The sequence below is a fragment of the Streptomyces sp. GbtcB7 genome, from assembly GCF_019091445.1.
GTDB lineage: Bacteria > Actinomycetota > Actinomycetes > Streptomycetales > Streptomycetaceae > Streptomyces > Streptomyces mirabilis.
The window spans coordinates 169,175-225,578 of record NZ_JAGXJM010000015.1 but is presented as its reverse complement, the minus strand read 5'-3'; the positions used below and the strand labels follow the sequence as shown (position 1 = coordinate 225,578).

Below are 56,404 nucleotides of genomic sequence, written 5' to 3'. Positions count from 1 at the left end.
CGACGTCACCTACGTCTTCGACGAGCCCACCATCGGCCTGCACCCGCATGACATCCAGCGGATGAACGACCTGCTGCTGCGGCTGCGGGACAAGGGCAACACAGTGCTCGTCGTGGAGCACAAGCCGGAGACGATCGCGATCGCCGACCATGTCGTCGACCTCGGCCCCGGTGCCGGTACGGCGGGCGGCACCGTCTGCTTCGAAGGCACCGTCGAGGGGCTGCGGACCGGTGGCACCATCACCGGCCGCCATTTCGACGACCGGGCCGCCGTCAAGGAGACGGTGCGCAAGCCCACCGGCACGCTGGAGATCCGCGGCGCGAGGACGCACAACCTGCAGGGCGTCGACGTCGACATCCCGCTCGGGGTGCTTGCCGTCGTCACCGGCGTCGCCGGTTCCGGGAAAAGCTCGCTCGTGCACGGCTCGATCCCGGCCGGCGAGGGCGTGGTGTCGGTCGACCAGGCCGCGATCCGCGGCTCCAGGCGCAGCAACCCGGCGACGTACACCGGACTGCTCGACCCGATCCGCAAGGCGTTCGCCAAGGTCAACGGCGTGAAGCCGGCCCTGTTCAGCGCCAACTCCGAGGGCGCCTGCCCCACCTGCAACGGCGCCGGCGTCATCTACACCGACCTGGCGATGATGGCCGGCGTCGCGACCACCTGCGAGGAGTGCGAGGGGAAGCGGTTCCAGGCATCGGTGCTCGACTACCACCTCGGCGGCCGCGACATCAGCGAGGTGCTCGCGATGTCGGTGACCGAGGCCGAGGAGTTCTTCGGCGCCGGCGAGGCGGCGACGCCGGCCGCGCACAGGATCCTGACCCGGCTCGCCGACGTCGGCCTCGGCTACCTGACCCTCGGCCAGCCCCTCACCACCCTCTCCGGCGGCGAGCGCCAGCGCCTCAAGCTGGCCACGCACATGGCGGAGAAGGGCGGCATCTACGTCCTCGACGAGCCCACCGCCGGCCTCCACCTCGCCGACGTCGAGCAGCTGCTCGGCCTGCTCGACCGGCTCGTCGACGCCGGCAAGTCGGTCATCGTCGTCGAGCACCACCAGGCGGTCATGGCGCACGCCGACTGGATCATCGACCTCGGCCCCGGCGCCGGCCACGACGGCGGCCGCCTCGTCTTCGAGGGCACCCCCGCCGACCTCGTCGCAGCCCGCTCCACTCTCACCGGCGAGCACCTCGCGACCTACGTCGGCCCCTGACACAGGCCCTCGCGACCCGATTCAAGTCAACGCCGAGCGCACCACGTGGTTTGTGGTCCTGGTCCCCGACTCATCGGGTTGAGGGCCCTGGGCCACTGCCACGGTCGGCCACTCCAACACGGTCAGTTCCGGCCACTGTTGTTGCCAACGGGCTGCTTTGGTCTCGTAGACCTCCCGAGGGGCGAGTACCGGATTGGGGCGTACGACGAGGTTGAACACGTCAGCGAGTCCGTGCGGTGCGTAGACACGCCACCGACCGTCGGCCTCCAACCGCACCCCCAGACAGCAGGTGGTCGCCGCGAAGCAGTCGACGGCTGCCTCAGTGGAGGTGTGGGGAGGGCACGGAATCCCGAACTTCCGCTCGTACCAGAGGTGAACCCGCGCCTCGTTGCGAACCTCGACCTCGGCAGGCAGACCGGCGAAGACCTTTCGGGCCGCCTTGATCACCTCGTCCTCCGCCTCCCAGGACAGGTCACCGTCGTCGAAGTAGAAGAGGTCGTAGTCCTTGATCCCCTTGGTCGGCGGCCGGTCGGTCACCACGTTCCACACCGTCTGGAACAGACACCCCGCGGTCAGGTACCAGCCGGGCAAGTCCAGTGCCGCCGCCCGGCGCAGCACCTCCAGCAGCACCTCATTGCGTGACAGAACGGACTTCAGGGCGGTGAGCTGCTCATCCAGCGGAAGACGACCGATCATCGCCCATGCCTACCACGCCACACGCCGTCGCGGTGCCGCCGGTCGCGCTCGACCCCGCACCGGTGGGTGGCCTGCATGAGTCCGCGTGGCGGCGGCACTACCGTGGTCGGCGTAAGGGTGTAATCACATGAGGGCCGACCCCCGGGTGGCGCGATGTGTTGGAGTGCGACGGCCGACCTGGCCGCCGGTGTCGGGATCGGTGCGGTCGGGGTGGCCTGTGTGGCGCGGGCGCGGCGGGTCCGTGATCTGCCGCTGGCCGCGCTGCCGTTGATCCTCGGGGCGCATCAGATCGTGGAGTCCGTGGTCTGGGACTCCGGCGGGGGTACGGGCCCGGCGACCGTCGTCTGGGCCGTCATCGCGCTGCCTCTGCTCGCGCTGTGGGTCCCGGCCGGTGTGATGTGCGCGGCGCCCCCGCACGCCCGGCGCGGGCTGACGGTCCCCCTGGCGATCGGCCTCGTGACGGCAGTCGCACTCGCGTACGCCCTCGTGACCCGTCCCGTGCGAGCGGAGGTCCGCGGCCACACCCTCGGCTACTTCGTGCATCTGGACCATCCCGAACTGCTCGTCGCCGGCTATCTCCTGGCCACCGTCGGCTCCCTCCTGCTCTCCGGTGACCGTGGGCTTCTGCTGCTCGGGATGCTGATGGGCACGGGCGCGCTGATCTGCTGGGTGCTGTGGGAGTTGGAGTTCGTGTCGACCTGGTGCGCGTTCGCGGCGGTCGGTTCGGTGGCGCTGTTCGGCTGGGTGCGTCGGCGCCCGGTCGCTCCGGACGCGGGGCGCTGACAGGCATGTCGTGCGCGGCCCGCACGGCCGTCGACGTCGTTCAACCGATCGGTTGAACGCGGGTTCCACCGCCCGCGCGTCCTCCGCTGCGTACGGATGACGCGCGGCCGCACGCCGCGGCGCCAGAATCGCCACTGACCATGGCGCCGCGTTCAACCCGCCGAGGTCCTCACCCCCATCAGAGAGGCCCCACAGAGTGTCCAGTTTCCTCAGCAGACGACGTGTACTTGCCACCGGAGCCGGTGCCGCCGCCCTCGGCCTCGGAGCGTTCGGCGCCGCGGCCGGCCCCGCCGCTGCCTCGTCCACCGGGTCCCGGCGGGCCGGCGGGACCGAGGAGACCAGGACGCTCGACGAGCTGTACCGGGCCGCCCTGGCGGACGGCGGCAAGCTCGTCATCTACGCCGGCGGAGACACCCCGACACAACAGGACGGCACCAAGGCCGCCTTCCTCAAACGCTTCCCGGACATCGACCTGAAGCTCATCGTGGACTACAGCAAGTACCACGACGTCCGCGTCGACAACCAGTTCGCCACCGACACCCTGGTCCCCGACGTCGTACAACTGCAGACGCTCCAGGACTTCACCCGCTGGAAGGAGCAGGGCCGCCTGCTGCCGTACAAGCCGGCCGGATTCTCCCAGGTGTACGACGGTTTCAAGGACCCGCACGGCGCCTGGGTCGCCATCGGCGCGATCGGCTTCAGCTTCCTGTACGACGTCGCCGCGGCCGGCGCGGACGCCCCGAAGACCCCGCTCGACCTGATCGACCCGAAGTGGAAGGGGAAGATCGCCTCGTCGTACCCGCACGACGACGACGCGGTCCTCTACCTCTACAGCCTGTACGCGCAGAAGTACGGCTGGGACTGGGTGGCCGCGCTCGCCCGGCAGGACGTGCGGTTCGCCCGGGGCAGCAACTCCCCAGGAGACGCGGTCTTCGGCAAGCAGAAGACGATCGGCATCGGCACGGCGGGCACGCTGACCTCCCCGGCCACCTCTCCCGCGAAGTGGGTCGTCGCCGACGGACACCCCTTCATGGCCTGGGGCCAGCGCGCCGCCATCCTCAAGCAGGCCAGGAACGCGACGGCCGCCAAGCTGTACCTCAACTGGCAGCTGTCCACCACCCAGCAGCAGGCGTCCTTCAACGGCTGGTCGGTGCGGACCGACGTCACGCCCGCGGCCGGTCTGAAGCCGATCTGGGAGTACCCCGACGCCCACATCCACGGCTTCCCCCGCTTCATGGCCGACCGCGCGGCCGTCGAGCGCTGGAAGCAGACCTTCGCCCTCTACTTCGGCGAGGTGAAGGGCGACCCCACGCCAGGCTGGCCCGGCCTGCACCCGGGGGCGTAACCGCTGGTGGGGTCGCTGGTCTCCGTACGCCGGTCCGAACGGAGACCGGCGGTCCCGCTCTTCACATGGGCCCTACAGGCGACGGATAGACTCGGATGCCCTGTCCGACTGGATCAGTCCGCCCCAAGGGGATCTGCCGTGCCCGACCGCGCCCCACTGACCGACCGCGGCAACCGGCCCACCCTGGAACACGTTTCGCACCTCGCCCTCTTCCTCGTCGTCGGCGCCGGACTCGTGCGCCTCGCCCAGCTCGAGATCCCCCTGTGCTGGTACATCGTGACCGTCAGCGGGCTGCTGGCCGTGACGTACGCGAGCGGGCTCGCCTACTGGGACCGGCTCGGCCCGCTCGGCCGGCGCCTCTGGATCCCCCTGCTGCTCCTGCTGTGGACCACCCTCGTCTTCCTCGCGCCGTCACCGCTGACGACGGCCTACGTCTGGTGTGCCGTCCCGCTGGCCTGCGTGGCCCTGCGCGCGCTCGGCCGCCGCTCCGCGATGGTCACGGTCGCCGTGATCACCTTCGTGCTCGTCGTCGCACTCGTCCAGTCCACGGGCCGGTTCGACCCGGAGGTCGTCCTCGTTCCGGTGGCGGCCGTCTGGGGAACCGTCGCCCTCTACCGCGGCCAGCAGCGGGACGCCGCGATCCGCCAGCGCCTCGTCGAGGAACTGCGGGACACCCGCGACACGCTCGCGCGGCAGCAACGCCAGGCGGGCGTACTGGCGGAACGCACCCGCATCGCCCGCGATCTGCACGACACCCTGGCCCAGGAACTCGCCGGCAGCCTGATGCTGCTCCAGGCGGCCGAGCGCGACTGGGACGCGCGGCCGGAGGTGACACGCACCCGTGTCCGTGCCGTGGCCGACGGCCTGGGCAGCAACCTCGCCGAGACCCGCCGGATGATCCGGGACCTGACCCCGTCCACCGTCGCCGAGGCCGGCCTCGAAGGCGCGCTACGGCTGCTGTGCGACCGTTCGCGTCAGGAAGGTGCCGCGGCCCGGGTACGGTTCCGCTCGCTCGGAACGCATCAGCCCGCCCTCCACGACCAGGCCGCCACCACCCTGTTCCGCATCGCCCAGAACGCCCTGGCGAACGTACGCGAACACGCCCACGCGGTGAACGTACTGGTCACCTTCCACCGGCACGCCGATCGCGTCGAACTCGAAGTGAGCGACGACGGAGTCGGGTTCGACCCGGCCGCCACGTTCGCGAGCGAGCACTCGCCGGGCGCCGTCCGGACGGACCGCGGATTCGGCCTCCCGGCCGCTCGCGCGCGCCTGCGTGAGTGCGGGGGCGACCTCGACGTCAGCAGCGCACCCGGCCGGGGCACCAGGATCCGCGCCTCGGTGTCCGTACGGCCCCGACCGCGGCCGGTCGAGCCGTCGTTCACATCGGCGACCGCCCGATGACCGCCGCACCGCTGCGCGTGCTGATCGCCGACGACCACACCGTCGTACGTGCCGGACTGCGGGCCCTGCTGGCAGGTGAACCCGACCTCGACGTGATCGCCGAGGCGGGCAGCGGCGAGGAAGCGGTCCGTCTGGGGGCCCGGTTGACCCCGGACGTCGTGCTGATGGATCTGCGGTTCGCCGGACCGGGTCAGGGGATCGACGGCGTCGAGGCGGCCCGTCGGCTCGGCGCCCGGGCGCCCGGTGTGGCGGTGGTGATGCTGACCAGCTACGCCGGACGGGCCGATGTCGTCCGCGCGTTGGAAGCGGGTGCGCGCGGCTACGTACTCAAGGCGGGGCCGCCGGAGGAACTGTTCCAGGCGGTCCGCACCGCGGCCGCGGGCTCCATGGGACTCGCCGCGGAGATCGTCGGCGAACTCGTCGGCCAAGTGGTCAACCCGGAGCAGGACTTGAGCCATCGCGAGATCGAGGTCGTCCGGCTGCTGGCCGAGGGGCGCAGCAACCGGGCCATCGCCGAGGCGTTGTACCTCAGCGAGGCCACGGTCAAGACCCACCTCGTGCGCGTGTATCGCAAACTCAGGGTCGACAACCGGGCGGCGGCCGTGTCGGAGGCCGTGCGCAGGGGACTGCTCGAACTCACCTGACACGCAAGGCGTTCGACGCGGCCGAGGCGTCCTCTCCGCACCCGCGCCGACGGTCACGGGCGGGCGCGGAGAGGGATGGCGCCGTAGGGCTAGGAGCCGGTCCCGGCGGTCACGTCGGACACCGTCCACCGTTGGTTGGAGCCGGAGTTCGGCGTCCAGATCGTGACGGCGGATCCGTCGGCGGTGGCCTGGCCGCCCACCTCCAGGAGCCTTCCGGTGGCGGCGTTGACGAGGGTCCAGGTGCCGTCACCGGTCGTTGACATGATCCACTGCGTGGCCGTGTCACGAGGGCCGGTGTCCGCCTCCAGGCCCGGGGCGCCGTCGCGCACGGCCAGCCGCTTGCCCTGCACCGGGTTGGTGAACACGTAGCGCTGCCGGTTGCCGGTCTGGCCGCTGATCTGTCGCAGCTGCCACCGCTGGCCGGTGACCGTGGCCGCGTCCGTGCTCGCCGTCTTGATGACGAGCTTGCCGCCGTCGTCCGCGACGGTGAGTGCCTTGCCGCTCTGGACGCCGGTCAGGGAGTAGGTGTGGCCCTTCTTCAGCAGAGCGGCGTCCTTGGCCACGCCCGACACGCCCTTGACGACGAAGGAGGTCACGGACTGGGCGGGCACGGTGAACGTGGCCTGGCGGTCGGTGACCGCGACGGGGGTCTGGCGTGCCAGTTTGCCGTCGGCGCTGGTCACCACGGGAGTCACCGTCGCGCCCCGCGCGATGTGGCCGAACCTGGACAGGTCGATGGTGACCGTACGCGCGCTGGTGGTGCTGTTGACGTGGACGACCGTCGCCCCGTTGCCGCTCTTGGAGACCGCGGCGGCGCTGGACGTGTCGTCGGTCTTGATCAGCCGGTCGCCCGGCTTGATGTAGTGGGTGAAGTTGCGGGCGGTGTCGAACTTCGTGTTCGTGTGGATGGGGCAGGTCGCGAGGGTGTCGGCGGAGGTGCAGCTGAACGGGAGCTGGATGCTGCCCCAGTTGCCGCCCTTGGCGGACTCACCGCCGGGCTTCATGTTGTCGTAGTCCTCGACCGGCTGCCAGAACACCCAGGCTCTGGGCTCGAGTTCGCGCAGGTCGTCGACCATCTGCTGGGCCAGACCCAGGCCCGGCCGCATGTCCGTGAAGCTCTGGCCGTCGCCCCAGTCGCCCTCGACCTCGCTCATCCACAGCGGCTTGTCCGCCGCCTTGGCCAGGTCGCGCACACTGGTACGGCCGCCGGTGCCGTAGGTGTGGACGTTCAGCTGGCCGACCAGGTCCCGCACGTCCTGGGGGTAGGAATTCCAGTTCTGCGTGAAGATGCCGGGGTTGGTCTCGTCCATCGCGGAGATCTTCGTGCCGGTCTGCGCCTTCTCGAGGGCGGGGGCCAGTGCGCGGATCACCTGCTGCTGGAGCTCGGGGCCGATGTGCGCCCCCTCCTGCCGGCCGCCGACCGGCTGCCCGTCCGCGCCCAGGCGCGTGCCCCAGTAGTTCGTGTTCGGCTCGTTGAACGGGTCGAGGGTGTCGACCTTGATGCCGTGCGCCTGCTCCAGCCGCTTGGTCGCGCCCGCCAGATAGGCGGCGAAGTCGTCGACGGAGTCGGCCTTGAGCTGGTCGGCGGAGGAGTTGAAGCCGCCGGAGACATAGCCGCTGTTGGTCATGAACCAGGGCGGCGAGTTGCTGAACGTCTCCCAGTGGGTGATGTCCTTCTTGATCCGGTCCACCCACCAGCGCTGTGTGGCGTCGGCGTTCGGGTTCCAGTCGGCCGCGTCGTCGGCGCTCCACCAGTCGGTGTCCGTACGGGTGGTGCCGTCCGGGGCCTTCCACCAGCCCTCGACCGCTCCGCCGGCCCTCAGGTAGTTCTTGACGTCGGGGGCGTTGCCGCCGCCGATGTTGTAGCGGGCGATGTTCAGATTGAGGCCGTCGTCGCCGAACAGGAGCTTGGCGAGCTTCTCGCGGATCGGTGCCGGGTAGTCGCCGGTGGCGTTGGCGAACCAGACAAGGCTGGTGCCCCAGCCCTCGAAGCTCTGCTCCTTGTACGAGGGATCCGGCCGGACGGTCACGGACGCGGCGGCCGCCGGCGCGGTCTCCGCGCTCGTCGGCGGGGCAGTGACCAGGGCTGCCCCGGTGGCCAGTGCGGTGCCTGCGATGGTTCCCAGAAGCCGTCTTGTGCGGGTACGGCGTGCCAACGTGTGCTCCCAACTCGTAGGTGGTCGCTGCGATGGACCGGCGTGCCCCCGGGTGGGGACACGCCGGCTCAACCCTCGAACGGGGGGCCGTGCTCGCTGTTCGAGGGCCGTCAGAGGGCGGGCTGCCGCAGTACGGCGACATCCCGGGGGGAGAGGACGACGGTGCCGTCGTCGTCCGTCCTGCCGACCAGCAGGTCTCCGGAGACTCCGGTCAGCGGCACGGTCTCGTCGGTCCGGTTGACCAGGAACAGATAGCGGCTGTCCGCGCTCCGGCGCACGGTCAGCTCGACGCTTCCCCGCGCGCCGTCCGGCAGTTCACTGTGCACACCGGCCGGGGCGAGCAGCTTCGGCAGTAGCGCGGTGAGACCGTCCGTGCCGAGCCGGGTGGAGACGTACGCGGCCGAGCCCTGGCCCGTCGGACGCCGGGTGACGGCGGGGCGGTCGGCGTACGTGCCGCCGCGGTAGTGCGCCAGCACCTCCACCGCCGGGTCGGTGACGCTGATCCGGTCGGTCCACAGGGTGCCCGTGGCGGCGCCGTCCACGCCGTCCAGCTCGACGTCGGCCGTCTCGCCGTCGAGCAGCGGGCCGAACTCCTCGATGCGGATGCCGAGCAGCTCGCGCAGGGCGCCCGGGTAGCCGCCGAGCCAGATGTGGTCGTTCTCGTCGACGACACCGGAGAAGTACGTGGTGATCAGGTGGCCGCCGTTCTCGGCGTACCGGGTGAGCTCCTTGCCGAGCGGGGCCGGCATGACGTGCAGCACCGGCGTGATCAGGACCTGGTAGCGGTCGAGTTCGGTCTGGGTGGTGACGACGTCGGCCCGGATGCCGAGGGCGAGGAGCGCGGAGTACCAGTCCAGCGCCTCCTGCCGGTAGCTGAGCTGGGCGGTGGGGTGGGAGTCCTGCTCGCTCGCCCACCACGAGTCCCAGTCGAAGACGATGCCGACCCGGGCCGGCTCACGCTCGGCCCCGGCGACCGGAGCGAGGGTCTTGAGGGTCTGCCCGAGGTCGGCCACCGCGCGGAACAGCTCGCTGTCGGCTCCGGCGTGCGGGACCATCGCCGAGTGGTACTTCTCGGCGCCTGCCGCCGACTGGCGCCACTGGAAGAAGCACACCGCGTCGGCGCCGTGGGCGACGTGCACCAGCGAGTCACGGGCGAGGTCGCCCGGCCGCTTGGCCACGTTGATCGGCTGCCAGTTGACGGCGCTGGTGGAGTGCTCCATGAGGAACCACGGGCGGCCGCCGGCGATGCCGCTGACGAGGTTGGCGGAGAAGGACAGCTCGTCGCGGTCCTGCGGGCCGGGCACCACGTAGTGGTCGTTGGAGACGAAGTCGATCTCGGCGGCCCAGTCCGCGTAGTTCATTCCCTTGGTGTTGCCCATCACCATGAAGTTGGTGGTGACCGGAACACCGGGCGTGAGCTCGCGCAGGACGTCCCGCTCCGCGCGCAGATAGTCCTTCAGCACGTCGGAGGAGAAACGCTTGAAGTCCAGCTGCTGGGTGGGGTTCGGGTGGGAGGCGGCCAGCCGGGGCGGCAGGATCTGCTCCCAGTCGCTGTAGCGCTGGGACCAGAACGCCGTGCCCCAGGCGTGGTTGAGGGTGTCGAGCGTCGTGTAGCGGGCGCGCAGCCAGTCGCGGAAGGCGCGGGCGGCGTCGTCGGAGTAGTCGTAGACGTTGTGGCAGCCCAGCTCGTTGGAGACGTGCCAGGCGACCAGCGCGGGATGGTTCGCGTACCGCTCGGCCATCTTGCGCACCAGGCGCAGCGCGTGCTCGCGGAAGACGGGGGAGGTGGGACGCCAGTGCTGGCGCGCCCCGGGCCACAGTGTCTCGCCGGAGGCGGTGACCGGAAGGATCTCCGGGTGCACCGTGCTGAGCCAGGGCGGCGGGGAGGCGGTGGCGGTGGCCAGGTCGACCCCGATGCCCCCCGCGTGCAGCAGGTCCATGACCTCGTCGAGCCAGCCGAAGTCCCACTCGTTCTCGGCGGGCTGGATGCGGGCCCAGGAGAAGATCGCCAAGGAGACGATGTTGACGCCCGCCTCCCGCATGAGCCGGATGTCCTCCTCCCACACCTCGCGTGGCCACTGCTCCGGGTTGTAGTCGGCGCCGTAGGCGAGGCGGGGGGTGGGATCACCGTCCGGCCCGTGCCGCAACTGGGACAGGAGGGTGGAGATCATGGTGGTCCTTCCGGTTACTGCACGGGGTGGCGCGAGGTGCGTGGTTGTTACCGGGCGGCCGCCGCTGAGCGCCTGCTGCTCAGCGGCGGCTCCCGAGGGGAATGCCCATTACTTCGAGACGGTGAAGCCCTGCTCGTTGCCGTACTTGATGGAGGCGTCCTGCCAGCTCTTCAGGCCGTCGGCCAGCTTGGTGCCGGAGATGTAGGCCTTGCCGACGGTGTCGTTGAAGATCGAGTTGGCGTACTGCTGGAAGGGCAGGTACGACCAGTCGCTGGCGACGTTGGCCGCGGACTCGGCGAAGATCTTGTTGGCTTCCTGGCCGCCGAAGTAGTCGAACTTGGTGTTCTGGAACTCGGTGGACTGGAGCTCCGCCTTGGTCGCGGGGAAGGCGCCCTGCTTGATGCGGGTCTGCACGCCGTCGCCGGAGTTGGCGTACTCGACGAACGCGTAGGCGAGTTCCTTGTTCTTGCCCAGCGTGGGCAGGGCGAGGGAGCTGCCGCCGTTCTCCGCACTCGCCTTGTCGCCCTTGGTCCACTGCGGCATCGGGGCCGCTCGCCAGTCACCGGAGGCGTTCGGCACGCCGGAGACGAAGTTGGCGGGCATCCAGGCGCCGGTGGTCAGGGTGGCGATGGTGCCGTCGCCCAGGCCCTTGTACCAGTCGTCGGTCCAGCCGTTGATGGGCGCGACGAGCTTCTCGTCGATGAGCTTCTGCCAGGTGTCGGTGTACTTCTTGGCGCCCGCGTCGGCGAAGTTGACCGTCACCTTGGTGCCGTCGACCTTGTAGGGGCGCGAACCGGCCTGCCACAGCATGCTGGTGGTGAAGCCCGCGTCGCCGGCGTCGTTGGCGATGTAGACCTTGGGGTCGGCCTTGTGCAGCTTGCGGGCCGCGTCGACGTACTCGTCCCAGGTGGTCGGCACGGCGATCTTGTACTTGTCGAAGACCTTCTTGTTGTAGAACATCGCCATGGGGCCGGAGTCCATCGGCAGGCCGTAGACCTTGTCACCCTCGCTCACGGCGTTCCACGGACCCGGGGTGTACTTGGCGGCGAGCTTGTCGGCGCCGTAGGGGGCCAGGTCGCTGAGGCCCTTGGTGAGGGAGTACTGACTCAGCGCGAAGTACTCGACCTGCGCGACGTCGGGGACGCCCTTTCCGGCCGCGATGGCGTTCGACAGGGCGGTGTAGTGCTTGTCACCGGACCGGTCGCCGACGAGGTTGATCTTGACCTTGGGGTACTTCTTCTGGAAGTCGGCGGCGACCGTCTTCAGCGTGGGCTCCCAGGCCCAGACCGTGACCGAGCCGCCCTTCTTGAGGGCCGCCTGGATGTCCGTGGCGGAGACCGCCTTCTGGCCCGAGCTGTTGTCGTCGGAGCCGCCGCAGGCGGTCGCCCCGAGGGCGAGGACGGAGAGGACAGCGAAGCCGCGCAGCAGGCGGCCGGTGGTTCTGCGCATGGAGGTGCTTCCACTTCTTCGTGGGTGGGACTTCTTCATGGGTGGGACAGGGTGAGGGTGAAAAAGGTGAGGCTGCGGGGGGGTGGGGGCCTGAGGGCGGGCTATTCCTTGACGCTTCCGGCGGCGAGCCCGGACTGCCAGTACTTCTGGAGCAGCAGGAACGCGGCGATCAGCGGCACGATGGTGAGCAGCGAACCGGTGATCACCAGGTTGAAGATCACGTCGCCACCGATCGTCTGGGCCTGGGAGTTCCAGGCGTCCAGGCCCAGGGTCAGGGGGTACCAGTTCGGGTCCTTGAGCATGATCAGCGGCAGGAAGTAGTTGTTCCAGGTCGCGACCGTGGTGAACAGCAGGACGGTCACGGTGCCAGGAGCGAGCAGCGGCATGGCGACCTGGAAGAAGGTGCGGATCTCGCCCGCTCCGTCGATGCGGGCGGCCTCCATCAGTTCGGTGGGGATGGCCTCGGTGGCGAAGACCCACATCAGGTACAGGCCGAACGGCGAGACGAGCGAGGGGATGATCACCGCCCACGGTGTGTCCGTCAGCCCCATCTTGCTGAACATCAGGAAGGTGGGCACCGCCAGCGCGGTGCCCGGGACGGCGACGGCACCGATGACCACGGCGAAGACGGCGCGCTTTCCGGGGAACTTGAACTTCGCCAGCGCGTAGCCGCCCAGGATCGCCAGGAGGGTCGCGCCGCCGGCGCCGAGCACGACGTACAGCAGGGTGTTCAGCAGCCAGCGGACGAAGATGCCGTCGTGGTACGTGAACGTGTCGTGGATGTTTTCCCAGAGGGCGAACTTGTGGCTGAACCACAGGCCGGACGAGGTGGCGAGCCCGTCCTGGGTCTTGGTGGCGCTGATGACCAGCCACACCAGGGGCACCACGGTGTAGAGCATGATCAGGCCGGTGAGCACGGTCAGCAGGACGCTGCGCTTGGGGCGTCCGGGAGTGTGCTTGCGCCGTGTGCGCAGTCGGGGCGTGTTCTTGGAACCGCCGGACTGACCGGACTGAGCGGACGGGGGCTGGGAGGCGGTGGTGACGGGGCTGCTCGTGCTGCTCATCGGGTCACGCTCCCTTGCGCATGCCGCGGAGCTGCACGACATAGGCGATGACCATGGTGATCAGCCCCATGATGATGGCGACCGCCGCGGAGTAGTTGTGCTGCTGTCCGTTGAAGGACAGTGAGTACGTGTAGTAGTTCGGGGTGTAGTCCGTTGTGATGGCGTTGCGCGCCAGCGGCCGCAGGATGCTCGGCTCGTTGAAGAGCTGGAAGCTGCCGATGATCGAGAAGATCGTCGCGATGACCAGGGCGCCGCGGATGGCGGGGAGCTTGATGGCCGAGATGATGCGGATCTGCCCGGCGCCGTCGATCTCCGCGGCCTCGTACAGCGAGCTCGGGATGACCCGCAGCGCGGAGTAGAAGATCAGCATGTTGTAGCCCACGAACTCCCAGGTGACGATGTTGCCGATCGACGCCAGGACCAGGTCCGCGGAGAGGGGGTCGGGCAGGGTGACGTCGAAGGCGCTGTTGATGTCACCGACCAGACCGAACCGGGTGCCGTACATGAAGCCCCACATCAAGGTGGCGACCACGGCGGGCACCGCGTACGGCAGGAAGATCGAGATCCGGAAGAAGTTCCTGCCGTACAGCCGGCCGCTGTCCAGCGCGAGTGCGACGAGCAGGGCGATCCCCAGCATGATCGGCACCTGGATCAGCAGGAACAGCGAGACCCGCTCCAAGGAGGACCAGAACTGGTCGTCCTGGAGAGCCTGCTTGTAGTTGTCCAGGCCGACGAAGGACGTTCCCCCGATGAGCTTGTCACGGAAGAGGCTGAGGTAGATCGAATAGGCGATCGGAGCCAGGAAGACGAAGGCGAAGACCACTGCGAAGGGGCCGATGAACCCCCATCCTGTCCAGGAGCGGCGGTCCCCTTTCGGAGGCCGGTCCGGGCGCCGTGCCACGCCCGCAGGGGGTTGAAGCGTCGTCATGTCGTTCCTCGCTCGTCCATCTCGGAACCGGCGTCTCACGCCGTCGCGATGTTTACGTAAACATGCAGTCCCCCTTCGCGTCGAGGGCTGTTATGTTTACGTAAACATCTGATGGCGGCATGTCTACACTGCGCCAATGTCGGTGGTCAAGGGTCGTCTGACGAAACGGCGACCCGGGTAACAAAGGAGACGGGTGGACACTGCGGACAGCGCCTCGACGGGGACGGAACGGTCCCGCGGGCGCAAGGGAAAACGGGCGGTGCGTCGCACGCAGACCGCGTCCATGGCGGATGTCGCACGCCTGGCCGGGGTCTCCTCGCAGACGGTTTCCCGCGTGTCCAATGGTTACGCGGGTGTGAACGAGGAGACCCGTGAACAGGTGCTGGCGGCGATGAAGGAACTGGGCTACCGGCCCAACAGTGCCGCCCGGGCCCTCAAGCGCGGTGAGTTCCGCACCATCGGCGTCATCACCTTCAACCTCTCCACCACGGGCAACATGCGCACCCTGGAGGCGATCGCCACCTCCGCGGCGCAGGAGGGCTACGCCGTCACGCTGCTGCCGGTCGCCGTGCCCACCCAGGACGAGGTGCGCGGCGCCTTCTCCCGGCTCGGGGAACTCGCCGTCGACGCCGTCATCGCCATCATGGAGGTGCATCTGCTCGACGCGGCGACCATCTCCCTGCCCCCGCACGTGCAGGTCGTCGTCGCCGACTCGGACGCGGGCGACCGCTACGCGGTGGTCGACACCGACCAGGCCGGGGGAGCCCGGGCCGCCGTACGCCACCTTCTGGACCTCGGCCACAGCACGGTCTGGCATCTGGCCGGCCCCGAGGAGTCCTTCGCGGCACAGCGCCGCACCGATGCCTGGCACGCCGCCCTGACCGAGGCGGGCCGCGTTCCGCCGCCCCTCGTACGCGGCGACTGGTCGGCGGAGTCCGGCTACCGCGCGGGCCTGCGGCTCGCCGACGAGCGCGACTGTACGGCGGTGTTCGCCGCCAACGACCAGATGGCACTGGGCCTCCTGCGGGCCCTGCACGAACGCGGCCGGAAGATCCCCGACGACGTCAGCGTCATCGGCTTCGACGACATCCCCGAGGCCGGCTCCTTCCTGCCGCCGCTGACCACGGTCCACCAGGACTTCGCCGAGGTGGGACGCCTGTGCGTCGAGGGTGTCCTGCGGCGGATGCGCCACGGCGGGCCGGAACACGGCACCACGCTCGTCCCCACGAAGCTGGTGGTGCGGGGGAGCACGGCGCCGCCGGCCGGGGATGCGTGAGGTCCCGTGCCGAGAGCCGAGCGGCAAGGAGCGACACCGAGCGGCACTGAGCGGCAGGGATTCCGTGGCCGCTTCAGCCTCCCGCTAGGTCCTGTCGTCGCGGGGCAGACGGGAATTTGACGACAGGGCCTAGCGCGGTGCGAGGGCTTTGAGCCAGTCCTCGACGGTGACGACATCCGCCCATTGCGGGAACAGCTTCTCGGTGAGGATCCGGTGGACCTCGGGGTCGGTGTCGAGGCAGGCATCCGCCAGGACGGTGAGGTCGAAGTCCAGGTCGATGGCGTGGCACAGGGTGGACAGCACCACACCGCTGGTGGCGATGCCGGTGAGAACAAGGCTGTCGATGTCACGAGCCCTGAGTACCAGGTCGAAGTCGCTGCCCGAGAACGCGCTCCCTCGCCGCTTGGTGACCACGATGTCGCCCTGCTGAGGCGCGACGTCGTGGTGGATCTCGGTGCCGGGGTCACCCGCGGTGAACAGGCCGGCCCGCACGGCGGCGGTGAGGACCCTGTTGCGGGGGTTGACTTCCGGATTGCCCGGCCGTAACTCGATGACCACGTAGATCACGGGGATGCCCGCCGCGCGGGCACCGTCGATCGCATTGCGCAGGCGCGGCAGATATCCGGAGCCGTCGTCGGCGATGCCCACGATGTCCCGTTGGACGTCCATCACGAGGAGCGCGCTGTTCGCCATGCTTGCCGTCCCTTCGTCACGGGAAACTAGAGCAAGTCTGGGGGATCGACCGAGCCGCGTTGGGGAATCGCGGAGATCCTCATGCGGGGTTGACACCGTCGATCTCGACCGGAAGGTGACGCGGGCCGCGCAGACTGGGGCTCGCGCGGTAGGGCGGTGGGTCGGCGACGAGTCGGGGGTTCTTCAGCCGGCGCGCCAGCTGGGTGAGAGCGATCTGTGTCTCGGGACGGGCCAACGGGGCACCGAAGCAGTAGTGGATGCCGCCGCCGAAGCCGAGGTGCTCGTTGTGCTCGCGATCGGGATCGAAGCGGTCGGGGTCCGTGACGAAGTCGGGGTCGCGGCTGCCGGAGGCGAGCACGAGGGCCACCGGTGAGCCCTTGAGGATGGTGGTGCCGGCGATCTCCATGTCGTCGAGCGTGTTCCGGCCGCTGGACAGAAACTGCACCGGTGGCTCGTAGCGCAGGAGTTCCTCGACCACCCGGGCTGCCAGATCGGGTTCGTCGCCGCGACGTATCCGGTCGAGTACCTCGGGGTGGCGCAGGAGGGTGAGCATGCCGTTGGTGACGAGGTTGACGGTCGTCTCGTGGCCGGCGACGAGCAGCAGGGCCGCGTTGCTCAGTATCTCTTCGTGTGACATCTCTTCGTGCGACATCCCTTGGTGTGACATCGGCGGCTCGTCGCCGTCACCGCTGAGCAGTCCGGAGAGCAGGTCGTCGCCCCGTCGGCCGTGGCGGGCGTCGAGGAGCTGGGCGAAGTACTGGCCGAGGTCGGCAACGGCCTTCGCGCGTCGGCGCTGCCGCTCCGCGATCCCGCCGGTGGTCGGATCGGCGGTTTCGATGACCGCGCCGGACATCACCTGGAATCGCGGTTCGTCCTCGCGGGGTACTCCCAGGAGCTCGCAGATCACCGTGACCGGGAACGGATAGGCGAAGTCGTCGACGATGTCGACCTGGACCGTGCCGGACCCGTCCTCGCCTGTGAAGTCGTCGATCAGCCTCGTCACGATCCCGAGCAGGTCGGACATCATGCCGTCGATACGTCCCGGGCGGTGGGGTGGGCCGAAGTTCCGCGTCAGCAGGCGCCGGATGCGGTCGTGCTCGGGCGGGTCGGTCCGGATGAAGTTGGGCGGCAGTCCGGGAAGGCCCTCTTCGTACTGCGCCGCGACATCGGCGCCGACCTCGGGGAGGTTGCGCGCGTCCGAGCTGAGCCGTGGGTCGTGGAGCAGAGACACGATCTCGCGGTAGGTGCTCACGACGTAGGTCCCGTCCTCCACCCGTACCACGGGCGTCTTGCGCAGCTCGGTGTAGAGCGGGTACGGATCGGCGCGTTGGGAGGGATCGAGGATCTGCTGCCAGGTGCTGGTCCGGGTCATGGAGAGCATCTCCCGCAACTCGGGGATCAGGGACGTGCGGTGGCCTGAGCAGGAGTCACAGGTACGTTCTGCGGACCAACGTGGCCCGCCGTTCACTGGGTCCGTGACCGGTCACCACGACCGTGGCCTGAGGGGTGGGCCGTTCCGGGACCTCGGCCGCGACCGGGCGCCCGTCGGTGGGCTGGTCGACGGTGCGGAAGGACGGCGGGAACGGCGCCGCCCGGTCGATCAAACCTGCCTAGAACTCCAGCCACTTGGCCTGGTTGAAGGCGACCGCCGCGGTGATCCGCCCGCGGTAGCCGTAGACGGCGACGAAGCGGCGCTCGGCCACCGATCCCTGGGCGATGACGACGTGATCGGCGTGGGTCGGGACGCCGACGGACTTGATCTCGGTGCCGAACTGGGTGGACCAGAACTCCGGCAGCGCCAGGTGCGGCCAACGCTCACTCTGGGCGCTGATCATGTTGTGCGCGGCGATCCCCGCCTGGGCGACGGCGTTGCCCCAGTGCTCCAGGGCGAGGTACTGGTAGTCGTAGACGGGGTGGGGGCAGCGGGCCACGTCGCCTGCGACGAACACATCGTCGGTCACGACGCCGTTGACGTCGACAGCGCGGCACCCCGCATCGCACGCCACGCCCCAGTCCCCTGCCGCCAGTCCCGAGCCTTCCAGCCACTCCACGTTGCGGATGCTGCCGAGAGCGGCCACCGCCACTTCGACGTCCAGAGTGTTGCCGTCGGACAGACGGGCGCGCCGCAGCCTCCCACTGCCATCGCCTTCCAGTGACTCGACTCTGACGCCGCACCGCAGGTCGACGCCGTTGTCGCGCTGCATCTGGGCCGCGACCCCGCCGATCACCGCGCCCAGCGCCCCGGACAGCGGGGCCGGGCCGCGCTCGAGTACGGTCACCTGCAGATCCAACTCGCGGCAGGCGGAGGCGACTTCACAGCCGGTGAACCCGGCGCCGATGACCAGTACCCGCGGGCCCGGCCGCCAGCCGCTGCCGCAACCCTTCCGCGTCTTCCGGCGTGTGCAGCGCGAACAGTCCGTCGAGCGCGGCCTCCGCCTCGTTCGGCCACGGGCGCGCCCGCACCCCGGTGGCGATGAGCAACCGGTCGAATCCCACCTTCGCGCCATCGGCCAGCAGCACCTGCTTGCCGCTCAGGTCGAGCCCCGTGGCCGCGACTCCGAACCGCCAGTGCGCGTCGAGTTCCTCGCGGCGGGGCAGCCCGGTCCGCCGCGCCGGAACCTGGCCCATGAGGACCTGCTTGGACAACGGCGGCCGGTCGTAGGGTGCGTGAGGCTCGTCCCCGATCATGGTCAGCGAACCGGTGAAGCCCTCCTGGCGCAGCGTCCGCCCAGCCCGCAGGCCGGCCAGGGACGCCCCGACGATGACGATGCGCCCCGTACGCTTGAACGCCTCCCCAGGGTCGGGGGCGGCCACGTGCGTCTCGGGCGCGGGCTCCCGGATCCGGGTGTCGTCACGGGTGCCGTCACGGTCGAGGAAGATGGCCTGGACGGGGCAGGCCGCCGCGGCCCGCACGATCTTCTCCCGCTGCGCGTCGTCCGGATCGGTGTCGTACAGCAGCGCCTCGTCCCCCTGGATGACAAACACATCCGGCGCGGCGAAAGCGCACTGTGCGTATCCCTGGCACCGGGTGAGATCCACGACAACCTTAATGTGGACGCCCCTTCCGAGCCCTGCGGATCGGCCGTTTCGTCCCCGCCCGCCCGCCCGCGCACGGACGTCGTCATGTCTGCTCTTTCAGTGGATCACGGTACGCCCGGGCCCGCATCCCGCTGCGGGCCGCCAGTCACGTCGCGTAGATCGCGGGCTCTGCGGGTCGACCGCTGGGACGAGCAGGACGATGGCCGCCGCATCCGGATACGACCGGAGCCGTGTCGACTGGACGAAACGGGCCGCATGGCCGACATTGCGGACGAGCAGGTCCCGACCGAGAAAGGGAGCTGAGCGCCGGCACTGTCTGGACTCGCCGCTGAAAGGGCCCTGCGACCCTCGGCTTTGACCGACCAGCTCCGTCACCTGCTGACGCCGGCTGAACGGGTCGAGTGGGATCGGCACGCGTTGCTGCTTCCCACCCGCACCATCACCTGATCCCTGGCTGCACGGCCTGCGTCCAGGCCGGCCGGATCACGGTTCGGCGGAGTTCTTTCCCCAGACGAAGACCTCGGTGCTCGGGAGGCGTTCGGAGAATCGTCCCGACGGGGACACCTTCCGCAGCAGGAGACGCAGGTCCGACTCGAAGGCGGCGCGGCGCGCGCCGAACAGGTGCGGAGCCGAGAACGACATCGAGAACACGCCCGCGACGACGTCATCGTACGTGCGCTCAAGCGCCTGCCCGCCGGGAACGACATGACGCCGGGGACCGGAGAATTCCGCGCGCGTGAGCACCGCCGCCTCGCCGCCGGGCGTGCCCTGCGGCAGCACTCCGCGCCCGGCGCGTCGTACCGGTCCGAGGTAGTGCCTGACCAACTCGTCCATCGCGGGATAGGGCACCGCCGGATACGGAAGACCGTCGACGGATCGACGCTCCGTCTTCAGATCCGAGATGTGCACGAACGCCCCGCCGGGCACGAGCATGTCCCTGATGGTGGCCGCCACCAGATCCTGATCCATCCAGTGGAAGGACTGGGCGAAGGTGGCCACGGTGAACGTCCCGAGACCTGCGGGCAGGTCCTCGGCCCGGACCCGCACCCACCGCGACTTTCCGCTCACCCCCGCCTCGGCGGCTCCACGCCGCGCTTCGGAGAGCATCCCGCTGTCCGGGTCCACACCGACGATCTCACCGAACAGGTGCGCCAGACTCAGTGCCAGGGTGCCCGGTCCGCATCCCACGTCGATCAGGCGCCCCCGACCGTCGAGTCGCAGGACCTCGGCGAGCACATCCGCGAGACCGGGTGCGTACGGGAGCCGTCCCCGTTGGTAGTAGGGGGCCGTCCCCGAGAACAACGTGTCGTCCCACTCCCAGCCGGCGACCACCGCCATCCGCCACCCTTCACAGAAACACAGGATTGCCCGACGGCGGTCGCCGCACCGGTCAACATAGCGAACGCACGAATTGCCGGACGACCAATTGCGTGTCGTACGGCGATGCCGCCCAGTCCGGCCGGAAGGCCGAGAGCGTGGATTCCTGCGGCTTCCCGACAAATGCCCGTCCACTTCGTTCATGGCGATCGCTTGGAAGTCCCGCCCTGGGGGCGGCGTTAGGCTCGGCTCGAACAGAGAGGGACGATGGTGGACCGGTGGCCTGGTGGCCCGGTGGCCCGAGGGTCCCGCCGCGGATCCGGAAGCGGCCCGGGAGCGCTACGACTCCGACATGCGGGCCTCGCGCAAGGCGTTGCGGGACTGCTTCTTCGCGGCCTGCGAGGTCTGGGCGCCGGGCCTATCGAGTGGCACTGATGCCGTCGGCGGAGCCCCGTGGTCTGCCGGGACGCGGAACGGCACGATCTTCGGCGGGGGGACTCTCATGACGAGCGGCAGCAAGTCCAGCACGGATGTCGGCGGCGGTCACATCGGACTGGTCGTGACGATCATTGCCCTGGTGGTCATTGCCAGTTTCTCGGGCCCTCGCCGGGCTTTGATCGTCGCAGCTTGTCTCACCGCCTGGTTCGTGCTTGTCCTGACCGTCATTCACATCAAAGGCGGACGTGGCGGAGAAGCGGTTCGACGGGCTTACGTTGCCACCTTCGGCTGGGGCGACTACGTCACTCCCTGAAAGGGCTGAACGACAAGCCTACGTAAAGTCCGTGTACCCGAGGTGAGTTGCGCAGACGCGGCATCGGAAGAGGTAGGCGGTGGGCCGGCCGCCGTCGGGACGGGCGGCGAGTTCGGCGGCTCCGACCGCGCCGAGGAACGCCGCACCGTCACCGCAGCGGAAATACCACTGAGGTTCCTGCCATCCGGGAAAACCCGGCGTACGGCTGTCCACCGCCACGAAGACCTCGATCGGTACGTCGTCGCCGACAGCGCCTCCCGTAAAGGTGGCCTCGTAGCGGCCGGCAGCCGTTCCGTCCGCGATGCACCATGGGCAGAGCCGATCGGCGAGGTCGTCGACGGAGTAGACGGGGCCCGTGTAGATGTATCCGCGTGCCTGCCCGCAACAGACGCACGTCGTGTCGGACGGTACGACCGCGCCCGTGGCGATGGGATCGGGATGGTAGGGGAATTCCGGCAGCGGCTCCGTCACAACCGGCGACGGTAACAGCTGCCGCGGCCACCCGGGCAGAAGGCAAAGCCCAAGCTCAGCAGGGGATTTGAGCTGCCGACCGCCAAATTCGCTGGGTAAGTCCGGGGAAGCGCCCGTATGTTGGCGCCATCACGCATGAGGCGGAGCGGGAGGTCGTCGTGAACCGTCGGAGCGATACATCGAGCCCGGAGCCGGATCAGGAGCCGAATCCGAATCCTAACCCGGTGGGACGTGAGTCCTACCAGGACACCTGCCGCTGCTTCGACCAGGTCCGCTCCCAGCCGCGCGCTCGCGTCGGCTTCCACACCGAACGGCAGGACACCTCGGCCCCCGGCTGGCAGCATCTGCTCGCGCTCATCGATGAGGCGTCCGCCGACGGCCGGGAGGAGTTCCGTCCGCTCGTCGAGCTCAACCCCCAGGAACGGCGGCAGATCGTGACTCTGCCGCCGACCATCGCCAAGCTGACGGCGGTCAAGCACCTCATGCTCTACGGCAGCAACCTCGTCCGCATCCCACCCGAGATCGGGGCGATGACCAGCCTGGAGGAGTTCACCCCGTACACCTCCTACCGACTGCACTGGTTCCCGTACGAGATCACCAGATGCACGAGGCTCACCAGGAGCACGGTGAGTACGCGCACTCTGTTCGGCAACTACAAGCTGCGGCCCCCCTTTCCGCGGCTTCAGTCTGCCGAGAGTGCGGTCGCCGGACTCGATACCGGCGACCTGGACCCACGCCGCTGGGGCACGACAGCCATCTCCTCATGCAGCGTCTGCGACCGAGCGGTCGAGCTCGGCGGGCTCCACCCGGTCTGGATCTCCCTGCGGGTGGCCACGGACGTTCTGCCCCTGCTGGTCAACGCGTGTTCGGCGCAGTGCGTGGCCGCACTTCCCCCGCCGGCCGAGGGTTACCTCCAGTCCGCGCACACAGGCGGCCCGGTCGGCCGGCCCTCGGCTGACTGGGACTGACCGGCACAGGGCCCGGTCAGTCGATCCGTGCCTCGCCGTACGGCACCAGCCGCACCGGCCCGAGCAGCCCGTACGACTGACGCGCCGTACCGCCGTAGACCGAGGGATCGCTGACCCGCAGCCGGTTGGAGAGCGGGGTGGCGACCTCGACCTCGATGACATTGACCCCGCGCCTGAGCACGTCGCCCAGGTCCACCACCGGATGGATCTGGTCCACGGGGTCGAGGCGGTGGCCGTTCACGGTGACCCGGCAGGTGTCGGTCACGGTGCCCAGTTCCAGGCGGGCACCGTGGCCGCCGGTCCACCCGTCGTCGAGGGTGACCGTGGTGCGGTAGCGGCCGATTCCGGAGACGTCCGCGAGCTCGGTGATCTGCGACCAGGGCAGCAGCGCGTCGAGGGTGAGGTCGTGCTCGACGACGGTGGTGCGGTAGGGCGTGTCGCCGGGCCGCCAGTCCTGGACGTGCAGCTGCCAGGAGGCGAGATCCATCGGCGCGGGGACGGTCTTGAGTGTCGTCCGCACGGTGCGGCCCGAGGACAGGACGGTGCTGTACGTGCCTGGCGTGGTCGCCCGGACGGTGAGTCCGGCGTCGGTGAAGCGCACCTCGTCCGCCTCGCTGCCGACCGCGTGCGGACGGCTGCCGGCGCGGTCGCCGAAGAGACCGGGGCGGCCGAGGGCCAGGATCAGGGTCTCGGCGGGCTGGAGGGTGACGCGAGCGGTGACAGTGTCGCCGTCCTCGGTGTAACGGGCGAGGCGCTCGGACTTACCGGTCCACGGGTCGAGGAGGTAGGGCACGGCGCCCGCGGTCGTGCGGCGCAGGGTGACCTCGTGGTCGATCGCGGCCACCGGCGGTTTGACGGTCTCGGCGTGCTTGCCGTTGCAGAGGTAGTAGTAGTCGACGCCGTCGGCCACGCGGTGGGCGTTGAGCAGGGTGGAGGAGGTCGCGTACCGGACGTCGGGTGCCACCTCGAGGTCGGCGAGAGCGGTGGGGACGGCCGACTTGTCGGTGACCTGGCGGACCAGTGGCTGGGCCAGCAACTCGGCCACCGCGGAACGCAGTTCGTCGCTCTCGCCGCTGTCCGGGACGCCGGATGACACGACCGTGTCCCAGGCGCCGAGCAGCACGACGGGCAGTCCGGCGCGGGCGAGGCGCAGCAGGGCGCGGGCGTCGGACAGCGCAAGGGTGACCGTGGAGCCGTAGAAGAAGTCGCCCTCGACGAACACGGCCTTGTACGCCGGGCCTTCGGGTGCGAGGCGCCCGTGGCGCACGGTGGCGGCGGGCAGGTCGAGCAGCGGCCCGCTGAGGAACTGGTGGGTCCAGCCCAGGGGGATGCCCGTCGCGGTGAACCAGGAGGCGCCGATGCCGGTGGCGGTGTACCCGGTCTGCCGGAACACCGCGACGTCGACGCGCGGGCGGCCGGTCTGCAGCACCTGGTGAACCCGGCCCAGGTACCCCGACACGTCCGCGACGTGCCGCCAGGTCGGATGTCGCGGGCCCCAGGACTCTCCATAGCCGACCGTCCCCTTGTACGGGGTGAAGGCGGCGTATCCGGGCCAGTTCACGCCCGGCAGCTCGGCGTAGGAGAAGCCGTGGACGACTGTCTGGTTGACCCCTGCCGCATAGGCGCCGCCCATGGTCCGCAGAAACTTCTGCCAGGTGGTGTTGTACGCGCCGCCGGCGTAGGCGCCCGCCTCGCAGGACAGCACGGTGTGCCCCGCCATGTCTCGGCCGCCCGCCAGGCAGCGGTAGTCGTCGAGGTTCTTGAAGCCGAGGGACTCGCCCTCGGGGATGTCCAGGAGCGCGGCCGAGGCGATCGCGTCGGTCTGCAGCCCGTAGGGCTGGGACCGCAGTTCGAGGCCGAGGGAATGGGCCCAGGCGCGCAGGGCCGTCACATGGTGCCGGTTGAAGAGGACGGACACTGTTTCCCAGAAGTCGTGCCGGATCTGCCGGGTGACGGCGGCTTCGAACGCGAAGACCTGGCTGCCGTGGTTGAGGATCACGGCGGGCAGCAGCGGCAGCAGGGAGCGGCCGGTGTGGGCGAGGAACGCGTCCGGGAGGCCGGGCGTCCACTGGAGGCCGTCGGTCTCCAGCTCGATGGAGTCCTCGAAGAGCGCCCCGCCGGAGACCTTGAGCAGGCGCCGCACGGTGGGGGAGAGGAGGTGGGCCTCCCAGAAGTCGGTCACCGCGCGTGTGCCGGCCGCGCTGAAGTGGTCGACCACGTACGCGGCCGGGGCGGTGTGCGGGCCGCCCTCCGGAGTCTGCCCGGAACCACGTACCCAGTAGGACACGATCACCCAGCTGCCGTCGTCGGGCGCGATCCAGGTGAGCGTGCCGTCGGTGACGGCGCCAGTGAGGTCCCGGACCGAGTCCAGGTCGAGCCCCGTCTCCTTGCGGGTGGAATTCGCGGTGTTCACCCGGGCCGCATGGACCAGGAGCAACTGCTGCCGGGTCACGCCCGAGGCGGCGGCGTATACCGGGGTCGGCACCGGACCGGAGTAGGCGGATCCCGCCGTCAACGTGGCCGTCCCGTAGGCGAGTTCCTTGACCGCCGCCTCGCTGTCCGGTGTGATGCCGGGGACCGCCGCCGGCCAGCTGGGGCCGATGGTCAGATCGACGGTGAGGCCGCGCCGGGCCGCCTGGCCGAGTGCCGCCTCCACTCCCGCCACCCACGCCGCGCTGCCCCAGCCGTGCCGCGCGGTGTCCAGGACCGAGGGGTCCGTGACGCTGTGATGGACCGCGGCTATCTCGGCCCCGCCGAAACCGGCGTCGGCGATCTGGTCGATCTCGCGTCTGATCTCGTCGGGCCGCACGAGGCCGTCGGGCCACCACCAGCGGAACTTCGGCCGCACGGCGCGCCCGGGCGACGCGAAGGGCGGCCCGACGGCGGTCGAGGCCCTCGCCACCGCGGGCAGGCTCCAGTCGAACGCACCGGCCGCGGCCGTGGCGACGGCGGCTCCGAGGAGAGCGCGGCGGGGAAGCCCCGAGCGGCGGGCCGGGGTGACGTTGCTCATGGATCTCGTCCACTCTCTCGGAGGGCAGCACAAACAGGACCCCTTCGGGGCCCACGCTTTTGAATCGTTTAAATCCTTCGGGAAGCTACGGCCCCGGATCGGAGAGCGTCAAGATCCGTGCACACCTTCGACCACAGTCGCGTCAGGTGGCGTGGGTGAGCTTCGCAGGCGGACATCAGGAAGTTGTCAGGGTGTGGGAAGACCCTCTCGCCTCCCCTTTTCCCGGGCGCAGGCGCTTACCATCGGCCACGTGTGCGCACATGTGCTGGTCGCGGAGGACGACGAGAAACAGGCGGAGCTGATACGCCGCTCACTGCTTCAGGAGGGACACACCGCGACCGTGGTCCACGACGGCGGGGCCGCGCTCGACGAGGTACGGAGGCACAAGCCCGACCTCGTCGTCCTCGACCTGATGCTGCCCGTGATCGACGGCTTCGGCGTATGCCGGGTGCTACGCCGGGACGACGACATCCCCGTCCTCATGCTCACCGCCCGTTCCGCCGAGGAAGACGTCCTGCTCGGCCTGGAACTCGGCGCCGACGACTACATGACCAAGCCGTACAGCCCGCGCGAGCTGATGGCCCGTATCCGCACGGTCCTGCGGCGCAGCGGGCGCCCGGCCGAAGAGCAGGACCGGGCCGTACGGGCCGCCGGAATCACCGTCGACCCGGTACGGCACGAGGTGCACTGCGACGGTGCGCGCGTGGAGTGCACCCCGGGCGAGTACGAGATCCTGCGCGCCATGACCGCGGAACCCGAGCGGGTCTTCTCCCGGCGGCAGTTGCTCCAGTGCACCCGCGGTATCGACCGGGCCTCCACCGAACGGGCCATCGACGTGCACATCATGAACCTGCGCAAGAAGATCGAGCCCGATCCCCGCCGCCCGGTGCGGCTGCTCACCGTGTTCGGCGTCGGTTACAAGCTCAGCGGTGGGCGCGGGTGAGCTCCGGCATACCGCTGCGCAAGAGGCTGCTCGTACGGCTGATGATCACCTCGGTGCTCATCGCCCTCTGCTCGGTCGCGGCGACGGCGTGGCTGGCGGTGCAGACGACGACCCGCGCCATCCAGGAGGAGCAGGGACAGGTCCTCGCCGACGACACGGACATCCTCCGGCAGCTCAGCGGATACGCAGCCACCCACCCGAGCTGGTCGGGCGTCCAGGCCACCGTGCGCCGGCTGTCGGCCGCCACGGGGCGACGGATCGCGCTGACGACGGCGGACCGTACGCCGATCGCCGACTCCGCCAGGTCCCGCACCGCCCTACCGCCCGGGGCCGCCGCCACCGTCGACCCCCTGCACACCGACACCTACTCGGAGCCAGGGGCCCAGCTCAGTGGCGTCGACCCGCGCGCGGTGGGGCCCTACCGGCTGACGCCCCTGGAGCGGGCACGGCTGGGCAAGCTGGCGACGCTGCGGCAGAAGTGCGCCGCGCGCAACGGAGTCGACACCACGATCACCTGGACGCCGAGCGGTCGGCCCGTCCTGTCGGACGAGAACGGGATCCTCCCGAACTCGACCGTGCCCGACGTGTGCGCGGACGGACAGCTCAACACCCTGACCCACACCGAGGAGACGGCGCTGACCAGGCTGACGAGCCTCGCCGAGGCATGCCTGCGGCGCAAGGACCTTGCTCTGCCCGAGAAGGGGTTCATCTCGCTGGAGTTCTCCAGCCAGGCCCCGCAACCGCAGTTCGCCCTGGGGGGGAAGGCCGTGGGCGGGCATCCCACGGCGATCGGGGCGAAGGGGAGCGAGTGCGTCGCCGAAGCGCGTCGGGAGCAGCTCGACCCCGATGTCGCGCCCGTCGCCGAGCTGTTCCTGGGCACGGGGGACAGCGCCCTCCCGCACTTCGACATGTCGAACGCCAACAAGGCCAAGATCGTCGGAGTCACCGGTCTCGTCCTGGCCCTCACCGTGGCCGTGACCGCGCTGGTCGCCACCCGACTCGTACGCCCGCTGCGCGCGCTCACGCAGGCCGCCCAGCAGCCGTTGGAACAGCATGTACGGGTGCCCGTCACCACCCGCGACGAGACGGGCATCCTGGCGGTCGCCTTCAATGAGCTGACCGAGCGCCGGGAACGGATGGAGGCCCAGCGCAAGGCGATGGTCAGCGACATCGCGCATGAGTTGCGTACCCCGCTCACCAACATCCGCGGCTGGCTCGAGGTGACCCGCGACGGCATCGTCGACCCCGACCCGGAACTGCTCGCCTCCCTGCACGAGGAGGCGGTACTGCTCCAGCGGGTCATCGACGATCTCCAGGACCTCGCGGCGGCCGACGCGGGCACTCTCGCGCTGCACCGCGAGGCGGTCCGAGCCGACGAGCTGCTCGCACAGGTCGCCGCGGCGCATCGGGTGGGCGCGGCGGCCGTGGGCATCGGGCTGCGGACGGGGACGGACGGGACGTCCGCGCCGACGGGGAGCGGGACTGCGTGGATCGACGCGGATCCGGTCCGGATGCGGCAGGCGCTCGGCAATCTGGTGTCCAACGCGATCCGGCACACACCGGACGGCGGCACGATCACCCTCTCCGTCCGGGAGGAGGAAGACCAGGTCGTCCTCGAGGTGGCCGACACCGGCAGCGGTATCGCCGCGGAGGATCTGCCCAGCGTCTTCGACCGGTTCTGGCGGGCCGAGAAGTCCCGCAGTCGGCGGACCGGCGGCAGTGGGCTCGGCCTGTCCATCGTCCGCCAGCTCGTGGCCGCCCACGGGGGTACCGTCGCGGTGGCGAGTGAACTCGGCGCCGGTTCGGTCTTCACCCTGAGGCTGCCCGCCACCGACCCTCCGGTTGACGCGGACGAGGTCCGCTGACCTGCGCAGGGTGGTGGTGGCGGTACCAGGATCCGCGTTCCCCCGTACAGGAGGGATCTGGTTGCCCCGGCGTCCTGGGAGCACTGTGGTCACATGAACACCACCAGGATGCCGGGGGCCAGAATTCGTGTCACGCCCCTGCGGTCGCTCGCGGGACGCACCTATGTCCCGCGCCGCGGAGGAAGTGGAAGAGGCGCGGAGAGGTCACGCGGGTCGGGAAGTCAGGTTCCAGCCGTCCAGGTGGCCGGGGTCGACGGTGAAGACGCCGGGAGTGTTGTCCATGACGCGGAGCCTCCAGGTGCCGTCGGCGGGGAGTGCCGAGGCGTCGACGGTATAGGTCGCGTGCGGCTCGGCGCCGGTGTCCGAGGCGAAGTCCTTCACTAGGGCCCGTCCTGCGGATCAGGCTGATGACCTCGCCGCCGATGAAGTCGTGGACGAGGTCGACGGAGACTGGCCACTTCCCGACCGGGGGAAGTGGCCAGTGCGGAGTACCTCACCGGAATACGTTGTCGGAATCGTCCCAGATCGAGGGCTCGCTCGGCGTGTACTCCCGCGGGAGCCTCGACGAGGTCTGGTACATCGCGTCGATCTCGGCGGCGAAACGCCGTGAGATGGCGTCCCGGCGCAGCTTCATCGACGGGGTCAGCAGGCCGTTGGTCTGGTCGAAGGGTTCGGCGAGAACACGGAAGACCCGGATCGACTCGGAGCGGGACACGGTGCTGTTGGCCGCGGCCACGGCGCGTCTGACCTCCTCCCGCAGTTCGTTCTCCTCCCGTGCGTCCCGTGCCGACGCGCCCCCCTTGGACCAGGCTCCGCGCCAGTGCGCGAGGAAGTCGGGATCAAGGGTGATGAGGGCGCCCACACAGGGCCGGTTGTCGCCCACGACGACCGCCTGATGGATCAACGGGTGGACGCGCAGCCTCTCTTCGAGGGCCGCGGGAGCCACGCTCTTGCCGCCGCTCGTGATGATGACGTCCTTCTTGCGGCCGGTGATGGCCAGATACCCCTCGGCGTCGAGGCGACCGAGGTCGCCCGTGGCCAGCCAGCCGTCCTGGAACGCGGCGTACGTGGACGGGGGATCGTTGACGTAGCCCTGGAACACCGAGGGCCCCCACACCAGGATCTCCCCGTCCTCGGCCACCCGGATGTCCGTACCGGGCAGGGCGCGGCCGACCGTTCCGAACTTCTCGCGCCCCACGGGCTGGGCCGTGATGCCACCGCTCGTCTCGGTGAGCCCGTACCCGTCGTGGATGACGATCCCGATGCCCGCGTAGAAGAGGGCGAGTTCACGGTTGAGCGGGGAGCCGCCCGACACCGCGCCGCACACTCGTCCCCCCAGGGAGGCCCGCAGCTTCCGGTAGACGGTCTTCTCGTAGAGGGTGTGCTGCAGGCGCAGGTCGAAGCCGGGGCCGGAGCCCGTGCCCAGTCGCTGGCGTTCGGTGGCCGCGGCGAAGTCCTTCGCCGTCTGGACGGCGCGCTCGAACAGGGCTCCGCGGCCCGTCCGTTGCGCCGTACGCAGGAAGTTCTTGTAGAGCTTCTCGAAGACGAACGGAACGGCGTAGAGATAGGTCGGGCGGAAGGAGAGGAGCGCCGCGGAGAGCGTCTCCTCACTGACATCGGGCTCGTGACCCAGCAGGATGCCGCCCCGCAGACAGAGCCCTTGGACCATGATGCCGTACACGTGCGAGAAGGGCAGGAAGGCGAGGACGGCGGGCTGCTCACCAGGGGGAGCAGCCGTGTGTCTCCAGCCCGCGAGGAGGGTGTCGCAGGGGCTGGCGAGGTTACGGTGGGTGAGGGCGCAGCCCTTGGGGTGCCCGGTCGTCCCGGAGGTGTAGGCGATGACCGCGGTCGAGTCGGGCAGCACGATGCGGCGCAGCGAGTCCACCGTCGTCGTCGGGATCGCCCGGCCCCGCGCGACCAGCTGTGCCAGGGCCCCGGTGTCCAACTGCCAGACGTGGCGCAGCGACGGGATCGACGCGCATGCCGAGCCGACCGTCATGATCCCCTGCTCGTCCTCGACGACCACGGCGACACAGCCCGCGTCCTGGAGGATCCACGCGACCTGCTCGTGCGACGAAGTCGGGTAGATCGGCACGACCTCGGCGCCGACCGCCCACAGCGCGTAGCTGAGGACGGTCCACTCGTAGCGCGTACGTGCCATGACGGCCACCCGGTTCCCCGGGCGCAGGCCGGACACGACCAACCCCCGTGCCAGGTCGACCACTTCGTCCCACAGCTCGGCCGCGGTCACCGTCGTCCAGATGCCGGGATCGTCGTCGAGACGGCGTGCGATCTGCGGCAGATCCGGCTCGCGGCGAGCCGTTTCGAAGAGACTGTCGGCGAGTCCACCCTGCATCACTGTCGCAGCCGGTGAAGGATTTTCGAACGCGTGCATCGCCGCTCCAGAATTCTCCCCGGCACGACCCCACCGAGAGGCTCCGGTGCCGAGGATTCACGAATCTAGCCCAGACCGACCACGACTGTGTCGGATTCAGGCAGCAGTTCGTCTACCGATGAGGTTACGGTCGCATCAGGGACCGGTCAGGACGGCCCCGCGGCGGCGGCAACGCCCGCGACAGCCCCGACAGCGGCTGCGATCCGGCAGCCCAGGAGGCGAGCAGCCGAACGCTCCCCGTCACGCCGGTGCTTGCACCGGATCACCTAGGGACGGCTTCCGGTCATGCGCGGCTCAGGAGCGACTCCCGGGAGATGAGGGCGGTCGAGCCCGGTGCCGTACAGGCGTGGGCACCCGCGATCGCCCCTAGCCGGGCGCACTCCCGTACGTCGCGGCCGGCGATCCTGCCGTACAGGAAGCCGCACACGTACGCGTCGCCCGCGCCGTTGGAGTCCACCACCGGAGCGGACGGGACGGCCGCCGGAATGTGACATGGGTCGGGGCCGCCGTCTCTGGTGAGGATGTAGGAGCCGTCCGCGCCCGCCGTGGCGACCACCGTGTGGGCCCGCCCGGCGCGGAGGATCTCCCGCATCAGCGCGGGGGCTTCGTCGCCCACGCCCGCCGCGCTGAAGAAGACGAGATCGGAGCGGAGGGCGAACTCCCGATGGTGGTCCGCGAGGCCGTCCCAGTCGTGCAGATCGGTGGAGACGGGGACACCGAGGTCCTCGATGTCGTCGTAGAGGAAGTGCCCGAAGTTCATGATGGAGAGGTGGACGTGGCGGGTGCGCCGCAGCGGCGGTAGGTAGAAGTCCCGGGGCATCCGCAGATCCGCCGGGTCGCGGCCGTCGTAGAAGGACATCCGGCGGCCGGACGCGTCCACCAGGTTGACCGCGCGCCGCGTTCCGGCGGGGGAGATCAGTGGGAGGAAGTCGACACCGCCCTTGGCCATCCGCTCGCGCACCTGTGCGCCGATCCAGTCGTCACCGATGCAGTCGAGCAATGCGACCTTGAGGCCCAGCGCCCGTGTGCCGAGGGCGACGTTCCCTCCGGTGTGACCGGGCCACTCCTCGATCGGGCCGACATGGACGGAGTCGGCGAGCGGGACCGGCAGGGAGTCGACGCGGACGATGGTGTCCACGCCGGTGCCGCCGATCACCAGGACGTCGTATTTCCCGTCCTGGTCGTATGCGCTGTACGGGTCGTGGTCGTGGTCGCCGTTCCGGTTGCTTTCCGCGTGCTGTGGGATCACAGATCCATCTGCCCTCTCCTTCCCCGCCGCCCCCAGTATGGCGGGCCAATTACTTGAGGTTCGGCGCTTCCAGCGGGAATTGCCTGACGGTTCGTACAACTTCCGCCTGCAGGTGATTGACTCGGGCGGCTGGGCGTGGAGGGCGAAGCTGATTCTCACCACGGCATCGCGCTCGCCCACGTGCCGTGACCGACGCAACGGCCGCCGACCGCCCGGCGTAGCCCTTGACTTCACAAGACCACCGCGCGACATTCCTGACTCCGCATCAGAACCGGGACGCAGAAGGCCCGTTGCCTCCCGGGGCACAGCACGCTCGCCCATTCCTTCGCCCGGCTGGAGCGCCCTGCCATGTCCACGAACGCGGACCCTGTGAGACGTACCGAAGCCTCCTCTGCGTACTTCACCGCTTCCACCTCCGGACCCGGCCCGTCGCGTCGCCGGGTGCTCGGCGCGGCGACGGGAGCCGGGCTCGCGCTCGCGGCCGGTCTGCCAGGTGCCGCGGACGCGGCCGACCTGCCTCTGCTCGGCACGTACGACGTGGTGGTGATCGGCTCCGGAGCGGCGGGGATGACCGCCGCGCTGACGGCTGCGAAACAGGGGCTGAGCTGCGTCGTCGTCGAGAAGGCGCCCACGTTCGGGGGATCGGCGGCGCGTTCGGGCGCGGGCGTCTGGATCCCGAACAACCCGGTGATCCTCGCCGCGGGGGTACCGGACACCCCGGCGAAGGCCGCCACCTACCTCGCGGCGGTGGTCGGCCCCGACGTCTCCGCCGCACGCCAGCAGGCCTTCCTCGGCAGCGGCCCCGCCATGATCTCCTTCGTCATGGCGAACAGCCCGCTCCGTTTCCGCTGGATGGAGGGGTACAGCGACTACTACCCCGAACTCCCCGGCGGCCTGCCCGGTGGCCGCTCCATCGAACCCGACCAGCTCGACGGCAACATCCTCGGTGCCGAACTCGCCCATCTGAACCCGTCGTACATGACCGTACCGACCGGCATGGTCGTCTTCAGCTCCGACTACAAGTGGCTCACGCTCGCCGCGGTCAGCGCGAAGGGTGCCGCCGTCGCCGCCACCTGCCTGGCCCGCGGCACCCAGGCGGCCCTGCTCGGCCAGAAGCCCCTCACCATGGGCCAGTCGCTGGCGGCCGGTCTGCGTGCCGGACTGCTCGCGGCCCAGGTTCCGGTGTGGCTGAACACCCCGCTCTCCGACCTGTACCTGGAGAACGGAACCGCCACGGGAGCCGTGGTCACCAGGAACGGCACCCCGGGCCTGATCAGAGCCCGGCACGGGGTGATCGTCGGATCCGGCGGCTTCGAGCACAACGCGGCCATGCGCGACCAGTACCAGCGACAGCCCATCGGCACCGAGTGGACGGTCGGCGCCAAGGAGAACACCGGCGACGGCATCCAGGCGGGTCAGCGGGCCGGCGCGGCGCTCGACCTGATGGACGACGCATGGTGGGGCCCGGCGATTCCGCTGCTCGACCAGCCGTACTTCTGCCTCGCCGAACGCACCCTGCCCGGCGGGCTCCTCGTCAACGCCGCCGGCGCGCGCTTCGTCAACGAAGCGGCCCCCTACAGCGACGTCGTGCACATCATGTACGACCGTGACAGCGGCGCGCCCGACATCCCGGCGTGGCTGATCGTCGACCAGAACTACCGTAACCGCTACCTCTTCAAGGACGTGCTGCCGACCTTCACGTTCCCCGATACGTGGTACACGTCCGGCGCCGCCCACAAGGCGTGGACCCTCGACGCCCTCGCGGCACAGATCGGCATGCCCGCCGCCGCGCTCCGCGCCAGCGTCAACCGCTTCAACAGCCTTGCCCTGAACGGCAACGACACCGACTTCCACCGTGGCGACAGTGCCTACGACCACTACTACACCGACCCCGCGATCCTCCCCAACTCCTGCCTGGCGCCCCTGTGGCTCGCCCCCTACTACGCCTTCAAGATCGTTCCGGGTGACCTGGGTACGAAGGGCGGCCTGCGCACGGATGCCCGGGCGCGGGTACTGCGGCCGGACGGATCCGTCATCCCGGGCCTTTACGCCGCCGGAAACGCCAGCGCGGCCGTCATGGGCCACAGCTACGCGGGCGCGGGTTCGACGATCGGCCCGGCGATGACCTTCGGCTACATCGCCGCGTTGGACATCGCGGCCGGCGCGGGCGCCTGAAGGATGTGCGGGGCTCCGACAGGCCGCGGGGTGCCCGGGGAGCCGACGCCGCCGCCCGAGCGGAACTCGCGGGAACCCCCGGGAACTCGGGTGCCAGGCAGTCTTTGCGTGCGCAGTTGGGTTTCTTGGGCATTACGGGACACGTGAGTCTGCTTCCGTACATGTTGCGCGTCTCCTATGTCGGTGCATGGTTCGCAGGTTTCACCTGCTCCGCACAGCCAGAGGAGAACGACCCGTGTTCCGACGTCCTGCCCGCCCCGTCACCGCGGCCGTCGCCGCGCTCGCGGCCGTCGGCGGCCTCACCGCCACCGCGGCCGCCGCCGCACCCGCCGCCGCCACACCCACCTCCGCGCACTCGCCCGCGCACGTCGCGCGCCATGTCCTGCTGTTGTCGATCGACGGCCTGCACCAGTCCGACCTGGCCTGGTACGTCGCACGTCACCCGAAGTCCGCGCTCGCGCGGCTCGCCACCGGTGGGGTCGAGTACACCCACGCGAGGACCACCGACCCCTCCGACTCGTTCCCCGGCCTGGTCGGCCAGCTCACCGGCGGGAACCCGGGCACCACGGGCATCTACTACGACGACGGCTACAGCTCCGCACTCCTCCCGGCCGGAACGACCCACTGCGCGGGCGCCAAGCCCGGCGCCGAGGTCGACTTCACCGAGGACCTCGACCGCGACAAGAACTCCATCGACGCCGGCCAAGGCCTCGCCGGCCTGCCCGGCAGCATCCTCAAGATGACCGGCGCCGCCCGCGGCCTCATCGACCCGTCGAAGCTGCCGGTCGACCCCAAGACCTGCAAGCCCGTGTACCCGCACTCGTATCTGAAGGTGAACACGGTCTTCAACGTGGTCAGAAAGGCCGGACTGCGGACCGCCTGGTCCGACAAGCACGTCGCGTACGAGATCCTCAACGGCCCCTCCGGCGACGGCGTCCAAGACCTTTTCGCCCCCGAGATCAACAGCCAGGCGATCGGCTATCCGGCAGGCACGGACTGGACGAAGGACAACGCGGCGACGGAGCAGTACGACGGATACAAGGTGAAGGCCGTCCTCAACGAGATCGACGGCTACGACCACGGCCGCACCCACAGGACCGGCACCCCGGCGGTCTTCGGCATGAACTTCCAGTCCGTCTCGACCGCCCAGAAGCTGCCCGCCTCCGAGGGCCTGACGGGCGGCTACGCGGCGAAGGGTGTCCCCGGTCCGCTGCTGGCCAAGAACCTGGCCTTCGTGGACCAGGAGGTCGGAGCGTTCCTCACCGAACTGCGCGAGCAGCACCTGGACGGCAACACGACCGTCATCCTCTCCTCCAAGCACGGCCAGTCACCGACCGACCCCAAGGCCCTGACCCGTATCGACGACGGCCCCCTGCTCGACGGCCTCAACGCCGCATGGAAGAAGGCCCACCCGGGCGCCGGTGACCTGGTCGCCCACTCCGTGGACGACGACGCCATGCTCCTCTGGCTCAACGACCGCTCGCAGGCCGCCACCGCCTTCGCCAAGGCGTACCTGCTCGCCCAGTCCGGCACCGGCAACGACATCACCGGCAAGGCCAAGCCCTTCACCGCGAGCGGCCTGAAGACCCTGTACGCCGGTGCGGCGGCCGCCCGGTATTTCCACGTCAAGGCGGGCGACTCGCGCGTGCCGGACCTGTTCGGCATCGCCCGATACGGCGTCGTCTACACCGGCGGCAAGAGCAAGATCGCCGAGCACGGCGGCGCCCACGCCGACGACCTCGACGTCCCGCTCGTCGTCTCGGGCGCCGCCACCCCGCACGGCGTGCGCGTCAGCGGCCCGGTGAAGACCACGCAGATCGCCCCGACGATCCTGCGACTGCTCGGCCTCAACCCCCGGGCCCTGGACGCCGTACGCGTCGAGCACACCGCGACCCTGCCGGTGCGCTGACCCCACCCCGACGCTCCACCGACGGGACCGCCGCCATGACGACGGTCCCGTCACCGGGTTCCGGGCCCAGGGGACTGTCAGTGGTGGCTGCGAGACTGTTGGACATGATCGAGTCGAATGCGAAGGCGGATCTTCTCCGCTCTCTGCAAGCCGCCCGCGACGCCCTGCTGTGGAAGCTCGACGGGCTGTCGGAGTACGACGTCCGCCGTCCGCTGACGCCGACCGGAACGAACCTGTTGGGGCTGGTCAAGCACGTCACCGGAGTGGAGCTGGGGTACTTCGGCGACACCTTCGAGCGGCCGTTCTTCGAAGAGCCGCCGCTCTGGTTCACGGCCGACGCCGAGCCCAACGCGGACATGTGGGCCGACGCCGATGAGTCGCGCGAACAGATGGTCGGACTCTACCGCCAGGCGTGGAAGCACTCGGACACCACGATCGAGACCTTCGCGCTCGACGCGATCGGTCGTGTGGCGTGGTGGCCCGAGGACCGAAGAGAGGTGACGCTGCACCAGGTCCTGGTGCGCGTGATCGCCGACACCCACCGGCACGCGGGCCACGCCGACATTCTCCGGGAGTCCATCGACGGGGCTGCCGGGATGTGGGAAGGGAACGACGCCATGCCGTCGGGCGACCGGTCGTGGTGGGACAGCCATCGAAGCCGACTGGAGCGCGTGGCGCGGGAAGCCGGCCGCGACTGACGTCGCCCCACTGAGCCGGAACGCCTCGATCTCGGAAGTCAGTTCCACAGAGGAAGGTCGACCCATTGCCCGAATCCGTCCGGCTTCCCACTGGTGTAGACGAGGCTCAGCTGGGTGTAGTGCGACAGATCAGGGTGCTTCTTCCAAGGCTGTGGGGCGTTGAGCCGCACGATCACCCGGTACGCGTGGAACTTGCCCGCTGCGCAGTACGGCTTGCAGTCGTTCACCACGTTGAAGCCCTCGGCCACCGCGGAGTCCGGGTGCCACTGGGACCAGCGGAGCGAGGTGAGGCGGCTGTTGCCGTCACCGCACGCGAGAATGAAATCGGTGGGGCGCACCTGCGGGTGCCAGAAGCAGTCGACCATCACGGGCTGTCCCGCCTGGCTCTGCACGGTGGGCGTGGACGGCGGTGACGGAGCTGGGGCGGAGGAAGCTGTTCCCGTGATTGCTGCGAGCGACACAGCGGCACAGAACGTCACCGCTGTCCTCACTGTGCGTCTTGGCATGTTCGCTCCCAGTCGCAATTTCTTTCGACCAGCAGGCCCGGTGCCTGGTCCGCCCCTTCTTGCGGCGGTCGGCTCCTGTATCGACGCTACGACGCTGTCGGAGGATGCACCACTCGCACGGAGTAACGCGTGCTCCCTCCCAGCGACGAACCCCGAAGGAGAGACAGCATGAGTACGACCAATCCACGGAGGCGGGCCGCCATGTTCGTCGGAGACGACGACGATCCCCGGCTCGACGCTCCTTCGACCGGCGAAGAGTGAGCCATGCTCATCGGATTTCTCAGGGCCCAGCGGACGACGCTGGAGCTGAAGTGCGCCGGTGTGGAAGGGGAGTTGGCCCGACGCTCCGTCGAGCCCTCCACGCTCTCGCTGCTCGGACTCGTACGCCATCTCGCCGACGTGGAGCGCCGATGGTTCCGTCAGGTTCTCGCCGGTCAGGACGCGCCACTACGCTTCTCGTCGCCGGTGGAACCAGACGGTGACTTCGACGGCGCGGTTCCCGATCCCGACCTTGTGACCGAAGCGTGGCAGGCATGGCGCGCCGAGGTCGCGTTCGCCGACGCCTTCACCGGGGACGCGCCCCACCTCGACATCGCGGGCAAGGACGCATGGCGTGGGACGGTGTCGCTGCGCTGGGTGCTCATCCACATGATCGAGGAATACGCCCGTCACAACGGACACGCCGATCTTCTCCGTGAACGCATCGACGGGGCGATCGGCGTCTGAGGAGGTGATCTCGGAGCTTGATCCATCACACCAAGTCGGCCGCTGAACTGGGCGTCTCGTCAGCCCAGCGGTTCTGTGGCAGCGTGTCCGCCATGGGGGAGATGGTGGAGCGAGTGGACGAGCAGGACCAGACAGTGGGAGTGGTGGATCGAGGCGAGGCCATCCGCCGAAGGTGGCTGCACCGGGTTGCCACCACCGTCTGCCGCGACCCTGACGGTCGGATCCTCGTCCACCGGCGCCCCGATCACGTTTCCCGCTTCCCCGGCCAGTACAACTGGCTGGTCGGTGGCGCCGTGGGCGTGGGCGAGACCTACCCGGCAGCAGCCTCTCGTGAACTCGCCGAAGAACTCGGGGTCCACACCCCGACGCGGTTCCTCTTCAAGTACCTGTGCCGGGGTGTCATCAGTCCCTACTGGCTCGGCCTGCACGAGGCGATCCTCGACCAGCCGGTTGTACCGGATGCCTCGGAAGTCGCCTGGCACGCCTGGCTCACCCCGGTTGAGCTGCGCGCTGCGATGCACGACACGATGTTCGTCCCCGACGCCCGCGACGCGTTCGACCGGTACCAGGCGGAGAAGGCGGGTCCACGCGGCCCCATGCCACGAGACTCGACGCTCCCACCGCGTCCGGAACGCTCACGCTGACCGCGCCCGACCGCGCGGAACGGGTCCCGCCGGGCTCCTCCGTCCACCATCAGTGGGCAGAGAGGGCTGTGTGTGCGGCGTCCAGCCAACTCGAAGGTCGGCACGCCCTGCAGACGCCCCCACGGGGCCCTGGATCCGCGGACAAAAAGGTGTTGGCTCTCGATCGCCGGGCCTGGACAATCCGGGGTGAAGGGTGGGGGAGGACGTATGGCCGTGTTCGTGTGCGCGTCGTGCGGCGCCGCGTTGACCGCCCGCTTGTCGCAGGTGGCGCTTCCCGTCCACGCCCACCACAAGTACGGGCACGAACTGCTGCCCGCGCTCATGGAACCGGGCACATACGCCGTGGACCCGGAACCCTCCGGACCGCCATGGCGGCCGTGGAGTGAGATCGAGGTGGACGAAGCGGAAGCCCGAGGCGTGTTCGCGCCGGTTCGCGCGCTGTCCTTCGGTGCGCCGGGAGCGATCGTCGTCGCGCCGGGTGACACCCGCGGCACCGTCCTGATCCCCGAGCGTTGCGACGGCTACTGCATGGGGCTGGACGGGAGGGACGGCCCCAACCTGGCCTGCGCGCAGTGCGGGCGGGCTGTGGCAACCCGCATCGACGACTGCTCCTATTGGCAGGCGGTGCGGCTCGACCCGCAGTCAGTGCGCCAGCTTCCCGCTGAAGGCCCCGTGCACCGGAGGGTCGACTGGGAGACGTTGGTCGACGAGCGGCAGGACGCGCCGCCGGTCGAGCCGCCCGGAGTGTGGAGCCCACGGTGGGAGGCGGCGGTCGGGGTCGCGCTGGCCCACCTGTTGGCGGCCTCGGCGGGTACGCCCGTAGCCGTCCCTCATGGCCTTCTCGCCGACACGTTCGGCCGCGCGCTGGACGCGCTGCTCCCGCCGGGACCGCCGGTGAGGAACGTGGTCCTGGCCGGCCCAGGCCTGCCTGATCCCGACCCCGCCTCCGACATCGCCCTGGTTCCGCGACACCCGCAGACGGGGACGTCGTGGCGGCCGTCAGCCATGGTGGACACCGTGCCGTTGGCTGCCGACGTGTGGATGCATCTGGCCTTCCAGCACGACCGGTTGCCCGTCCCCGCGACAGGCGGAATGCCCGAGGGTGTCTTCCGCGACGACCCGCTGCCGATGCATCCATGGGGGGCGTTCCGGCCTGACGCGAGAGCGTTCCTCCACACGCTGGCACGACTGCCCGCCGTCCGCCGACCGTGGCTGCGCAGGATCTACGACCGCGTGAGCAACCACCCCTACGCTCGCCCGTTCTAGCCAGGACCCTCGCGCGCAGCGGGTTCAAGCCTGATGGGGCCGGTCGGCCAGTCGAGCCAGGAGACCGCGGGCGGCATCGACGCACCGACCGACCCGCTCATGCGGGCCGACGCCCGCCATCGCCTCCGCGCGGAGCGGTATCTCGAGGCCGATGACAAGGTCGCGCGGCAGTACCTCGAGCACGTCCAGCAAGGGCAGTTCGCCCGTCCCGGGCACCATCCGCTCGAACATCGCCTCTTCCAGGTAGTTGGGGATGGCGGGCACCAACGGGGCGTCACTCAGCTGGATGTAGCCGATGACACCAGGATCGAGCCGCGCGAGGTCGTCCGGCCCGGAACCGGACCGCACGACGTGCATCGTGTCTACCAGGAGGCGGAAGTCCGGCCGCCCGACCTGACGAATCACGTCGAGCGCACTGGGCAGATCCGGGACCGTCAGGCCCGGACTGGCTTCCAGTGTCGTCTCCATCCCGAGTGAAGCCGCGTTCTCGGCGAGGATGCCGAACTGGTCGATGCTGCGGTCGAGGTCCGGATCGAGAGAGACCGTGTTGATCCGCCGGACACCGAGCTCCGCCATGATTTCGAGATCGCCGACTCTGTCCTGGATGTCAGCTCCCTCGCGGACCACCATGCCTTCCCCGAGTGAGATCGACACGTCGCGATCACGCATCGCGGCAATCATCTCGCGTCGCAGCGTTGGATCATCCCGAAGGGAGAACGGTGGATAGATCGACGGGTTGTACGGATTCGATGTCAGGGCGGTCGAGATGTACCGGCAACCCAGGTCCGCGGCCAGGGCTACGAACGTGACCGGAGGCATTCCGAAGACGCTGAGAAGCTCGATCCCCAGCCTTTCCATCCATCTCGCCCGCTTTCGGTGGTCCGACACCGCCAAGACAAGGCCGGGGCGGTTCTCGGCGACTAGGTGACGTCACCACACTCGCGCCGATAATGACATTCTCGTATAGTAGAGCAACATTCTCGCATGCGTGGGGCCAGATGCAGAACGACCGATGTGGGCAGCTATCCGGGGGTGCCGTGACCTTGCAGCGGGTCGAAGTCGGGCTGGTCAGCGCCGACGAAGCCTTGGTGGAGTTCTTCGCCGCCGTGTTCGAACTGGAACGGCTCCCGGCGGTCAGGTCGGGCTCTGGAGTCGTACACCGGCTCGAGGCACCCGGCACGCGGATCAAGGTGATGGTGCCTTCGCGGCGGCCTGTCTCCGCCGAACCGGCCGAGCCCTTCTTTCACTTGACCGGCGTGCGCTATCTGACCATGTACGTCGATGATCTCGACGGGATCATCGAACGAGGTGTGGCCCGCGGCGGACGTGTGCGGCACGGTCCCATGGATGTGGGTCCCGGAGTGCGCGTCGCCGTCCTCCAAGATCCCGATGGCAACGCCATAGAAGTGGTCGACGGCGCTCCGTGAGCCGAACCGGTCGGCGCCGCGTCACCGGGATGACGCGAGTCGATCCTCCGGGCCCGGCGGTGTCCCACTGTTCCCGGCAAAGCCCGCCGTCCCGAAAAGCCCGCCGTCCCGATTCGTCGTCGCATGACGGCAGCGATGCCACTACATTTGGTGTCATGACTGCCATCACCCTGCGGATTCCCGACGCCATGGACAAGGCGCTGCGCGACGCCGCGGCCGGCGCCCCCTCCCTGAACGACTACATCCTCCGAGCCGTGCGTCGGCAGATGACGCTGGACGCCGCCCGTCGGCTCGCCCGGATCGAGCCCCTCGATCTGGGCGGCGAGGGCGACGCCCTGTGACGATCCAGAAGGGCGAAGTCTGGGACGTCGACACCGGCAAGGGAAACCGCACGATCCTCGTCGTGAGCCTTGACGGACTGGCCGATGCGTACGGCGCCGTGGTCGCCCTGGTGCTGCATGCCCCGGCCGTGCACCCCGATACGGCGATGAGCGTGCGCCTGACCACCCCGGTCGACGCCTCGGTCGTCGCCGTCAACCTGCTCCAGCTTTCCGCGGCGCGCTTCGAGACCGCCACCCTGCTCGGCAACATCGGGACCGAGCAGCAGGCGCTCATCGACAACGCACTCCGGGCGGTCCTCGACCTGTGAGGTGCGCGGCCCAGCCCGCATGCCCCGCTGGACCTCATGAACGGCCCTGCTCGGGTATACGATCAGATGGTGCGCGGTGAGCAGGGCGGATTGCCTGTGCGGCGTCTTCCTGAAGGGCTGCGCGCCTGGGAAATGGGAGCCATCGCCCCTGGCGCAGGCCCTGGCGTCCGCCGGGAACCCGGCCCTGATGAGCGCCGCGCAAGGAGTGCTCATGACCAGTCCACACGAGATCGATCCGCGCGCTCTCGCTGATCCGCGCAACGTCTATCCGACCGACGAAGAGTTCTACAGGAGCGGGCGCCCGGCCGACGCCGCACTGCCGGAGGACCGGCCCCGTGGAGGAGAGCCCTCGACGCCGCTGAAGCGGCGGGGGACGTGGGCGACCGTTGCGCTCGTCGCCGGCATCATCCTGCTGATCCTCGTCGGGATCGCACTGTTCCCGTGAGTGATCGGGAGCAGCCGAAAGTCACCGTCACAAAGGAGACCCGGACGGGGCGGGAGCCGGACACTCGGACCGGCTCCCGCCCCGGAAGGGGACCGCTCAGGTGCGGTAGGCGTAGTACGCCGCGTTCGGGTACGACGCGATGATGCTCGCCACCGACCTGTTGTAGGTGTTGGTGGAGTGGTACGACACATACGGCACGCCCTGCGGGCTGCGGTAGGTGACGATCATGCTGTGGTCCTTGGACCCGTCCTTGTTGAAGTCCATCTGCAGGACGTCACCCACGTCCAACTGGTAGACGTTGGCGAGGCTGGTGACCCGCTTGGAGGACAGGGCGAACCACGAGAACTCGTTGACGCCGACGAACGAGTCCGACTGGATGTCGGAGTTGCCGAACCACTTGTGGAAGTCGTCCGTGTAGCCGGGGACATGCTTCCAGCCGCCTGCTTTCAGGGACTGGCTGACGAAGTTGGTGCAGTCGCCGCCGGCACCCTGCCCGTTGAAGTTCGGGTAGGCCGGGTTGTAGTTGTTCCAGTACTTGGCCGCGTACGCCGCCATGGCCTTGTAGTCGTAGCCGGAGGCCGAGAAGTTCTTCGGCTTGGCCGGCGCGGGCCACGTGGTGACGGAGCGGGTCGCCGCGGGCGGGGCGTCGTCGGCGGCCGTCTTCGGCGCGGCGACGAACGTGGTGGCGGCGACCTGGTTGACCGCGACGCCGTCGTCGGTGTCACGGATGCCGGTCAGCTGCCAGTCGCCCTTGCGATCGGCCTTGAACGTCAGCTCGTGGTGCGCCTGGAAGCCGGTGGTCTTCGGCTCGTCGCCCTTGACCTTCTCGTAGGTCAGCGTCGTCGTCTCGGTGACGTTGACCGTGGCGTGACGGCCCTTCAGTCGCGTACGGTCCAGCGAGACGCTCGTGTTGGCCGAGCTGTACTTCTCGCCGAGCGACTCCAGACGGGACTTGCGGCCCCGCAGTTGCGACAGTGCGGACTTCTCCTCGCGCGACAGCGTGGAGGACACCCGCACGTCGCCGGAGAACCGCGACGACAGTGACGTGTTCCGACTGGTCTTGCCGCCGTCCACCAGGGCGTCCGTACGGTCGGTGAAGACCGCGTCCGCCAGCCGTTGGAAGGTGGCTTTGGTCGACGGATCCACGGCGGGGTCGGCGACAGTCGACGCGCCCGCGGTCCAGTTGGGCAGCAGCGCGGCGCCGGCGACGACCGAGGCGGCCGCTGCCGTGACTATGGTCGCCCGTCGCCGCTTACGGCTCAGTTTCCTTGATCTCAATGATGTTCCCCTCTACGCCGGTACTCGATACCGGGAGCCGCATCCTCGCACGGCATGTGTGGCTCCTGTGAAGGGGGTTGCCGAAGTGGCCCAACCGCAACACACGGCTCGTCGACGGGACCGTCGTCCCCCTGCCTGCCCTGACGTCGCGTCGCGCGTCTTCGTTCCGACACCGCTCACCCGCACCGGGGCGAAGTTGCTCAAATCACTGCCCCATGAGGGCGGCGCCCCGCCGCCACTTCGACCCGGTGGCCTCCGCTCCGCGTTCCGTACGCCGACCTGCGCAACGTGCCGTACGGCGAAGGGCTGTTACCGGCGGCGGGGACGTGCGGGATGTGTGGCTCAGGAGGTGACGCGTGCGAGGAAGTCGCGGATGTATCCGGCGATTTCCTCCAGGTGGCTCTCCAGGGCGAAGTGCCCGGACTCGAGGAGATGGATCTCGGCGTCGGGCAGGTCGCGTTGGAAGGCGCGGGCTCCGTCCGGGCCGAAGATTTCGTCGTTGGCCCCCCAAACGGCCAGCAGCGGCACCTGGCTGTCGCGGAAGTACTGCTGCAACTGGGGGTAGAGGGCGACGTTGGTCGGATAGTTCCGGAACAGTGCGAGCTGGATGGCGTCGTTGCCGGGGCGGTCGAGCAGAGCCTGGTCGATGGTCCAGCTGTCCGGGCTGACGAGGCTCGGATCCGCGACCCCGTTCAGGTACTGCCATCGGGTCAGTTCGAGGGTCAGGGCCCCGCGGAGGGGGGCTTCGTTCTCGGGCGTCGGGTTCTCGGCGTAGGCGAACAGCCCGTCCCAGAACGCCTTGACGAATCCGTCGGTGTAGCCGTTGCCGTTCTGCGTGATGATCGCGGTGATGCGCTGCGGAGACCGCGTGGCGAGCCGCCAGGCGATGGGCGCTCCGTAGTCCTGCGCGTAGACGGCGAACCGGTCGACGCCGAGCTGTTCCAACAGACCGGCGGTCACGTCGGTCAGAGTGTCGAAGGTGTAGTCGAACTCGTCGACCGTTGGCATGGCCGACTGCCCGAATCCGATCATGTCGGGCGCGATGACGCGGTAGGTGTCGGCGAGTGCCGGGATGAGGTTCCGGAACATGTGCGAGCTCGTCGGGAAGCCGTGCAGCAGCACGAGCGCCGGTGACCGCGGGTCTCCGGCCTCCCGGTAGAAGACATCCATGCCGTTGACGGTGGCGGTGCGGTGATGCACGACGCTGCTCATGCCAACCTCCAAGGTTGCTTTGAACGGTTAGCTGCAGTCCAGCATGGAGGACCTAACCTGTCAAGTCATCTTTGATGGTTAGATTCGCTGAGCCGGAAGCCCCGAACTCGTAGAGCTCCCCCCAGGGGGGCTCACAGATCCAGTAGAGCTCCCCGGGGGGGGCTCACAGATCCAGCAGGACGTCAGTGGTGGGGATGCTGCAGCACGGCAGCACTTCCCCCGAGGCGGGATCCTCCAGGGGCTGCGTCGTGTACTCGACCTGACCGGTGAGCAGGGGAGTGGCGCAGGTATGGCACACCCCTGTACGGCAGGACCAGCGCGTGGGGACCTCGCACGCCTCGGCCAGCTCCAGCAGCGTCGCGTACCGTTCCGACCAGCCGGTGGACAGGCCGCTGCGGGCGAAGGTCACGGAGGGCCCTGTGCCCCGGGGGCCGGGCGGCTGGTGAGGAGGTCCGGAACCCGTGTGGGTGATGCCGGGGTTGATGGCCGCGAGCGCCCCGAAGACTTCGGTGTGGATGTTCGAACTGCTCAGCCCCGCCCGCTGGAGCGCGGATGTCACCGTCGACATGAAGCCCTCGGGACCGCACAGATAGGCGTGCGCATCCGCAGGGATACCGAGCTCCCGGATCCCGTCGCTGGTCATGCGCCCGTGCGTGATGCCCGGCCCCCCGGCGATCTCGAGATCCGGGGCGGTGTAGTAGATGAAGGCGCGGGCGTGCGGTAGGCGGGCCAGGAGTTGCCGGGCCTCTTCCGCGAAGGGTTGCTGTCGCGGATCGCGCGCGGTGTGCACCCACCACACGGCGCGGGAGCTGTGTTCGAGGGTCAGTTGGTGCAGCATCGCCAGAACAGGCGTGACGCCGATGCCCGCCGAGAACAGTGCCACGGGCGTGTGGTCATCGGCCAGCACGAACGTCCCGCGAGGCGCTGCCGCTTCGATGACGTCGCCCGTGTGCAGATGGGTGTGGAGGTAGGTGCTGACCTTGCCGCGGTCTTCGCGTTTGACGCTGATCCGGTACTCGGCGGCACCGGGGGCGGACGACAGTGAATAGGAACGCACCAGGCCGGGCCGGCCCTCTTCGGGGATCCGCACGGTCAGGTACTGGCCGGGCGCGGCCGGGGGCAGCGCCTGCGAGTCGATGGGTCGCAGGAGGAACGAGGACACCGTGGGGGTCTCGGGTACGACCTGGGCCACGCGCAGCTGCCTGAAGCCCCTCCAACCCGGCGCGGCGGGTGCGGGTGCGGGCGGCTGGTCGAGTCGGTGGCTCATCTCCTGGAAGGACTGCTGCCATCCGGGGCTGAGTGCCTCGATGGTCAAGGCGGCACGCAGTTTGGCCGGGTCGGGGTCCGGAAGGTAGAGCAGGGCGTCGGTGTCGGCGATGGTGAGGGACCCCCGGCCCGTGCGGGTCCGGGTGATCGGGTCTCCGGCCCGGACCCGGCCCTCGGCGATGACGCGGAGGTAGAAGCCGGGGCGGTGGTGGGCGACGAGCAGGGAGGCCATGCGCGGTTCGTTCAGGCGCATGCCGACGCGGTAACAGGTCACGCGTGGCTGGGTGACCTCGAACTCGGCTTCGCCGATGCGGTACCGGTCGCCGATGCACACCTCGTCGTCCGCCAGCCCGTCGACGGTGAAGTTCTCCCCGAACTGGCCGAACTCCAGATCGTCGCGCTCGAGGACCATGCGCCAGTACGCGTAGGACTGCGTCTGGTAGACGAGGACAGCCCGCTGCTCCCCGCCGTGGCCCTGCAGGTCACCCTGGCCGTCACCGTCGATATTGAGGCGGCGCACCATCCGGGGGCCGTCGACGGGATGCTTCCACGCTCCCGTGTGTACCGTCCTGTCGCGCCAGCGCACGTCCTTCGGCCGTCCCACGTTGACTGAGAGCAGAGTCGCCATCTCGTCCTCCCGGTGCGGCGCCGCCGCACGGCGAAGTCGGTCGCCTCAGCATGCTGCTCAGTGATCCGGCCGATCGGAACCCGGCTTCGTGGGTCATGCGCACATTTTCCTCCGGCGCGGGAGGCGAAGAAGCCTATAAAAAGGTACAAAAGTAGTGTGAGCAAGAATCCTGAAACCACGCAAGACATGGATAAATGGGCTGACCGGATCCGGACGGTCTCCTCGACTTCCGATCCTCAGGCCGCCCGCAAGCTGGCCGGTGACATCTACCGTGCCGCACAGGAAGATCTCGACGCCGAACGTGCCCGGGCGGAGTACGAACGCGAGGAATGAGCCTGTCCGTCCCGTCGGCACATCACGCCTCACGGTGAGGGGGCGACCTTCGCCGTGGGGCGACGCTCGGGTCCCGTAGGAGGCGGCCTCGAGTGCGTCCCGGTCGTACCCGGCCGTCCGTGGCCGACTCCGTCTCAGTGGGAGAGGACCTCGTCGGTCCCCAGGCTGCGGTCGACCCCGTGAGGCACCACCTGCTGGCCCGGTTCGAGGTGCAGACGCTCACCGTCGAGGTGGACCTCGACCTTGTCGGGCTCGAACGAGACCAGGTCGCCGACGCGCCCGACCTCGGGGTAGGCCTCGCGGTACGACCACGCCGCCTTCTTGGCCTCGCCGATGTCGTAGTAGTCGGCCAGTCCTTTGTAGGGGCAGAACGTCCGACCCTCCACCGGCGTCAGTTCCTTCTCCTGGATGTCCTCGCGCGGTACGTACCACCGCGGTGCGAACCCGGACTCGTAGAGCACCACCGGACGGGTGGTCCGCGCGATCACAGTGTCCCCCGAGCGCACCTCAAGGGTGCGGGAGGTGTCGCGGATGTCGATGCGGTGATAGGCGTCCGCCGCGTGCCCGAGGATCCGTTCGTCCTCCTCGCAGAAGGCGTCCATGGCCCTCCAGGCGAAGGCGACACGCCCCTTCAGCTCGTCGGCGTACGAGGGGAGCCCCGTGAACTGCCACGCCGCACGCTCGGTGCGACGGCCGCCGACGTCCACGGTGAACCAGGACGTCTCGCCGAGCTCGCGGTGCTGGGTGGTGCGCCCGCTCGCCTCGAGAACGCCGGAACGCAGTGACGAGAGCGGGAAGTAGGCGACGGGGTAGCGCCCCGGCTCGTGCAGCAGTACGACGTCCTCGCTGTCCGCGATCCATTCCCCGCCGAACCTCACCCTCATCCGGCGGCGGAGCCGCTCCGCGAAGAGCAGCCGCTCCGGCAACGGCTCAGGGGTGAGGAACCTGCCGAGCGCGGTGGAGGAGAGCGGTCCTTGCTGCCATGACAGTCCCATGACCGGTTCCCTTCTGCGGCTAATGAATACAATGAGCGTAGAACCATTAGATTGCACCTGCAATAGGGCACGCTAATGGTTAGCATGAAGCCGTGAGCATTCGAGTGGGTGTAGGTGAGCTTCAGGCGGCGGGGTTCCCCATGGGTGGTGAACCGCTCGTCGCACTGGACCTGGCCGACACGCTGATGACGGTGACCGAACCGGCCACGGACCTCATCGGGGCCCCGGAGGCCTCGGCGGCCTGGTGGGCACTGCAGTCCGGAAGCCTGCCGCCCGGGCCTGTGCCCGAGGCCGCGGCCGTGCGCCGGCTGCGAGCGGCGGTTCGCGACGTCCTGGACAGTCACCTGGAGGGCCGCCCGGCGCGGCCCACGTCGGTGGACGACATCAACGCCGCCGCGGCAGCGGCTCCCGTGAGTCCTCGTCTGGTCGTGACGCCCGACGGCATCAGGGGCGAGGAACGCTGGCACACCGAACACGGCGGGAACGCCGCGTTGGCCGCCATCGCCGCGGAGGCCATCGGGCTCCTCGCCGACAACGAGCGGCTCGGGCTCCTGCGCCGCTGCGCCAACCCGGCCTGCTCGATGCTCTTCCTCGCCGAGAACAAGCGGCGCAAGTGGTGTACCAGCAACATCTGCGGCAACCGCGCACGGGTCGCCCGCCACTACGAACGAACCCACACCGACGGAGCCGGCGGCATCTGACCCGCGCAGCGGCCGCCGCAAGGGGCGGGCGGCAGAGGGGCTCCTCACCACGGGCCATGGGCCACGGGCCTCCGGGGCGACAGTGGCACCGGTGGCCACGTCCGGCTTCCACCCCCAGCGGGCACGCACCGACCGGATGCCGCTGCGTGCCCGGCGTCCAGTTATGCGCTGGTCGGCGCCGCCTGCTGCACGACCTCGAAGGACCACAGCGTGGACCCGCTGGCCGCCGGCTTGGGGCGCTCCCCGCTCGCCGCGTCACCGCCCTGGTGGGCCGCCTTCATAGGGCCCTCCATCCAGGCCTGGAAGGACTCCTCGTCACGCCACCGCGTGTACACGAGGTAGCTGTCGGTGCCTTCGACGGGACGGAGGAGTTCGAACCACTCGAATCCGTCGGAGTTCTCCACGGCATGGGCACGCGAGGCGAAGCGCTTCTCCAGCGTCTCCCGCTGCTCGGCCGGGACGGTCAGTACGTTGATCTTGACTACGCTCATGGCCCCATCCTGCCGCACGGCGCTCCCGGGAGACGACCGGCTGGCGTGTGTCAACGTCCCGGCCGTTGGTGCCGGATGCGCTGGGCGACTTCGCTGTTCTCGGTCTCCCACCAGGGACGTACGAGTTCCGATGTCTGTGCCGCTCCCGGCGCGGGCGTCGCCGGGACCAACTCCGCCTCCAGACGGCGGTCCAGTACGACGGTCTCGGCGCGTTCGGTACGGGCCCACTGCACCAGGATCGCGAGGAGGAAGGGCAGCGCCACCAACTCGGCGATGCTGATCATCGCGCCACCGCCCAGCTGTTGGTCATGGAGCACATCCGGCGCCCAGGACGGCGCGTGACGCAGATACCAGGCCCCGGCGATGAGCGTGCCGTGGGTCATCACGACGATGCCCGGTACGGCGTCGATGATCCCGTCGAGGAACACCAGCGCCGCCCGGACCGGATGGGTACACCATCCCGGCAGCGCCGCCTCGCGGGTGAGCATCGGCATGACGAACAGGCTGCCGGCGAGCAGCAGGTGCAGATACATCACCTCGTGCAGCCAGTCGTCACGCAGGGCGGTCTCGAAGTACGGCGTGAAATACACCGTCAGCTCCGTCGCGAGCACCAGAGCCGTGCTGACCAGCGGGAAGGTGAGCAGGCGTACCAACCGTCCGGCCAGCGCCCGCTGCACACGCCCGGCGGAGCGCTCGGGCAGGGAACGGAGGGCCAGCCGCAGCGGATCGCCCAGGGCCAGCCCGAGCGGTGCGATCAGGTCGAGCAGGACGTTCTGGACGGCGGCCGGCCAGAACAGCACGTGGTCGTACACGGCCAGCGCGGACATCGTGGCGACGACGAGAGTGCCCAGGCCGAGCAGCGCGAAGGCGCCGACGCGTGGCAGGGGCCATTGCTCGCCCCGGCGCTTCAGACGCAGCACGCCCCAGCCGTACAGCGCGCCCAGGATGACGACCACCAGCAGCGCGGGCACGTCCAGTTGCCATGAGGTGAGGAGTCGTCCCACGGTGAGCTGTGGTGGATTCCCCATCGCGTTCTACCTCCACGGCATGCCAGATCTGCCGTGGCACTCTATGCCGCGTACGACCGGCCCCGGTCGCGGACGCACCGGGCTCGCCCGTGGTCACACCGAGCTCATACCTGGCTCATACCAAGCACGACGGACGTGTTTCGACGTGCGTCGACACACGTCGACACACGCCGACGTGCCTTGACGTCTGACCACGGTGCGGTCGTGTGCGTGTTCCGGACGGTTCGGACCGTCCGGAACACACACGTCGCCAGAGGCAGCGGCGGGCGGGCCTACCTGGCGAGTTCGGCCGGTTCATCGAGCCGTGTCAGTTTCCGCGGGTTCGCGATCGCGTGGATCCGGGTGACTTTCCCGCCTTCCACCACGAGGCTCACCGCGGCCACTCGGCCGTCGATCTCGATCCGGCCCGCAGGCGCGCCGTTGAGCCACACGGCCGACACCACCCGGTCCGGGACGGCGAGCATGCTCGCCACCAGCGCGGCCCCGTGGATCGGAGCCGGAGCGGCGCCCGCAAGCCCGCCGCCGTCGGCGATCAGAACCACGTCCGGTGCCATGACGTCCAGCAGTTCCTGCAACTGGCCTGTGCGCAGCGCGGCCAGGAACCGCTCCACCACGGCCTGCTGCTCCGACCGGCTCACCGGCACCCGCGGCCGCCGGGCCGCCACGTGCTCGCGTGCCCGCCGCGCGATCTGCCGCACCGCGGCCGCGGACTTCCCGACGGCCTCGGCGATCTCGCCGTACGGCACCTCGAAGACCTCGCGGAGCACGAACACCGCGCGCTCCGTCGGCCCGAGCGTTTCGAGCACGGTCAGCATCGCGATCGAGACGTTCTCCGCGAGCTCGATGTCCTCGGCGACGTCGGGACTGGTCAGCAGCGGCTCCGGCAGCCACTCGCCGACGTACTCCTCGCGGCTGCGCGACAAGGTCCGCAGACGGTTGAGCGCCTGCCGGGTGACGGTTCGTACGAGATAGGCCCGCGGGTCACGCACCTGCGCGCGGTCGACGTCGGCCCACCGGAGCCAGGACTCCTGCAGCACGTCCTCGGCATCGACCGACGAGCCGAGCATCTCGTAGGCGACCGTGAACAGCAGGCTGCGATGGACGACGAACGGGTCCTCGGTCATGCCGTCGACGCTACGCCGAAGTTCTGCGGACGCGCGGCCAACGGAATCTCGCAGGCATCGGAGTAGCCCTGCGACGTGATCCCGTGCGCCGTGTTGCACCTGGTGGCAAAGTTGGCGAAGCCGATGAACACGGTGAGTTCGACCATCGCGGCCGGGCCGAGTCGGTCGAGCAGCCGCGCGGACAACTCGTCGGTGACGGTCGTCGGTGTGTTCGTCATGGCCTCGGCGTACTCCATCACGTCCCGCTCCAGCGGCGTGAACACATCCGACTGCCGCCAGCGCGGCACCTGGCTCGCCTTGGTCAGGTCCAGGTTCTGGTTCAGCGCGTGGAAGTAGTTGATGTCGAGGCACCAGCTGCAGCCGACCTGTGCCGCGACGGCCATGTGCGCGAACGTCTTGAGGCTCGCGTCGGCCGCGTCCCACGTGGCCACCTTGGCCGAGAACTCCTGGTTGGCCTCGGCGAGTTCGGGGTTGTTCCACAGCACTTCGACGGGCTCGGGCACGGTACCGAGTTGCTTGATCATGATTTCGCGGAGCTCGACGGGGAGCTCGGCCTTCGGGACGCGCAGCGTCATGGTGTTCTCCTTGTACGTGTGCCTGTTGGGCCGTTCGTCATGAAGACACCGCCGGACCCACGCATGTGACAACAGGGCTGAAGTCCCGGCTTCGGGTTTTCCCCACCGTGAGCGGGGCCGGGCACCACCCTTGGTCCGGGTGGTAGGGCCATGGGGCCTGGGTTCGCGGTCCGGTTGGCTGGTTGGCGTCAGCAGGCGGTGGTCCACCAGCCCGAACCGGAGGTTCGAACCATGCACGCTCTTGAGGCCGGTACGAAGCCCACAACAACCAAGGCCGGCAAGAAGAAGGCGTCAGCCGCCGCCCTCGCGGCAGCCGCGCTGGTCGCCGCCGTCCTGCTGCCGGAGGCGGCCTCCGCGGCCGCCGGGCACCGCGCCGCACACGCCGAATACACCCAGGCCGAGCTCCGCCGCGACGTGGCCGCCGTACGCAAGGCGGGTGGCGGGGACGTGAACGTGCTGGCCAGGGTCGACGGCCTGCCCGGAGGGCGGGTACAGGCCCGCCTCGGCACCGTGTCGGCCGGTTCCCGTGCCCCCGTGCCGTGGGGCTCGCACTTCCGGACGGCCTCCACCACGAAGGCGTTCGTCGCCACGGTGGTGCTGCAACTCGCCGCTGAGAAACAGCTCTCCCTGGACGACACCGTCGAGCACTGGCTGCCCGGCGTGGTCTCCGGCAACGGCAACGACGGCTCCCGGATCACCGTGCGCGACCTGCTCCGCCAGACCAGCGGACTGTTCGACTACATGGACGACCCGGACATCCAGCAGAAGCTCCGCGAGGACTTCGACGAGAACCGCTACAACGACACCTCCACCCACGACCTGGTGGTGATGGCCGTGGCCCACAAGCCGCTGTTCGTGCCGGAGGCCGGCCGCACCCGCTGGGCATACTCCAACACCAACTACCTGCTGGCCGGAATGATCGCCGAGAAGGCAAGCGACACCGGCTGGAGGGAGTTGGTCGAGCACCGCATCATCGCCGGACTGGGCCTGCGCCAGACCTCGGTGCCCGGTCTCGACCCGTTCCTGCCCACGCCGTACGTGAGCACCTATCTGACTGGCACGGACGGCACCAGGCTCGACGTCACCACGAACAGCTACCTGCACACCGCCGACTCCGGAGTGGTGAGTACCACCGCGGACCTCAACACCTTCTTCCGCTCGCTGGCCGACGGCCGCCTGCTGCCGGCCGAGCAGTGGCGGGAGATGCGGCAGACCGTACAGCGCACCGACGACCCGGACGATGTCGCGGAGCTGCCCGAGGGTACCTACGGACTGGGCCTGCGCGAGATCCCGCTGTCCTGCGGCGGCCACTACTACATGCATGAGGGCGACGGGTTCGGCACCTACACCCGCCCCGCAGTCAGCTCGGACGGGCGGCGCGCGGTCACCATCTCCGTCACCACCACCTCCGGGATGCCGGACCTGCCCACGCTCAACCGGGCCACCGGCACCCTGATCGACCACGCGCTGTGCGCCGCCGGCCGGTAGGCACGGCGGGCATTGCGCAACGGCACCACGCCGACCGACACCATCGAAGTGGTACGCCGTCAGCTCGACGGCCATCGGCTCTGGTCGTCCGATCAGTCGTCCTGTTTCCATGACCCGCTGGGTCGGCCGCTCACGCAGCGCACGCGGAGCTCGACCCTGCCTGCGGTGCCCTCGAACCTGACTTCGGCGTGTTCGTCGGGCCCCGCGTCGGCGCGTTCAGGAGCATCGCGCGGTGACAGTCATCGCGGGGTGACAGTACGCCTCCGGCCGGCCGCTATGCGCCAAGCGCCCCGCTGCCACCCGATCGGGAGTCCCGTTCGACGCGCACGTCAGGCACTCGGACGGGCCGCGCCGTGCCAGGCGACCGCGCCTCACCCCCAGGAAATCCGCACGGCCCGGTTTGCGCCGGCGTGCAGGCAACCAAGCCACGGCGGGTGATGCGCGGCTGGTAGCGCCGGGCATCACCCGCCGGGGAACGACTCAGTGCTTGTTGACCGCCGAAGCCCAGTCGAAGTTCACGCCCATCTGGGCGTACATGGTCGAGTACCCGACGAAGCAGTTGAACTTCTCGACCTTGCCGTTGTGCAGGTACCAGAAGTCGGCAGTCGGCACGTCGATCTTCGCGCCGTTCGGCTTGACGGTGCCCGCCGGTGACTGCAGCGGTCCCTCGAACGTGCCCTGGATCGACAGCTCGATGCTGATCACATCGCCGTTCACGGTGATGCGCTTGAGTTCACGGTGAACGTCGGGGAAGAGGTTGGCCATGTAGGGCAGAACGTCACCGAGCGCCTTGCCCCGATATGCCTGGCCGGGGACCATGTCGTTGAAGACGCCGTCCTTGGCGAAGCTGTTGACGAACGTGTCTACGTCCAGGCTGTTGCCCTCCGCCACGTGGTAGTCGCGCAGGACGACTGCGAGGTTGGCCCTCTCGTGCTTGGTCAGGTGGCGGTCCGTCAGCGGCAGCTTCGCCAGGTCGCCAGGAGTCAGGTCCGCGTGGACCGCCGTACTGCTGGGGACCGCCGCACTGCTGTGGACGGGGCTTGCGGCCTGTGTCGGCGCAGCGGCGATGGAAAGACCACCCAGGATCGCTATCGCGGCCGTGGCGGTGATCGACTTCCGGCTGAGCAGCTTCATGTCGTGTTCCTCCAGATTTGCTCTCAGGATCTGAGATCCGTCGCAACGGTCTCTCGCGTTTCTTAGTAAATCAAACGCTCGCTTGAGATTATGAACGGCGGCGCAGGCTGTCAAGCACTTGTTTGAATTGTGTGCTCGCGCAGCCGCGGAGGCGCGGAGGCGCGTGCCCATGCGGCCGCTTGCTCGCTGCTCGGCCGGGGTGGTCTGGGGATCTGTCAGGCGTCGCCGTGAGGGTGACCTCGCGGACGCGGCCGAGCCTGGCGCTGAGTCGGTTCCAGGTCTGGCCGGTGCGACGTTCGGCGACGCGGATCAGAGCGGGGTCAGCCGGCGCAGCGGCACGTGGGCGCGGATGCGGTGTTCGAGGCGATGGGGGACCGGCCGCAGTTCCGGCACCGTTGTCAGGTCACGGAATCCGCACTCGGCTTCCAGGAGCGCCTTGCGGTCGACCGCGATCTCCTCGGCGGTCGGGTGCGGGTCGGGGCTGGTCGGCAGGCAGTTGCGGGCCAACCGTTCCTCCGTCTTGATCTTGGCGTGGGATCGCGGTCATGTCGGGACCGGGTCCGCTCAGATCGGCCTCGATCCGCGAGGCGGCTGTTTGACAATGAACTCAAGCAGCTGCTTGAGTTCATGCTGTGATAGGGGCGAAAAAGACGGACCTGCGCCGAGAGGCTGGTCAGCGCACGCGGGACGGCCTGCAGACGGCCGCCCTGGAGTTGCTCGCGCAACGAGGCCAGGAGGGCGTGACGCTCCGCGAGATCACCGATCGCGCCGGGGCCAACGTCGCCGCGGTGAGTTACCACTTCGGGTCGCTGAAGGCACTGTGCGACTCGGCGATAGAGCACGCGCTGGAACGGTATCTGGACGCGCAGATCCTGGCACTCGATCCCCTTGGCCCCACTTCGACACTGCAGGAGATGGCGGCAGCCTTCGCCCGGCCGATGGTGCGCGCGCTGGCGGCCGGTGGGCAAGACCTGGCCGTGATGCGGACTGTGGCGCGCGTCGGCATCGATCCGCCCCAGGGGTGGGAGCGGCTGAACGGCAAGTTCGACCAGAGCCGCCGGGAGGCCCTCCGGGTGCTGACGGCGAACCTTCCCGGAGTCGACGAGCAGGAACTGATCTTCCGTACGCGATGCGCAGCCGGCCTGCTGAACTGGCTCGCGCTGGCACCCATCGGCGCCGAGCTTGCCGCCATGTCCGCCGAGCAGATCGAGCGGCAGCTGGTCCCCGTGGTGGCCGGGGCGTTCCGCGGGGACGCCGCCGTCGGCAGCTGACCAGGCCAAAGGTCACCGGAATCCAAACAACTCAAACGATTACTCGACAAGGAAGCGCCGCACCGCACCGAGCTGAGCAACGGCCAGATCATGAGAGCGGAGCAGGAGTCGGCGGGCGACGGTCACCACCGCGACGACCGGGGCGGCGCCACCGACGACCGTCGCGACGATCACCACGGTGGCAGCGACGACAACGGTGCCGACACCCACGGTCGACACCACCACTGAGGGCAGCGGGTGTTCGGCGTAGGTCGCCTGCCAGTGCGCACGCTGTACCTGGGGCAGCTCCTCAGCGGGTGAGATCCCCTGCGCCTACAGGACCGGTCCCTCTCCCTCGCGCTCCTGGTGGGAGTAGCGCTGTTCCTTCCAGGCGTCGCCGACGTTGTGGTAACCACGTTCCTCCCAGAAGCCGCGCCGGTCCTCGGTCAGGTACTCGATGCCGCGCAGCCACTTGGGGCTCTTGTAGCCGTAGAGGTGCGGGACGACGAGACGCAGCGGGAAGCCGTGCTCGGCGGTGAGGAGCTCACCGTTGTGGTGGGTGGCCAGGAGGGTCTCGGGAGCCGTGCAGTCGCGCAGACGCAGGTCGGCGGCGTAGCCGTACTCCGTCCTCC

The 56,404-nt window shown here is 69.4% G+C and carries 53 protein-coding genes and 2 pseudogenes (1 of these 55 only partly in view); 24 read left to right on the top strand and 31 right to left on the bottom strand.

The window, feature by feature from the left end; translation table 11 throughout:
• Positions 1–1,207 carry the 3' portion of an excinuclease ABC subunit UvrA gene (locus KVT44_RS25240; RefSeq protein ID WP_180292718.1) on the top strand. It extends 1,184 nt beyond the left edge of the window, so only the last 1,207 of its 2,391 coding nucleotides appear in the window; its start codon lies beyond the left edge, outside the window; the stop codon is at positions 1,205–1,207.
• 21 nt (positions 1,208–1,228) lie between these two features.
• Here the strand turns inward: KVT44_RS25240 and KVT44_RS25235 are convergent, their stop codons facing one another.
• Complete coding sequence (locus tag KVT44_RS25235) at positions 1,229–1,903, bottom strand: nucleotidyltransferase family protein (RefSeq protein ID WP_217568767.1); 675 nt, start codon at positions 1,901–1,903, stop codon at positions 1,229–1,231.
• A gap of 153 nt (positions 1,904–2,056) precedes the next feature.
• On the opposite strand from KVT44_RS25235, the gene KVT44_RS25230 reads away from it, so the two are divergent.
• The 4 genes from KVT44_RS25230 (at position 2,057) to KVT44_RS25215 (ending at position 6,079) form a co-directional block, all read left to right on the top strand.
• Positions 2,057–2,686, top strand: a complete 630-nt coding sequence (locus KVT44_RS25230; protein WP_217568765.1) for a DUF6629 family protein — start codon at positions 2,057–2,059, stop codon at positions 2,684–2,686.
• A gap of 196 nt (positions 2,687–2,882) precedes the next feature.
• A complete protein-coding gene (locus tag KVT44_RS25225; protein ID WP_217568763.1) occupies positions 2,883–4,031 on the top strand; it encodes an ABC transporter substrate-binding protein in 1,149 nt (382 codons plus the stop codon).
• A gap of 138 nt (positions 4,032–4,169) precedes the next feature.
• A complete protein-coding gene (locus KVT44_RS25220) occupies positions 4,170–5,435 on the top strand; it encodes a sensor histidine kinase (protein WP_217568761.1) in 1,266 nt (421 codons plus the stop codon).
• Entirely contained in the window at positions 5,432–6,079 is a 648-nt protein-coding gene (locus KVT44_RS25215) for a response regulator transcription factor (protein WP_099918804.1), read from the top strand. The genes KVT44_RS25220 and KVT44_RS25215 overlap by 4 nt, the downstream gene beginning before the upstream one ends.
• 89 nt (positions 6,080–6,168) lie before the next feature.
• Here the strand turns inward: KVT44_RS25215 and KVT44_RS25210 are convergent, their stop codons facing one another.
• From KVT44_RS25210 to KVT44_RS25190, 5 genes are all read right to left on the bottom strand, one after another.
• Positions 6,169–8,235, bottom strand: a complete 2,067-nt coding sequence (locus KVT44_RS25210; RefSeq protein ID WP_217568759.1) for an RICIN domain-containing protein — start codon at positions 8,233–8,235, stop codon at positions 6,169–6,171.
• A gap of 110 nt (positions 8,236–8,345) precedes the next feature.
• Positions 8,346–10,406, bottom strand: coding sequence for a beta-galactosidase (locus KVT44_RS25205; protein WP_217568757.1), 2,061 nt, complete (start codon positions 10,404–10,406; stop codon positions 8,346–8,348).
• 108 nt (positions 10,407–10,514) lie between these two features.
• Entirely contained in the window at positions 10,515–11,855 is a 1,341-nt protein-coding gene (locus tag KVT44_RS25200) for an ABC transporter substrate-binding protein (protein ID WP_099918801.1), read from the bottom strand.
• Positions 11,856–11,956: 101 nt separating this feature from the next.
• The gene (locus tag KVT44_RS25195; RefSeq protein ID WP_190170561.1) at positions 11,957–12,919 is read right to left on the bottom strand and encodes a carbohydrate ABC transporter permease; all 963 of its coding nucleotides are present in this window, start codon (positions 12,917–12,919) and stop codon (positions 11,957–11,959) included.
• A gap of 4 nt (positions 12,920–12,923) precedes the next feature.
• The gene (locus KVT44_RS25190; RefSeq protein WP_217568755.1) at positions 12,924–13,847 is read right to left on the bottom strand and encodes a carbohydrate ABC transporter permease; all 924 of its coding nucleotides are present in this window, start codon (positions 13,845–13,847) and stop codon (positions 12,924–12,926) included.
• A 283-nt stretch (positions 13,848–14,130) separates the two neighbouring features.
• On the opposite strand from KVT44_RS25190, the gene KVT44_RS25185 reads away from it, so the two are divergent.
• The gene (locus KVT44_RS25185) at positions 14,131–15,123 is read left to right on the top strand and encodes a LacI family DNA-binding transcriptional regulator (RefSeq protein ID WP_060896767.1); all 993 of its coding nucleotides are present in this window, start codon (positions 14,131–14,133) and stop codon (positions 15,121–15,123) included.
• A 129-nt stretch (positions 15,124–15,252) separates the two neighbouring features.
• Here the strand turns inward: KVT44_RS25185 and KVT44_RS25180 are convergent, their stop codons facing one another.
• The 6 genes and pseudogenes from KVT44_RS25180 to KVT44_RS25160 all read right to left on the bottom strand — a co-directional run bounded on the left by KVT44_RS25180 (position 15,253) and on the right by KVT44_RS25160 (position 20,193).
• Entirely contained in the window at positions 15,253–15,816 is a 564-nt protein-coding gene (locus KVT44_RS25180) for a cysteine hydrolase family protein (RefSeq protein ID WP_217568753.1), read from the bottom strand.
• Positions 15,817–15,895: 79 nt separating this feature from the next.
• Positions 15,896–17,188 (bottom strand): cytochrome P450, encoded by a 1,293-nt coding sequence (locus KVT44_RS25175; protein WP_217568751.1) that lies wholly within the window; start codon positions 17,186–17,188, stop codon positions 15,896–15,898.
• A gap of 55 nt (positions 17,189–17,243) precedes the next feature.
• Positions 17,244–17,420, bottom strand: coding sequence for a hypothetical protein (locus KVT44_RS61090; RefSeq protein WP_368857592.1), 177 nt, complete (start codon positions 17,418–17,420; stop codon positions 17,244–17,246).
• A gap of 6 nt (positions 17,421–17,426) precedes the next feature.
• Entirely contained in the window at positions 17,427–17,651 is a 225-nt protein-coding gene (locus tag KVT44_RS61085; RefSeq protein ID WP_368857593.1) for an oxidoreductase C-terminal domain-containing protein, read from the bottom strand.
• Positions 17,652–17,729: 78 nt separating this feature from the next.
• A pseudogene (locus KVT44_RS61080) lies at positions 17,730–18,855 on the bottom strand (FAD-dependent oxidoreductase); the annotation flags it as partial.
• Positions 18,856–19,338: 483 nt separating this feature from the next.
• A complete protein-coding gene (locus KVT44_RS25160; protein WP_217568749.1) occupies positions 19,339–20,193 on the bottom strand; it encodes a class I SAM-dependent methyltransferase in 855 nt (284 codons plus the stop codon).
• 481 nt (positions 20,194–20,674) lie between these two features.
• Between KVT44_RS25160 and KVT44_RS25155 the strand changes: the two genes are divergently transcribed.
• On the top strand, positions 20,675–20,923 hold the full coding sequence (locus KVT44_RS25155) for a hypothetical protein (RefSeq protein WP_217568747.1): 249 nt from the start codon (positions 20,675–20,677) through the stop codon (positions 20,921–20,923).
• Between the two features lie 18 nt (positions 20,924–20,941).
• Here KVT44_RS25155 and KVT44_RS25150 read toward each other — a convergent pair whose 3' ends face one another.
• Positions 20,942–21,394 carry a CbrC family protein gene (locus KVT44_RS25150; protein ID WP_217568745.1) on the bottom strand — a complete coding sequence of 151 codons (453 nt, stop codon included), beginning with the start codon at positions 21,392–21,394 and terminating at the stop codon, positions 20,942–20,944.
• 224 nt (positions 21,395–21,618) lie between these two features.
• Here KVT44_RS25150 and KVT44_RS25145 point away from each other — a divergent pair, with 224 nt between their 5' ends.
• The gene (locus KVT44_RS25145; protein ID WP_217568743.1) at positions 21,619–22,362 is read left to right on the top strand and encodes a leucine-rich repeat domain-containing protein; all 744 of its coding nucleotides are present in this window, start codon (positions 21,619–21,621) and stop codon (positions 22,360–22,362) included.
• Positions 22,363–22,378: 16 nt separating this feature from the next.
• Here KVT44_RS25145 and KVT44_RS25140 read toward each other — a convergent pair whose 3' ends face one another.
• Positions 22,379–25,372 carry a glycosyl hydrolase gene (locus KVT44_RS25140; RefSeq protein WP_217568741.1) on the bottom strand — a complete coding sequence of 998 codons (2,994 nt, stop codon included), beginning with the start codon at positions 25,370–25,372 and terminating at the stop codon, positions 22,379–22,381.
• A gap of 250 nt (positions 25,373–25,622) precedes the next feature.
• On the opposite strand from KVT44_RS25140, the gene KVT44_RS25135 reads away from it, so the two are divergent.
• Together KVT44_RS25135 and KVT44_RS25130 are read left to right on the top strand one after the other, a co-directional pair.
• The gene (locus KVT44_RS25135) at positions 25,623–26,315 is read left to right on the top strand and encodes a response regulator transcription factor (RefSeq protein WP_099918795.1); all 693 of its coding nucleotides are present in this window, start codon (positions 25,623–25,625) and stop codon (positions 26,313–26,315) included.
• Entirely contained in the window at positions 26,312–28,180 is a 1,869-nt protein-coding gene (locus KVT44_RS25130) for a cell wall metabolism sensor histidine kinase WalK (protein ID WP_217568739.1), read from the top strand. The genes KVT44_RS25135 and KVT44_RS25130 overlap by 4 nt, the downstream gene beginning before the upstream one ends.
• Positions 28,181–28,384: 204 nt before the next feature.
• On the opposite strand, the gene KVT44_RS25125 is transcribed toward KVT44_RS25130, so the two are convergent.
• The 3 genes from KVT44_RS25125 to KVT44_RS25115 all read right to left on the bottom strand — a co-directional run bounded on the left by KVT44_RS25125 (position 28,385) and on the right by KVT44_RS25115 (position 31,734).
• Positions 28,385–28,561, bottom strand: coding sequence for a hypothetical protein (locus KVT44_RS25125; RefSeq protein ID WP_217568737.1), 177 nt, complete (start codon positions 28,559–28,561; stop codon positions 28,385–28,387).
• Between the two features lie 112 nt (positions 28,562–28,673).
• Positions 28,674–30,575, bottom strand: coding sequence for a long-chain fatty acid--CoA ligase (locus tag KVT44_RS25120; RefSeq protein WP_190170549.1), 1,902 nt, complete (start codon positions 30,573–30,575; stop codon positions 28,674–28,676).
• A 283-nt stretch (positions 30,576–30,858) separates the two neighbouring features.
• A complete protein-coding gene (locus KVT44_RS25115; RefSeq protein ID WP_217568814.1) occupies positions 30,859–31,734 on the bottom strand; it encodes a carbohydrate kinase family protein in 876 nt (291 codons plus the stop codon).
• A gap of 531 nt (positions 31,735–32,265) precedes the next feature.
• Here KVT44_RS25115 and kstD point away from each other — a divergent pair.
• From kstD to KVT44_RS25100, 3 genes are all read left to right on the top strand, one after another.
• A complete protein-coding gene (gene kstD / locus KVT44_RS25110) occupies positions 32,266–33,999 on the top strand; it encodes a 3-oxosteroid 1-dehydrogenase (protein WP_308314098.1) in 1,734 nt (577 codons plus the stop codon).
• A 235-nt stretch (positions 34,000–34,234) separates the two neighbouring features.
• Positions 34,235–35,908: an alkaline phosphatase family protein gene (locus KVT44_RS25105; protein ID WP_308314093.1), complete on the top strand. Its 1,674-nt coding sequence runs from the start codon at positions 34,235–34,237 to the stop codon at positions 35,906–35,908.
• Positions 35,909–36,012: 104 nt separating this feature from the next.
• Entirely contained in the window at positions 36,013–36,606 is a 594-nt protein-coding gene (locus KVT44_RS25100; RefSeq protein WP_217568724.1) for a DinB family protein, read from the top strand.
• Between the two features lie 38 nt (positions 36,607–36,644).
• Here the strand turns inward: KVT44_RS25100 and KVT44_RS25095 are convergent, their stop codons facing one another.
• Positions 36,645–36,998 (bottom strand): hypothetical protein, encoded by a 354-nt coding sequence (locus tag KVT44_RS25095; RefSeq protein ID WP_308314092.1) that lies wholly within the window; start codon positions 36,996–36,998, stop codon positions 36,645–36,647.
• Positions 36,999–37,376: 378 nt separating this feature from the next.
• Between KVT44_RS25095 and KVT44_RS25090 the strand changes: the two genes are divergently transcribed.
• The 3 genes from KVT44_RS25090 to KVT44_RS25080 all read left to right on the top strand — a co-directional run bounded on the left by KVT44_RS25090 (position 37,377) and on the right by KVT44_RS25080 (position 39,748).
• A complete protein-coding gene (locus KVT44_RS25090; protein ID WP_254649821.1) occupies positions 37,377–37,838 on the top strand; it encodes a DinB family protein in 462 nt (153 codons plus the stop codon).
• A 92-nt stretch (positions 37,839–37,930) separates the two neighbouring features.
• Positions 37,931–38,482 carry an NUDIX hydrolase gene (locus KVT44_RS25085; RefSeq protein WP_190170545.1) on the top strand — a complete coding sequence of 184 codons (552 nt, stop codon included), beginning with the start codon at positions 37,931–37,933 and terminating at the stop codon, positions 38,480–38,482.
• Positions 38,483–38,689: 207 nt separating this feature from the next.
• On the top strand, positions 38,690–39,748 hold the full coding sequence (locus tag KVT44_RS25080) for a hypothetical protein (RefSeq protein WP_217568720.1): 1,059 nt from the start codon (positions 38,690–38,692) through the stop codon (positions 39,746–39,748).
• A gap of 24 nt (positions 39,749–39,772) precedes the next feature.
• Here KVT44_RS25080 and KVT44_RS25075 read toward each other — a convergent pair whose 3' ends face one another.
• Positions 39,773–40,606, bottom strand: a complete 834-nt coding sequence (locus KVT44_RS25075) for a sugar phosphate isomerase/epimerase (protein ID WP_217568718.1) — start codon at positions 40,604–40,606, stop codon at positions 39,773–39,775.
• Between the two features lie 140 nt (positions 40,607–40,746).
• Here KVT44_RS25075 and KVT44_RS25070 point away from each other — a divergent pair, with 140 nt between their 5' ends.
• From KVT44_RS25070 to KVT44_RS25055, 4 genes are all read left to right on the top strand, one after another.
• Positions 40,747–41,175, top strand: coding sequence for a VOC family protein (locus tag KVT44_RS25070; protein WP_217568716.1), 429 nt, complete (start codon positions 40,747–40,749; stop codon positions 41,173–41,175).
• Positions 41,176–41,330: 155 nt separating this feature from the next.
• Positions 41,331–41,516: a hypothetical protein gene (locus KVT44_RS25065; protein ID WP_060896809.1), complete on the top strand. Its 186-nt coding sequence runs from the start codon at positions 41,331–41,333 to the stop codon at positions 41,514–41,516.
• Positions 41,513–41,824, top strand: a complete 312-nt coding sequence (locus tag KVT44_RS25060) for a hypothetical protein (RefSeq protein WP_190170541.1) — start codon at positions 41,513–41,515, stop codon at positions 41,822–41,824. Before KVT44_RS25065 ends, KVT44_RS25060 begins: the two co-directional genes overlap by 4 nt.
• A gap of 211 nt (positions 41,825–42,035) precedes the next feature.
• On the top strand, positions 42,036–42,269 hold the full coding sequence (locus KVT44_RS25055; RefSeq protein ID WP_075030808.1) for a hypothetical protein: 234 nt from the start codon (positions 42,036–42,038) through the stop codon (positions 42,267–42,269).
• A 96-nt stretch (positions 42,270–42,365) separates the two neighbouring features.
• Here KVT44_RS25055 and KVT44_RS25050 read toward each other — a convergent pair whose 3' ends face one another.
• From KVT44_RS25050 to KVT44_RS25040, 3 genes are all read right to left on the bottom strand, one after another.
• Entirely contained in the window at positions 42,366–43,547 is a 1,182-nt protein-coding gene (locus tag KVT44_RS25050; RefSeq protein WP_190170540.1) for an amidase domain-containing protein, read from the bottom strand.
• Positions 43,548–43,889: 342 nt separating this feature from the next.
• Entirely contained in the window at positions 43,890–44,759 is an 870-nt protein-coding gene (locus KVT44_RS25045) for an alpha/beta fold hydrolase (protein ID WP_217568714.1), read from the bottom strand.
• A 163-nt stretch (positions 44,760–44,922) separates the two neighbouring features.
• Complete coding sequence (locus KVT44_RS25040; protein ID WP_217568712.1) at positions 44,923–46,653, bottom strand: MOSC and FAD-binding oxidoreductase domain-containing protein; 1,731 nt, start codon at positions 46,651–46,653, stop codon at positions 44,923–44,925.
• A 156-nt stretch (positions 46,654–46,809) separates the two neighbouring features.
• On the opposite strand from KVT44_RS25040, the gene KVT44_RS25035 reads away from it, so the two are divergent.
• A complete protein-coding gene (locus tag KVT44_RS25035) occupies positions 46,810–46,986 on the top strand; it encodes a hypothetical protein (protein WP_180292715.1) in 177 nt (58 codons plus the stop codon).
• A 134-nt stretch (positions 46,987–47,120) separates the two neighbouring features.
• Here the strand turns inward: KVT44_RS25035 and KVT44_RS25030 are convergent, their stop codons facing one another.
• A complete protein-coding gene (locus tag KVT44_RS25030; protein ID WP_217568710.1) occupies positions 47,121–47,981 on the bottom strand; it encodes a DUF427 domain-containing protein in 861 nt (286 codons plus the stop codon).
• A 92-nt stretch (positions 47,982–48,073) separates the two neighbouring features.
• Between KVT44_RS25030 and KVT44_RS25025 the strand changes: the two genes are divergently transcribed.
• Positions 48,074–48,682, top strand: coding sequence for an ABATE domain-containing protein (locus tag KVT44_RS25025; protein WP_217568708.1), 609 nt, complete (start codon positions 48,074–48,076; stop codon positions 48,680–48,682).
• Positions 48,683–48,843: 161 nt separating this feature from the next.
• Here KVT44_RS25025 and KVT44_RS25020 read toward each other — a convergent pair whose 3' ends face one another.
• The 4 genes from KVT44_RS25020 to KVT44_RS25005 all read right to left on the bottom strand — a co-directional run bounded on the left by KVT44_RS25020 (position 48,844) and on the right by KVT44_RS25005 (position 51,900).
• Positions 48,844–49,173, bottom strand: a complete 330-nt coding sequence (locus tag KVT44_RS25020; protein ID WP_067381387.1) for an antibiotic biosynthesis monooxygenase — start codon at positions 49,171–49,173, stop codon at positions 48,844–48,846.
• A gap of 50 nt (positions 49,174–49,223) precedes the next feature.
• On the bottom strand, positions 49,224–50,201 hold the full coding sequence (locus KVT44_RS25015; protein WP_217568706.1) for a cytochrome c oxidase assembly protein: 978 nt from the start codon (positions 50,199–50,201) through the stop codon (positions 49,224–49,226).
• A 272-nt stretch (positions 50,202–50,473) separates the two neighbouring features.
• Entirely contained in the window at positions 50,474–51,325 is an 852-nt protein-coding gene (sigJ, locus tag KVT44_RS25010; RefSeq protein ID WP_217568704.1) for an RNA polymerase sigma factor SigJ, read from the bottom strand.
• Positions 51,322–51,900 carry a carboxymuconolactone decarboxylase family protein gene (locus tag KVT44_RS25005; RefSeq protein ID WP_217568702.1) on the bottom strand — a complete coding sequence of 193 codons (579 nt, stop codon included), beginning with the start codon at positions 51,898–51,900 and terminating at the stop codon, positions 51,322–51,324. Before KVT44_RS25005 ends, sigJ begins: the two co-directional genes overlap by 4 nt.
• A 231-nt stretch (positions 51,901–52,131) precedes the next feature.
• Between KVT44_RS25005 and KVT44_RS25000 the strand changes: the two genes are divergently transcribed.
• The gene (locus KVT44_RS25000) at positions 52,132–53,388 is read left to right on the top strand and encodes a serine hydrolase (RefSeq protein WP_217568700.1); all 1,257 of its coding nucleotides are present in this window, start codon (positions 52,132–52,134) and stop codon (positions 53,386–53,388) included.
• Between the two features lie 480 nt (positions 53,389–53,868).
• On the opposite strand, the gene KVT44_RS24995 is transcribed toward KVT44_RS25000, so the two are convergent.
• Complete coding sequence (locus KVT44_RS24995) at positions 53,869–54,522, bottom strand: nuclear transport factor 2 family protein (RefSeq protein WP_099918773.1); 654 nt, start codon at positions 54,520–54,522, stop codon at positions 53,869–53,871.
• Positions 54,523–54,831: 309 nt separating this feature from the next.
• Entirely contained in the window at positions 54,832–55,029 is a 198-nt protein-coding gene (locus KVT44_RS24990; RefSeq protein WP_217568698.1) for a hypothetical protein, read from the bottom strand.
• Between the two features lie 125 nt (positions 55,030–55,154).
• Between KVT44_RS24990 and KVT44_RS24985 the strand changes: the two genes are divergently transcribed.
• Positions 55,155–55,793 (top strand): TetR/AcrR family transcriptional regulator, encoded by a 639-nt coding sequence (locus KVT44_RS24985; protein ID WP_217568696.1) that lies wholly within the window; start codon positions 55,155–55,157, stop codon positions 55,791–55,793.
• A 39-nt stretch (positions 55,794–55,832) separates the two neighbouring features.
• Here KVT44_RS24985 and KVT44_RS24980 read toward each other — a convergent pair whose 3' ends face one another.
• Positions 55,833–56,003, bottom strand: coding sequence for a hypothetical protein (locus KVT44_RS24980; RefSeq protein WP_217568694.1), 171 nt, complete (start codon positions 56,001–56,003; stop codon positions 55,833–55,835).
• Between the two features lie 102 nt (positions 56,004–56,105).
• Positions 56,106–56,396 (bottom strand): annotated as a pseudogene (locus KVT44_RS24975) (molybdopterin-dependent oxidoreductase); the annotation flags it as partial.
• Positions 56,397–56,404 lie beyond the last annotated feature (8 nt).

Excerpts from the sequence above, each read along its gene's own strand:
- sigJ (WP_217568704.1), bottom strand. The coding sequence starts at position 51,325 with ATGACCGAGGACCCGTTCGTCGTCCATCGCAGCCTGCTGTTCACGGTC.
- KVT44_RS25040 (WP_217568712.1), bottom strand. The coding sequence starts at position 46,653 with ATGGCGACTCTGCTCTCAGTCAACGTGGGACGGCCGAAGGACGTGCGC.
- KVT44_RS25030 (WP_217568710.1), bottom strand. The coding sequence starts at position 47,981 with ATGGGACTGTCATGGCAGCAAGGACCGCTCTCCTCCACCGCGCTCGGC.
- KVT44_RS25195 (WP_190170561.1), bottom strand. The coding sequence starts at position 12,919 with ATGAGCAGCACGAGCAGCCCCGTCACCACCGCCTCCCAGCCCCCGTCC.
- KVT44_RS61085 (WP_368857593.1), bottom strand. The coding sequence starts at position 17,651 with ATGATCAGCGCCCAGAGTGAGCGTTGGCCGCACCTGGCGCTGCCGGAG.
- KVT44_RS25075 (WP_217568718.1), bottom strand. The coding sequence starts at position 40,606 with ATGGAAAGGCTGGGGATCGAGCTTCTCAGCGTCTTCGGAATGCCTCCG.
- KVT44_RS25215 (WP_099918804.1), top strand. The coding sequence starts at position 5,432 with ATGACCGCCGCACCGCTGCGCGTGCTGATCGCCGACGACCACACCGTC.
- KVT44_RS25120 (WP_190170549.1), bottom strand. The coding sequence starts at position 30,575 with ATGCACGCGTTCGAAAATCCTTCACCGGCTGCGACAGTGATGCAGGGT.
- KVT44_RS25230 (WP_217568765.1), top strand. The coding sequence starts at position 2,057 with ATGTGTTGGAGTGCGACGGCCGACCTGGCCGCCGGTGTCGGGATCGGT.
- KVT44_RS25155 (WP_217568747.1), top strand. The coding sequence starts at position 20,675 with ATGACGAGCGGCAGCAAGTCCAGCACGGATGTCGGCGGCGGTCACATC.
- KVT44_RS25190 (WP_217568755.1), bottom strand. The coding sequence starts at position 13,847 with ATGACGACGCTTCAACCCCCTGCGGGCGTGGCACGGCGCCCGGACCGG.
- KVT44_RS25235 (WP_217568767.1), bottom strand. The coding sequence starts at position 1,903 with ATGATCGGTCGTCTTCCGCTGGATGAGCAGCTCACCGCCCTGAAGTCC.
- KVT44_RS25085 (WP_190170545.1), top strand. The coding sequence starts at position 37,931 with ATGGGGGAGATGGTGGAGCGAGTGGACGAGCAGGACCAGACAGTGGGA.
- KVT44_RS25000 (WP_217568700.1), top strand. The coding sequence starts at position 52,132 with ATGCACGCTCTTGAGGCCGGTACGAAGCCCACAACAACCAAGGCCGGC.
- KVT44_RS25020 (WP_067381387.1), bottom strand. The coding sequence starts at position 49,173 with ATGAGCGTAGTCAAGATCAACGTACTGACCGTCCCGGCCGAGCAGCGG.
- KVT44_RS25175 (WP_217568751.1), bottom strand. The coding sequence starts at position 17,188 with ATGACCCGGACCAGCACCTGGCAGCAGATCCTCGATCCCTCCCAACGC.
- KVT44_RS25140 (WP_217568741.1), bottom strand. The coding sequence starts at position 25,372 with ATGAGCAACGTCACCCCGGCCCGCCGCTCGGGGCTTCCCCGCCGCGCT.
- KVT44_RS25180 (WP_217568753.1), bottom strand. The coding sequence starts at position 15,816 with ATGGCGAACAGCGCGCTCCTCGTGATGGACGTCCAACGGGACATCGTG.
- KVT44_RS25005 (WP_217568702.1), bottom strand. The coding sequence starts at position 51,900 with ATGACGCTGCGCGTCCCGAAGGCCGAGCTCCCCGTCGAGCTCCGCGAA.
- KVT44_RS24995 (WP_099918773.1), bottom strand. The coding sequence starts at position 54,522 with ATGAAGCTGCTCAGCCGGAAGTCGATCACCGCCACGGCCGCGATAGCG.
- KVT44_RS25160 (WP_217568749.1), bottom strand. The coding sequence starts at position 20,193 with ATGGCGGTGGTCGCCGGCTGGGAGTGGGACGACACGTTGTTCTCGGGG.
- KVT44_RS25080 (WP_217568720.1), top strand. The coding sequence starts at position 38,690 with ATGGCCGTGTTCGTGTGCGCGTCGTGCGGCGCCGCGTTGACCGCCCGC.
- KVT44_RS25065 (WP_060896809.1), top strand. The coding sequence starts at position 41,331 with ATGACTGCCATCACCCTGCGGATTCCCGACGCCATGGACAAGGCGCTG.
- KVT44_RS25055 (WP_075030808.1), top strand. The coding sequence starts at position 42,036 with ATGACCAGTCCACACGAGATCGATCCGCGCGCTCTCGCTGATCCGCGC.
- KVT44_RS25185 (WP_060896767.1), top strand. The coding sequence starts at position 14,131 with ATGGCGGATGTCGCACGCCTGGCCGGGGTCTCCTCGCAGACGGTTTCC.
- KVT44_RS25070 (WP_217568716.1), top strand. The coding sequence starts at position 40,747 with ATGCAGAACGACCGATGTGGGCAGCTATCCGGGGGTGCCGTGACCTTG.
- KVT44_RS25090 (WP_254649821.1), top strand. The coding sequence starts at position 37,377 with ATGCTCATCGGATTTCTCAGGGCCCAGCGGACGACGCTGGAGCTGAAG.
- KVT44_RS25205 (WP_217568757.1), bottom strand. The coding sequence starts at position 10,406 with ATGATCTCCACCCTCCTGTCCCAGTTGCGGCACGGGCCGGACGGTGAT.
- KVT44_RS25200 (WP_099918801.1), bottom strand. The coding sequence starts at position 11,855 with ATGCGCAGAACCACCGGCCGCCTGCTGCGCGGCTTCGCTGTCCTCTCC.
- KVT44_RS25015 (WP_217568706.1), bottom strand. The coding sequence starts at position 50,201 with ATGGGGAATCCACCACAGCTCACCGTGGGACGACTCCTCACCTCATGG.
- KVT44_RS25045 (WP_217568714.1), bottom strand. The coding sequence starts at position 44,759 with ATGAGCAGCGTCGTGCATCACCGCACCGCCACCGTCAACGGCATGGAT.
- KVT44_RS25100 (WP_217568724.1), top strand. The coding sequence starts at position 36,013 with ATGATCGAGTCGAATGCGAAGGCGGATCTTCTCCGCTCTCTGCAAGCC.